Here is a 54,703-nt window from a genome sequence, read left to right as displayed (position 1 = left end):
GAAACGGGCCGCCACCGTGGCGGTGGCCACACCATGCTGGCCGGCGCCGGTTTCGGCGATCACCCGCTGCTTGCCCATGTGCCGGGCGACGAGCGCCTGGCCGATGGTGTTGTTGATCTTGTGCGCGCCGGTGTGGTTCAGGTCTTCGCGCTTGAGCAGGATCCGTGCCCCGCCGACGTGCTGCGACAGGCGCTCGGCGTGATAGATCGGGCTGGGCCGGCCGACGTAGTACTTCAGGTCGCGATCGAGCTCGGCCAGGAACGCGGGATCGGTGCGCAGCCGCTCATAGGCCTCGCTCAATTCGGCCAGCGGCGCCATCAGGGTCTCGGCGACATAGCTGCCGCCGTAGTCGCCAAAGCGCCCGTGGGCATCGGGCCAGCGGTGATAGTCCTGGATCGTGGGCATGCTGCATGTCCTGTGCGTAAAACTGATGGATACGATGGTCGCTGCCGCCGTGATGGTCGAGATTAACTCAGGGCGGCGGGGCGAAAAAGCGATAAGATCGCGCCTACATGTCAGTAAAAATCACATATGACCGATCGTGACCTGCCGCCGATGAACGCCCTGCGCGCATTCGAGGCGGTGGCTCGGCTGCGCAGCGTCACCCGCGCCGCCGCCGAACTGCACGTGACCCACGGCGCGGTGAGTCGGCAGCTGCGCCTGCTCGACGAGGCGCTGGGCCGGTCGCTGTTCGTGCGCCAGGGGCGCGGCCTCGCGCTGACCGACGTGGGCGAGCAATTGCACGAGGGAGCCGGCGCGGCGTTCGAGCAGTTGCGCGAGAGCTGGGCCAGCCTGCGCCAGCGCAGCGCCCAGGCACCGTTCGTGCTCGGCTGTTCGGGCAGCCTGCTGGCGCGCTGGGTGATTCCGCGGCTGGACCGGCTCGGTCGCGACCTGCCCGAACTCCGGCTGCACCTGTCGGCACAGGAACCCCCGCTGATGCCGGAACCCGGCAAGCTCGATGCGGTTCTGCAACTGGCGGCGCCCCCGGCGACGTCGAACTGGCAGGTCGAGGTGCTGGCGCCGGAGCGGATCGGCCCGGTGGTGAGCCCGCGCTATGCCGGCTGGCCCCGGCTGCAGGATCAGCCGGCCAGTCGACTGCTCGAGGAACCGCTGTTGCACACGACCTCGCGACCGCAGGCGTGGCCGGACTGGATGCGCTGCATGGGTCTCCCTGCCCCGCCGGCCGGCACGGGCCCGGGCTTTCCCCATCTCTACCACCTGCTGGAAGCGGCGATTGCCGGACTCGGCGTGGCGATCGCTCCGGCCCCGCTGGTCAGCGAGGATCTGGCCAGCGGGCGCCTGCTGGCGCCGTGGGGATTTCGGGCGACCACGGCGGCCTGGCTCCTGGCCACGCCATCGCGGCTACCCGATCCGCGCGCCAGCGCACTGGCCGCCTGGCTGCGCGACGAACTGGCCGGTGGCTGAGTCAGGCCGGCGCGTCTGCCGGTCAGAGATATCGCCGGATCATGCCTTTCAGCTTCTCGACCACGTCGGGCGTGAGCGGACCGAGGATTCCGCGAGCGTGCCCGGGAATATGCGTGGCGGGATCCTCGTCACCGAAGACGTAGTGGTCGAGCAGCCCGCGCCAGGCGGCACGCTCGGCCGGGCCCAGCGACTTGAAACTGAGGATGGCATGCATCAAGCCGTCCAGCGCGGTCTCCGCCACCCGGCCATTGTCCGCACCGGGTAGCCACCAGTAATTCACCAGCGCGTTGATCCGCTCCAGCGAGGCGACGTGGTGCCACCACATCGGCGGGATGTAGATGGCGTCGCCCGGGCGCAATTCCGCCGTCTGCGCCGCCGCAAGCGCCTGCTTCAGGCGCGGGAACCGCGGGTCGTCGAGCTGGTCGAGCCGGGCCATGCTGATCGCGGCACCGGTGGGCGCGAAATCCAGTGGCCCGATGTACAGGTTGCGCACCTGCTCCGGGGCGAACAGGGTGAATCGCCGACCGCCACTGACCACACAGGCGATGTTGTGGTACTCGTCGAAATGCGCCGGCGTGGTCACCTGGTTGCCGATCCACAACCGTGGCTGGATCGCCGGCCCCAGGAAAGGCAGCGCATGCTCCTCGAGGAAACCCGGCAGGCAGGCGGAAATCAGCGCGCTCTGCAGCGCCAGTCCGGGCGGGTCCGGCTGGCGGCTGTACGCCGCCAGCCGCTGCAGGCCCTGGGTGATCGAAACGCGGTGATGCGCGTAGTTGAATCCGTCGAAAGCCGCGTTGTAGCCGATCACGCCGCCCTCGGCGGGCAGCATCAGCAGCGCATCCACTTCCGCCCCGTTGTCCCAACGAGCCAGGCCCCGGGCGAACGCGGTATCCGACTCGCTCGCCAGTCTGACCAGTGGCCAATCCCGGCACAGCCCGCGAACGACCAGCGGCCGATCATGACCGACGAAGTCGCCGAGCCCGATCGGCCGGCCGGCACCGTGATACTCCTCGATGGCAGCAGCGGGCATGCAATTCATCCGGTGACGAGTGGCGATCGTCCGGTCATGCTATCGCGCCGATCCGGGCTAGTCATGACTGAAGCGCCGCCCTGGCGAGCGCATGGGGATCAAGCAGCGGTCATCCGGCATCTGCCTCGCGGACGGCGCGGACGAACGCCGCCATCCGGGCCGGATCCTTGATCCCGGGTGCCGACTCGATGCCGCTGGCCACGTCCACTGCCCACGGCCGCACCCTCAGCACGGCCGCTCCCACATTGACGGGATCAAGGCCGCCGGCGAGGATCAGCGGCTGTGTCAGGTCGGCGGGTGGCAATGACCAGTCGAATGCCTTGCCGCTGCCGCCAGCCTCGCCGAAGCCGTGACCATCCAGCAACAGGCCGGCCGCGTGTGGGTAATCGCGCAACCGTGGCAGGGCCGCCGCCCCCTCGCCCATCGCAATCGCCTTCAGAAACGGCCGGTCGAACTGCATGCACCACGGGTCGCGCTCGCTGCCGTGAAACTGCAGCAGCGCCGGGCGCACTTCGTCGAGCACCTCCTGCACGAGACCCGCATCGTCGTCCATGAACAAGGCCACGGTGGTGACGAACGGCGGCAGCGCATCGACGATTTCCCGCGCCTGCGCCAGGGATACCCGGCGCTTGCTGCGCGCGGTGAACACCAGGCCGATCGCGTCGACGCCGAGGTGGGCCGCCAGCAGCGCATCCTCGATCCGGGTCATGCCACAGCATTTGATGCGGGTCATCGATCGACTCCAGCCGGACCGGCATCGGCCAGACAGACCTCGGCAGGCAGGCCCCAGTGGGTCTCGTAACGCGGACCGAGGAAGGTCAGCCCGGTAGCCGGCGCCGTCGGCCCGGCCACCTGGCGATCGCATCCGGCCAGCAACCCGGCCATCCATTCGACCGGTTGCTCGCCGCGGCCGATCATCAGCAGCGACCCCACGATGTTGCGCACCATGTGATGCAGGAAGGCGTTGGCCTCGATGTCGACGAACAGTTGCTCGCCGACACGCCGGACACTCACCGCCAGTACCGTGCGGCGCGGATGCGTGGCCTGGCATGACAAGGCCCGAAACGCGCTGAAGTCGTGCTCGCCCAGCAGCGCCTGTGCCGCCGCATGCATGCGTTGGGCATCCAGCGGATGCCGCTCCCAGGTGACGTAACGCGCATCCAGCGCCGCCCGCACCGGCCGGTTGAGGATGTGGTAGCGATAACGCCGACTGCGCGCCGCAAAGCGCGCATGGAAGCTGTCCAGCACCGGCTGCGCCCACAGCACCGCCACGCTTCCCGGCAGGTTGGAACAGGCACCGAGCATCCAGCCGCGCATCTCGCGCCGGGCCGTGGTATCGAAATGCACGACCTGGCAGCGACCGTGCACGCCGGCATCGGTACGCCCGGCACAGCTGACCTGGACCGGATGCGCGGCAACCCGCGACAACGCCTGTTCCAGTTGCGCCTGCACACTGGGGCCTTCGGTCAGCCGCTGCCAACCGAAATAATCAGTGCCGTCGTATTCGACGCCCAGGGCAATGCGCATGACTGTGCTGCAAGAGTTCGATGAAAGACGCTGAAGATTAGCAGCCCGCAACGCACTCGGGCCGGCTGCCAGGCCGGCCCGAGTGCGTTGCGGGCTGCAGGGTACGGAAACTCAGCTCAGACTCTCGAGCAGGCGCTTGGCCGTATCCCGCTGCATCTGGCTGCCTTCCTTGATCACCTCGCCAAGCATGGCACGGGCGCCATCGGTATCGCCCATGTCCACATAGGCGCGCGCCAGGTCCAGCTTGGTGTCAATCGGATCGTCGCTGAACTCGGTGACATCATGGCCGAGATCAGTTGCCTGATGCGTATCGGCGGATTCATCGAACTGCCAGCTAGAGGCGGCCTCGTCGGTCGTCTGCGTATCCGCAACCAGCGGTGCAACCACCGTGGCATCGTCCGATGCTGTCGGGCTGGCTACCGGCGGCGTGGTCAGGTCGAAATTGAAATTGTATTCGCTGACCTTTTTCGGTCCCGTCGGCGGCAGCGGCGGCATCGACGACACCACGGTCGGCGCGTCGTTCTCGTCGGCGTAGTCGTCGATGTCGAAGCCGGGCCGTGCGCCCGACTGTTCGTCTGCCGGCCGCTCGGGATGGTGGTCGAACAGCGGGTGACCCGGGACCAGGTCCTCGCCCATGTGCAGCACGTCCTGCCACTCGTCCTGTTCGGGATCGGTGATGTGGGCATGCATGGCTTCGGCCGCCGCCTCGAAATGCTCGACGTCGCGCCGCGAGTAATACAGGGTGACCAGCTCCAGGTGCAGACCGATGTCGTCCGGATGTTCCGCCAACTGGTCGAGCAGTTCCTCCTGATCGAGGTCCTCGCCATCGAGGATGTCCGAATCCGCCGGCGCAGCCGCGCCAAAACGGTCAGCCAGCGAGGAGGAAGACTTCGATGCCGTACCTGCCTGTTTGCGGCGACCCAGCATGGCCAGCACGATCAACAGCAACAGCGCGCCTGCACCGGCTGCCCATGCCCACGTCTGCATGTACCAGGGCTGCTCGACCATCGGTACGATGGCGGGTTTGGCGGCAGGTTTGCTCACCGGCTTGGCCGGCGGTGCCGGAGCAACCGCTGCGGCGACCGCGGCGGAAGCACTGGACATCGGCGCGCTGGCGGCCGTGGCCAGCGGTGAAGTTGCTGTCCTCGGGGCGGACCCCGCTGCAACCGGCCCGGCAGCCCCCGCGCTGGTGCCGGCAGTGGCGACGGCGGTTTCCAGACTGCTCTCCGGCGGGGTCGTCACCGCGGCGGTATTCGCCGCCTTGACTGCCTCCGCCGGCATGCCGCTGGCCTTGCGCGCGGCAGCCAGCTTGCGCTGCAGCTCGGCGATCTCGTTGTCCTTCAACGACAGCAGATGCTCATTCTTGCTGTTGATGTCGTTCAGGTCCTTCAGACGGGTCTTCAGGTCCGCGCTCTGCTGCTGAAGGCTCGCCACGCTTTCCTTGGCGCGCAGGAGATCCTGACGGATGCTGTCAGCGGACTTGTCGCCCTTGCCCGTGGCATTGCTGCCCGCGCCACCGTTCTTCGCCGGAACCAGTGCCAGACGATCCTCCGTGCGACCCGCGCTGCCGCTGGGTGCACTGGACGCCGATGCGCGTGTCGCCGCTGCCGCCACGACCGTGGGCTTGCCCGGCGTTCCGGCACGCCAGTCGCTGTTCTGACGACGCACTTCGGCCACCGCCGCCGCGATCGTCATCGCCTGTGCCTCGGCGGAGGTCGGCACGCGCAACACCGCACCGCTCTTCAAGGCATTGATATTGTCCTGGTAGAACGCATCGGGATTGGCCTGCTTCAGCGCCAGCATCATCTGCTGCACGTCGACGCCCGCCGGAGCGGTGCTGTGCGCGATCCCCGATAGCGTCTGACCACGCTCGACCGGTCCATACTGTCCGTTGCTGACACCGGTCGCAGCGGCCCTGGGTGCTGCTGCAACAGGCGCCGGCGCGGCCGGCGCTTTCGCCGGCATGGTGCGGCTCGGCTTCACCGGGCGTGGTGCCGCGGCGACCGCAGCGGGCGCCGCTGCCTGCGCGCCCGGCGGATCGAGCAGGATCGCGAATTCGCGCACGCTCTTGCCCGCGGCGCCGTTCACTTCGATCAGCAGATCCAGGTAAGGATCGTCCACCGCCACGCTGCTGGTGATGCGGATGACCTTGTGGCCGCCTGCGGTATTCGCCACGCTGAAATGCAACGGGATGGTGGTGCGCCCCCCGACGATGCCGGCGCGCGCGAATTCCTCGCTCGAAGCCAGCTGAACCGTCAGATTCTGCAATTCCGCCGGATTCGCCGGCCGCAGCGGAATCTCCGCCAACAAGGGTTGCCCCAGCGCCGACTTGACCTGGACCTGGCCGAGGTCAAGCGCCATGACCTGGCTGCTGCCCAGTGCCAGTGCCATCAGCATCGACAATTTCAACGAACGATTCATGCGTGTTCCCCCGAACTATCCTTGGCGCAACTTTGTAATTGGGTGTCTCCGCCGTGGCGGATACTGCGGCAAACGTGGTGCCACTTTAGTTATATGCAGACCAATCAACAATAGCCGCTGCGAATACTTGCAGTACATTGCTGCGGTACGTTCTCACCGCGGTGATTCTTCACGGGTGATGGCCAGCCGCCGGCCCGGCCTGCAGTTCCTGCAATTGCCTGCGCAATTCGGCGATCGCCTGGTCCTGTTGCTGCAAACGCTGGCTGGCCCGCTGACTGTCGGATTCCTGCTGGGCGACGCTCTGTTGCAGCCGCTTCACTTCGATCCGGTCCTGTTTCAGGCGCTGCCGGATAGGGGGCAAGGAGCTCGCCGGCTGCCCCCCCGTCAACGCTCCGGAGGGTGCTCCGGCACTGCCGGCCCACGCCGGGAGCGTCGCAACAAGACAAATGAAAACAACACATTGCAATCGAAACATCGTCAGAGATAATCCTCAATCAGCAGCTCGGCAATCTGCACCGCGTTCAACGCGGCGCCCTTGCGGATATTGTCCGAGACGATCCACAGATCCAGCCCGCGCTCGTGCGAGATATCCTCGCGAATGCGCCCCACGAACACGGCATCGCTGCCGGCCGCCTCGCCCACCGGCGTCGGATAACCGCCGGGCTTGCGCTCGTCGATCAGGGTCACGCCCGGCGCCTGCAGCAGCAGTTCGCGGGCTTGCTCGGCGGTGATCTTGTCGCTGGTTTCAATGTGTACCGCCTCGGAGTGACCATAGAACACCGGCACGCGTACCGCGGTCGGATTCACCTGGATCGACTCATCCTCCAGGATCTTGCGGGTTTCCCAGACCAGCTTCATCTCTTCCTTGGTATAGCCATTCGGCTGGAAATCGTCGATCTGCGGGATCACATTGAACGCGATCTGGGCAGGAAATTTCTTGCCCGGCTCCACGCTTTGGAAGTTCAGCAGGGCCGCCGTCTGCCGACCGAGCTCTTCCATGCCGGTGCGACCGGCGCCGGAGACCGACTGGTAGGTGGCCACGTTGATCCGCTCGATCTGCACCGCCCGATGGATCGGCGCCAGCGCCACCAGCATCTGCATGGTCGAGCAATTCGGGTTGGCGATGATGCCGCGCTGGGTGTACTGCGCGATCGCGTGCGGATTGACCTCGCTGATCACCAGAGGGATATCGTCCTGGTAACGGAACTCCGACGTGTTGTCGATCACCACCGCGCCGGCCGCTGCCGCCCGCGGCGCGTGTTCGCGGCTGACCGAACCGCCGGCCGAGAAGAACGCGATGTCGACCCCGGCGAAATCATAGGTGTCCAGCAACTGCACGGTGATTTCCTGGCCGGCGAAGCCGACCTTGCCGCCGGCCGAACGCTCGCTGGCCAGCGGCACCAGCTCGCTGACCGGGAAATCGCGCTGGGCGAGGATCGCCAGCAGGGTCTCACCGACTGCGCCGGTGGCGCCGACCATGGCGACTTTGTAGCTGCTCTTCTTGCTCATGGATGAAGTTCTTTGTTCAGGGGTGGATGGCCGGGCCGGTCACGGCGCCAGTACGTTCGGGTTGAGCATGGTGGGCGGATGTCCCGCAGGCGGGCCGTGGCCGAGCGACGACGGCACATGGTCGACCGCCAAGCGGTCATCGCGCGGCATGGCTCCCGGCCCGTCACGGGATGCGCGGGGCGATCGCGCCCACGTCGCCGCATTGCGCGCGATGACGCAGCGCCTGGTCGATCAGCACCAGCGCCATCATCGCCTCGGCGATCGGCGTGGCGCGAATGCCGACGCAGGGGTCGTGACGCCCCTTGGTCACCACCTCGGCCGGTTCACCGGCCAGGTTCACGCTGCGACCGGGAATCAGGATGCTCGAGGTCGGCTTCAGCACGATCGAGGCAGTGACCGGCTGACCACTGCTGATGCCGCCCAGGATGCCGCCGGCGTGGTTGGAGGCGAATCCGGCCATGCTCATTTCATCGCGATGCTCGCTGCCGCGCTGGCTGACGGCGGCGAAGCCGTCGCCGATCTCCACCCCTTTCACCGCATTGATCGACATCAGCGCGCTGGCCAGTTCGCCATCCAGCTTGCCGTAGATCGGCTCGCCCCAGCCCGGCGGCACGCCGTCGGCCACCACGTTGACCCGCGCACCGACCGAGTCGCCGGATTTGCGCAGGGCATTGATATGGGCTTCCAGCGCCGGCACCTGCGCCGCGTCGGGCCAGAAGAACGGGTTCTGCTCGACCGCCTGCCAGTCGAACGTCGCCGGGGTGATGTCGCCGATCTGCGCCAGGTAGCCGCGCACCTGCACGCCATGCCGCTCGGCCAGCCACTTCTTGGCGACCACGCCGGCCGCCACCCGCATGGTGGTTTCGCGCGCGGAGGAGCGCCCGCCCCCGCGCGGATCGCGGATGCCGTATTTCTGCCAGTAGGTGTAGTCGGCATGGCCGGGGCGGAAGGTCGACGCGATGTCGCCATAATCCTTGCTGCGCTGATCGGTGTTCCGGATCAGCAGCGCAATCGGCGTGCCGGTGGTCCGGCCCTCGTACACGCCCGAGAGGATCTCCACCTCGTCGGCCTCGTGCCGTTGCGAGGTGTAGCGGCTGCGGCCGGTGGCGCGCCGCTCGAGGTCGGTGCGGAATTCCTCCGGACCGATCGCCAGCCCCGGTGGACAGCCGTCGATCACGCAGCCGATCGCCGGCCCGTGGCTTTCGCCGAACGTGGTGACGGTGAATATCTTGCCGAAGGAATTGCTGGACACGGTGTTTGGACGTCCGAAGAAAACCGTCACAGCTTAGCGCGATGGCGCGCCGATCGGGTCAGTGGGTCGACGGCGAAGCATGCCACTCGCGGGCCAGCAGCGCGAACACCAGGTCATCGACCCACTCGCCCTGCAGCCACAGGCTTTCGCGGTGATGCGCCTCCTGGCGCATGCCCAGCGTGCGCAGCATCGCCATGCTGGCCAGATTGCGCGGATCGACCGAGGCATGGACGCGGTGCCGGCCGAGCCGGCCAAAGATGAGACCGAACACCGCTCGCAATGCCTCGGTGGCATACCCCTGGCCCTGGTGGGCGGGCGCGATGCTGATGCCGAACTCGATCGAGCCTTCGGCTTGCGCCGGCAGATGGATGCCCAGGTCGCCGATCAATTCGCCGCTGTCGCGCAGGCGGATCGCGCGCTGGCACCACCCCTCCGGCATATCCAGCGAGGCGCCGGCCTGCCGCGCGATGAACGCCGCGGCCTCCGCCACGCTGGCCGGACACCAGCCCTGGAAGCGGGACACCGCCGGATCGGCACGATAGGCGAACAGCGCCGGGGCATCTTCCGGCCGCAATGCATCCAGCCGCAGCCGTGGCGTGTCCAGCTCCATGGCTCAGGTCGGACGCCGTGCCGCCGCCACCGCATGGATCGCCGCGGCGTGCTCGACCAGGTCGCGCCGTTCCAGCGCGAAGATCCCCATCTGGCCCACCTTGAACTCGATCCAGATGAACGGCACTTCGGGCAGCAATGCCGCCAGCGCGTGCTCGCTTTCGCCGACTTCGACGATCAGCAGACCGTCATCGGTGAGATGGTCGGCGGCCTCGTCCAGCATGCGCAGGCACAGGTCCAGTCCATCGGTGCCGGAGGTGAGGCCGAGCTTCGGTTCGTGCGCGTACTCACCCGGCAACGCGGTGTATTCGTCCTCGGTGACGTATGGCGGATTGGAAACGATCAGGTCGTAGCGGCGTCCCTGCACCCCGGCGAACAGGTCGGACTGGATCGCCTCGACCCGGCCCTCGACGTGCTGGAACACGATGTTCTCGCGCGCCAGCGACAGCGCCTCCTCACTGATGTCGACGATGTCGACCCGCCAGCCCGGGTTGTACTCGGCCATGGCGATGCCGATGCAGCCCGAGCCGGTGCACATGTCCAGCGCGCGCTCGATCTGGCGTTCGTCCAGCCACGGCGCAAAGCCCGATTCGATCAGCTCGGCGATCGGCGAGCGCGGCACCAGCGCACGGCGATCGCTCTTGAACTTCAGACCGGCGAACCAGGTCTCGCCGACCAGATAGGCCACCGGCAGGCGCTCGCTGACCCGGCGCTCGATCAGGGCCAGCACGTTCTCGCGCTCGGCCGCGGTGAGCCGCCCCGCACCGTATGCGGGCGGGATGTCCGGTGGCAGGTGCAGGCTGGCCAGCACCAGGTGGGTGGCCTCGTCGATCGGATTGTCGTGGCTGTGGCCGAAGGTGAGCCCGGCGGCCGAGAAGCGACTGGCGCCATAACGGATGAAGTCGATGATGGAGGCGAGTTCGGCGGTCACGGCAATCCAGGGGCAAAGCAGAATGGCCGGCCATTATAGGGCCAGCCCACCCGGCGCCCTCTATACTGGGCGGATGACTTTCAAAGTATTCCTGCAATACATCCTGCCGCACCGCCTGCTGTCCCGCATCGTCTACTGGGCCACCCGCTGGACGTTCGGGCCGTGGAAGGACTGGCTGATCGGCACCATCGTGCGCAATTACCAGGTGAACATGGCCGAGGCCGCGCAACCCGATCCACGGGCCTATCAGCATTTCAATGCGTTCTTCACGCGCAAGCTTCGCGCCGATGCGCGCCGGGCCGACGCCGACCCCGATGCCCTGCTCTCGCCGGCCGATGGCCGCATCAGCCAGTCCGGCGCCATCGTCGAAGGACGGATCTTCCAGGCCAAGGGTCAGGATTACACTGCTGCCGAGCTGCTCGGCGGCGACGAGGCGGCCGCCGCACCCTTCCGCAACGGCGCGTTCGTCACGGTGTACCTGTCGCCGCGCGACTACCACCGCGTGCACATGCCGCTGAAGGGAACGCTGCGCGAAACCGTGCACGTGCCGGGGCGCATCTTCAGCGTGGCGCCGTTTGCCGTAGCGGCGATCCCGCGCCTGTTCGCCCGCAACGAACGGCTGGTGTGCCACTTCGACGGTGAGCATGGTCCGTTCGTGGTGGTGATGGTCGGCGCGATCCTGGTCTCGTCGGTGGCCACGGTCTGGGATGGCCTGGTGATTCCACCCTACGCTTCATCGATCCGGCGCAAGTCGTTCGCCGGCCGGAATATCACGCTGGAACGCTTCGCCGAAATGGCGCGCTTCAACATGGGATCCACCGTGATCGTGCTGTTGCCCGAGGGAAGCACCACCCTGGACGCGATGGAATCGCAGCAGGCCGTGCGGGTGGGCGAGCGGATCGGCCACGGCCGGATCAGCGGGGCCAGCCACCCCTCGGGCCCGGAAAACTGACGTCGCGCGTCATTTTGTGACGCTCTAGGCGCAATTGCCGGCATCAGTTCGCTACGCTCCCGGCTGCGGCGCACCGCTTGAGTGCTGCCAAACGCCAGGGTCGAGGGAACTCATGCAGATACTCACTCCATTCTTCGTGATGATGCGCAGCCGTCAGCTGGGCCGCCAGTTCCGCGATATCGAGCGCAGCATCCGGGCGTTGCCCAAACGCAACCGGGACCGGCTGAGCACGTTGAGCCTGCGCGAGATCGGCCAGGCCTCGCGCGGAGACTTCCCCCACCTGTACGGCACCACGCCGGAATCGCGCTATCTGCCGTGGGGCCAGGGTACCGACGTCGGCTATGAACGCGCCTGCTCGAACAATGCCGAGGTCGCGCTGCGCGGCATCGCCTTGTGGCTGGCCGTGGCCTATCACGAGACCAAGAACTCACCGCACACCCGGCTGCAGCTGCAACATCGGCAATTGATGCAGCTGCTGCGCGAGCTGAAGGAAATCCGCAGCAACAGCGGCGGCCACACGGTCGACAGCTGGATGCAGGAGACCGCGGTCGCCTGATCCAGCGCGACTGGCTGCCCCTCGAGGCTCAGTTGCAGATGGGCACCTTCAGCCGCTGGCCGGCCCGGATGCGATGGTGCCTGAGCCCGTTCATCTCGGCCACCTCCTGCACACTCGAACAGTGCAGATCGCGCACGATGCTGATCAGCGTGTCGCCGTGGTGTACCCGATAACGACGCTCTCCCCTGGCCTTCGGCGCGGGCGCCGCCGCGGCGACTACCGGCACCTGCGCACTGTGCAGGTCGGCGGCCAGGATCGGCCAGGGTCCGTCGATACAACGCGACGCATAGACCTTCTCCAGCGACCTGGGCACCTGCAGCCGTGTCCCGATCGGCTGCGCCACCTGGGGGTCCAGCCGCGGATTGAGATTGCGCAGGGTACGGAACCAGCCATCGTCCATGCCCGCCGCCGAACCCAGGCACACCGTGATTTCGGAAAGTGACGCCGCCCGCTTCAGCACGATCGAACCCGGCGCGCCATCCACCTTGGGAAACTTCAGGTTGTAGCTGTTCGGATGCAGGAACAGCCAGGCAGCCGCAAGCACCGCCGGGACGTATTCGCGGGTCTCGGGCGCAAGCTCGTTGTAGATGCGCGGGTCGTAGAAGCTCACCGAATTGTCGTCCCCCACCAGCCGGCGCATGCGACCCTCGCCGCCGTTGTAGGCACCGATGGTCAGCTCGAGGTTGTTGTTGAATGTCTTCAGCTGTTCATTGAGGTACGCGGCGTTCGCCCGCGCCGACGCCGCGGGGTCGTAACGCATGTCGAATCCGTCTTCGGTGCCCAGCCCGAAGCGCAACCCGGTGGCATACATGAACTGCAACGGCCCGGCGGCACCCGAGCGCGATACCACGTGCACCTTGCCGCCGGATTCCTTGGCGATGATGCCGAACAGCAGCGCCTCGGGCAGATCGGCCTTCTGGTACTGCGGCCACATCTGATAGCGCAGATGTTCATAGTTGACGTAGGCATCCATCAGATTGGGACGCCGCCAGGTCAGCCAGTCTTCCAGCGCCGACTTCACCGGGCCGTTCATGGCGATCAATTCCGACAGTTTCTGCCCGCGCAGCAGGGTCACGCTGCGCTGAGCCTGCGGCAGGCTGGCCGCCCCGGTCTGGCCGGCGGCCAGCGCCGCCTGCGAGGCATCCACATCGCTGTTGAGATCCTGCTCGTCGCTGAAATCGCCATCCTTCAATCGCAGCAGGCGATCGAATACCGAGAAGAACCGCTGCGGATCGCAGCCGTCGGTGCTGCCGCAGCGCGCTGCCGCTTCCTTCAGCCGGTTCAGCGACTCGGTCAGGCTCTGCTGCGAGGCTTGCTGGTCGCCGGCGCGGGCCTGCTGCAGCGCGGTCTCGTAGCCCTTGCTGGCCTGATCCAGCTGGCTGTAGAGCTCGTTGACCGAGGCCGAGGGCTTGCTTCCGGGACCACTGGCACAAGCGGCGAGCAGGCCCAGAGCAACCACCAGCGGGGTATGCCGCAGGGAACGAACAGCAGAACGCAACAGCATCACAAACTTCACCCGCGCAAAACGCCCACGATAGCCGGGGCCGCCCTTCGACTCAACGCACCCGGTCACACGCACGACAATTTCCGCATCCTCGCTACAATCGCTCGACCACCACGGGGACGGAACGCCATGACCGACATCCTGATCGGCCGCAACGACAGCACGAGCGTCAGCCTGGACCCGCACTACGGCAACCGCCACGGCATGATCGCGGGCGCCACCGGCACCGGTAAATCGGTCTCGCTGATGGTGCTGGCCGAGGGCTTTTCGCGGCTCGGCGTGCCGTGCTTCCTGGCCGATGCCAAGGGTGACCTGGCCGGACTGGCGATGGCCGCCGGCGAACCTGGCGACAAGCTCAAGGCGCGCCTGGCCCGGCTGCAGCTCGGCGACTGGAAGGGCCAGGCCAACCCGGTCATCTTCTGGGACATCTACGGCAAGCTCGGCCACCCGGTGCGCGCCACCATCAGCGAGATGGGGCCGACCCTGCTCGGTCGCGTGCTGGAATTGAACGACACCCAGGAGGGTGTGCTGGAAGTCGTGTTCAAGGTCGCCGACGAGCAAGGGCTGCTGCTGCTCGACCTGGCCGACCTGCGCTCGTTGCTCTCGTTCGCCGCCGACAACGCCAGGGACATCTCCACCCGTTACGGCCTGATAAGCACGCAGAGCATCGCGGCGATCCAGCGTGCGCTGCTGAAGCTCGAGGGCGACGGCGCCGACCAGTTTTTCGGCGAGCCGGCACTGGAGCTCGCCGACCTGATGCGCCAGGACATGAGCGGGCGCGGCATCATCAACGTGCTGGCTGCCGACCGGCTGATCATGAAGCCGCGGCTGTATTCCACCTTCCTGCTGTGGCTGCTGTCCGAGCTGTTCGAGCAACTGCCCGAAGTGGGCGACCTGGACCAGCCGAAGATGGTGTTCTTCTTCGACGAGGCGCACCTGCTGTTCGACGATGCCTCGCCGGCGCTGCTGCAGCGGGTCGAGCAGGTGGTGCGGTTGATCCGTTCCAAGGGCGTGGGTGTGTATTTCTGCTCGCAGAATCCGGATGACGTGCCGGGCGTGATCCTCGGTCAGCTCGGCAACCGCATCCAGCATGCCCTGCGCGCGTTCACCCCGCGCGACCAGAAGGCGGTCAGGGCGGCGGCGGAAACCTTCGTGACCAATCCAGGACTCGATGTCACCGAAGCGATCACCCGGCTCGCGGTGGGCGAAGCGCTGGCCTCGACCCTCGCCAACGGTGGTGTGCCCACGCCGGTGCAACAGGTGCTGGTGACCACGCCGTGCTGCCGCATCGGTGCGATCACCGAGGCCGAGCGCGCCACCATCCGCCAGCGCTCGCCGGTCGGCGCCCGGTACGACACCACGATCAATCGCGAATCGGCGGCCGAAATGCTGGCCAGGCGCGCCGACGACAAGGCCGCCGATGCCGCCAGAGTCGCCGCCGAAACTCCCGACAAGGGCACCGCGGCAGAATCAGGCTCCGCCTGGGGCGGCGCGGTGCATGACGCCCTGTTCGGCACCGGGCGGCGGCAGGGCATGGTCGAGACGATGGGCAAGCAGATGGTGCGCACCATGGGCAGCCAGCTCGGGCGGCAGATCCTGCGTGGCGTGCTGGGCGGGATCTTCGGCGGCAAGCGCTGAGCCGGTTCTGGCATGTCGAAAATCGAGCTGATCGATCCCCGCCAGCCGTTGTCCGGACAGCTGCTGGAAGCGCTGCGCTATCCATTCCGCGCCGCAGCCCTGCCCGCCCTTGCCGCGTTCACCCTGGCGCATTACCTGGGCTTGCTGCCGGTAGCCGGCTGGCTGCTGGAGCTGGTGATCTGGGCCGCCACCTACCTGTATGCGCTGGAATGCCTGCGCCACAGCGCCGACGGTTTCGCGCAGCCACCGGAGTTCGCCGAGCCGGGCCACGGCGGCTGGGCGCTGGTGGCGATCCTGCTGTGGTCCACCGTACTCACCCTGCTGGTGAAACTGAACTTCGGTGGCGGCGGCTGGCTGGTCACCGCGCTGATGGCGGTCAGCCTGCCGGCGATCGCGATGTCGCTGGCACTGGACGGCAGCGTGGCGCATGCCCTGAATCCACTGACCTGGCTGCAGGTGATGTCGCGCTTCGGCCTGCCCTACCTGCTGTTGATCGGCGTGCAGTTGCTGATCGCGCTGATCGTGGGCATGACGCAGCACGGCGCCGAGATCATCCTGCCGCGACTGCTCGCACTGCCGCTGTTCTACTTCGTGGCCAACTACGCCACCCTGTTCAACTTTCATCTGATGGGCGTGCTGATCCACCAGCGTCACGAGCAATTCGGGATGCAGCCGCAAGCCCGCGTACTGGCCACGCAGAACCATCAGGACGATGACCGGGATCTGCTCGACGAAGTGGAAGCCCTGGCGCGCGAGCAGCCGCGCGCGGCGCTCGACCTGCTGGTGCCGCGACTGCGCGACCGGGCCGCCCCGGCCTCGCTGCATCTCGCCTACCGCCGGCTGCTGAAGCAGCAGGGTCTGCGCGACGCCCTGCTGGTGCATGGCCAGATCTGGATCGCCGCGCTGATCGCCCAGGGTGAATCGCGCCGCGCGCTCGGCGTACTGCAGGAATGCATCGGGCTCGACGCCGATTTCCTACCGGACGATCCGCGCAGCTGCGGCGAGTTGGCCGACCTGGCTGCCCGGCTGGGCATGAGCCGGATGGCATTGCAACTCGGCCGCGGCTACCTCGCCCATTGGCCGCGCGATCCGCAGGCACCGCATTACGGACTGCTCAGCGCCCGCCTGCTGGGCGAACAACCGGAGCAACGCGCCGAAGCCATGCGCTTGCTGGGCCAGCTGGCATCGGCGTGGCCCGGGCATCCGCTGCAACCGGCGATGCAGGCCGCCGCACGGCAACTCGACGACAGCACCGTGCCACCTCGCTGATCCCCGCCTCGCAGCAGCGGCCCCGTGGGCCGCCATTGCGGCCTCGCCGATGGCAGGAGTAGCGTAGCGGCGTCATTCCCCGCTTCTGAAGAGTGTGCACCGCCCCACGGGGGAGCCCTGTCGGCACTCCCCTGCTGCCTGTCGGACCGGCATATCGGGCACTTCGGTGTCCAGGGAGAATCTCATGCATCGTTTACTCGGCACTTGCGTATTGCTCGGCCTTGCCATGGCGGCTCCGGCCGCCCTGTCCCAGAGCAATACGTCGGAAAAAGAACCTCGCGCGATGGTCTCGCTCTATCACGTCGCGCCCGGAAAGCACATGGCATTTCTCAAATGGATGGCCAGTCGCGACGCCGTCGACCAGCAACAGGGCCTGCCGCGGGCCCAGTGGTATGCGCATCTGGACGGCGATTCCTGGGACTACGTTGCCATCTCGCCGGTCCTGACGGATGCGCAACAGAAGAAGGAGGACGACGCCACCCGGGCCAAGGGCCTGGCGATCGGACCCAAGGCGTCGATCGAGTTCCGCGAGTTCATCGCCTCGCACACCGACACCATGACGGCGGGGCCGATGACCGTCAGCGAGATGCTGGACCATGTGAACGGTCCCTGATGGTTCCTGAGCTCGTGATCGGGGGCGGACGTCGACAGGCGCCCGCCCTTTTTCATGCACACGCGGTCCGATCGCAGGCATTAAGATTGCCCGTCAACACGATGGACAACGGATGCATACCGCATGACCCGCTGGCGACCGCCCGCCCCGCATTCGACCCCGATCATCACCCGCGAAGGCTTCGAACGGCTGAAGGCCGAACTCGACTACCTGTGGCACACCCTGCGCCCCGAAGTGGTCCGGGCGATCACCGCCGCCGCCGCCGAAGGCGACCGCTCGGAGAATGCCGAATACATCTACCGCAAGAAGCAGCTCGCCGAGATCGATCGCCGCGCCCGCTACCTGACCAAGCGCATTCCCTCGCTGAAGGTGGCCGAGGGCGCTCCGGGCGATCGTGGCCTGGTGTTCTTCGGTGCCCGCGTCGAGCTGGAGAACGTCGACACCGGCGAAATCCTGCATTACCGCATCGTCGGCCCCGACGAGACCGACGCGAAGCAGGGCTGGATCAGCATCGACTCGCCGATCGCCCGGGCGGTGCTGAAAAAGCGCATGGACGACGAGTTCAACGCCGAACTGCCGGGCGGCCCGGCGCAGTTCGCGGTGCTGGCGGTGAAGTACGACTGACCCCCGTGCTCTCTGGTCCGGCTCGCAGCGGGGCCCATGAGCGAATCAGGCACGCGGCATGCACTCGACGTCCTCGTTGTTTTCCAGCGCAACCTGCGCGACGGGGAAATCATGCCGACCCGGGTGGACTGTCTCGCGATGATCCCGGCTGGGGCGAATTGCGCCGTTTCCTTGCACCCGCTCCTGTTCCAGACGGCCGCGATCAATACCCGGCGGGCACGTAACCGAACCGCTGCATCTGTTCGCGGTGCCTCGCCACGACCCGTTGAACCTGCTCACGGGTCAGCAGCTCGCGCCACTCGTTGTGGCGACCTCGGCGGAAGAAACGCGCACCGGTGTCGGATGCCTCGATAAAGCCATGCTGCTTCTCCATCGCGGCGAGACTGCGGAAATCCGCGTGCCGGATTGCGCGCTCGATGCGCGCGCGATCCTGACCGGCGCTGACCAGTTTCGCGATCTTCACGAATGTCTTGACCGGCTTCTCGATCATGTCTTCGTAACGCACCACCAGCACGCGGTCGTGCCTGATGTCGGCCCAGCTCTGTGCGTGCATCGACCAGGAACCAAGAATCTGGCTGACAAACAACTCGTCGTTTGCGGTCGCCACGCTTTCGTTGCCAAGCCGCTCGATGGCGGCATCCGTGTCGATGCCAAAGTGATGGGTCATGCTGATCGCTACGTCGAGCGGATTGCGCACGACATAGATCGCTCCAGCCGTGACCTGCATGTTGTGCAGCGGGTGACCATCGAAGCTGCCCGCCATGTTGTGGGTCTTGACGAAGCGCGTTCCCGCGCTGCGCTCGGCAATGGCCGCGTGTACTGCGGGGCGCAGCGCGGCGATTTCGCTGATATCGAGACTGCTGCTTGGCCGACCGGCCAGCGCACCGAACAGATCCGGGTTCGCCTCGTCCTCCGCGTAGTTCGACAGCTCATCCAGGGGCACTGGATCGGCACGATTGGCGATGAAGTTGGCGAGGAATGCACGCAACCAGGTGTTGCCGGACTTCGGATATGAAGCGAGCCAGACGATGTTGCCCATGGTGCTTTCGTCAATGAATAGAAGGCCGTACATGCTAGCAGCCGCTACCCATGCAAAGGTACCCGGAGCCAGCACGCCGGATCAGCTCGATCGGCAAACCGCATCCGGTTGCATGCCGCCATTTGAAGCAGGACTCGAACGCGAGTACGGCAAGGCGTCCCTGCCGGATGGATCGCTGAACATGTGCCAGGCGCAGCAACAGCGCCTCCCGCCCTTGTCGTCGATTCCGGACATGACCATCGTGGCGATTGCCTGCGACCCGGATCGATGGGCACACTGCGCGCCCCAGTCACCATCGAAGCCGCCATGCCGACCCGCGACGCCTCTCCGCCGCTCCAGCTCTCGCCCATCGTCGCCGGCCTGTGGCGGCTGACCGAGTGGAATCTCGATGTGCCCGCCCGCGTGCGCTGGATCGAACAGGCGCTGGAGCTGGGCATCGGCAGCTTCGACCATGCGGATATCTACGGCGACTACCGCGCCGAGGTGCTGTTCGGCGAGGCACTGCAGGCGGCGCCGGCACTGCGTGCACGCATGCAGCTGGTGACCAAGTGCGGCATCCGGTTGCGCTCGGCGGAGCGGCCGTACCGCGTGAATCACTACGACACCTCGGCCGCCTATGTGCGCGCCCAGGTCGAGCAGTCACTGCGCAACCTGCACACCGAACAACTGGATCTGGTGCTGATCCACCGGCCCGACTACCTGATGGATGCCGGTGCGCTGGCGCAGACCTTCGCGGCGCTCAGCCGCGAGGGCAAGGTGGCGCATTGGGGCGTGTCCAACCACCGCGCCAGCCAGTTTGCCCTGCTGCACCAGCAGCATCCGCTGGTCACCCACCAGGTCGAGCTGTCCACGCTGATGATGGACGCGCTGGACGACGGCACGCTCGACCAGGCGCAGCAACTGGGCCTGCGCCCGATGATCTGGTCGCCGCTGGGCGGCGGCCGGCTGTTCCGAGACGATGACGCGCAAGCCGTGCGCGTGCGCCAGGCGATGCAACCGATCGCCGCGCGGCTCGGCATCGGCCTCGCCAGCCTGGCCTACGCCTGGATCCTGCGCCACCCTTCGCGACCGCACCCGATCACCGGCAGCGGCCGCATCGAAGGCCTGCGCGAAGCGGTCGCCACACTCGACGTCCGGCTGGAGGCCGAAGACTGGTACGCGATCTGGGTCGCCAGCAAGGGGCATGGCGTGCCCTGAGTTCCGACCGGCCCGCGCCCGGAACGGGCCTCAGCAAACCACCGCTGCGGGATACTGCCGCCCTTCCCGCCGCCGCTGGTAACACGGCGTGGTCAGATGAAAGGCCTCGCCGACGTTGTCGTCGTGCCAGCCAGGGATACCGGCCAGGGGCAGCGGGCGCAGTTCCAGCGGATCATTCAATAGGCGACCGCTGCGGATCGCCTCGACGCAGAGGCCCTGCACCGGCGCGATATCGGCCGTGCTCGACTGGAACACCAGCGCCTTGCCGACCGGCAACTTCCCCGGATTCAAGGCCAGTTCCAGCAGCGCATGCCCGAACAGCGACCACTGGATGCTGCCATCGAGCCAGGCCTGTCGGCGTTGCCAGAACAGGCCATGCCAGTCGTGCGCATCCCATAGCGCCAGCAGGGCCGGATCGCGCAGCAACACGATGACGCCGCCTTCGTCGAACTGGGTCAGCGCGTATTGCGGGCGCGAGCGTTGCTTGGGGCCCATGCGGGCGATCTCCGCGATCTGGCGCCGGTTCAGGGCCTGCTTGAGCGCGGGATGACGCAGCCAGACCAGCGCGTTGAGCAGGTCGTGCCAGTTGCCTTCGCGGGTGGCGATCCGGCCGTGTTCGGCGATGCGCTGCTCGTAGTGCAGGCCGTCGGCCAGCAGCGCGGGCGTCTGCGCCGCGAAGCGATGGATCGCCTGCGCCGGGAGGCAGGCATTGAGTTGCTCGATCGAGGGCCACGCCGCGCCTTCGAGCAGCGTGGCGTATTCGCGCCAGTCCGCCAGCGGCAGCCGACCGAACACCGCCGGGTCGACTGCCTCGCGCGACGGCGCGTGGTAGCGCATGGCTCAGCCGACGAGGCGTGCGTGCAGGTCGTGCTCGTCGGCGCTTTCCACCTCCACGTCGACGAACTGGCCCGGCCGGAGCTTCTGGCCGTCGGCGATCAGCACGGTGCCGTCGATCTCCGGCGCGTCGGCGGCGGAACGCGCCACCGCGCCATCGGCACCCGCCTCGTCGACCAGTACCCGGATGGTGCGGCCGATCTTGTGCTGCAGCTTGGCCGCGGAGATCTCCGCCTGCACCGCCATGAACTGTTCGAGACGGTCTTCCTTCAGTTCCTCGGACACCGGATCGGGGAGCTCGTTGGCCTTCGCGCCATCCACCGGCGAGTAGGCAAACGCACCCACGCGATCAAGCTTAGCCTCGCGCAGGAAGTCGAGCAGTTCCTCGAACTCGGCGTCGGTCTCGCCGGGGAAGCCGACGATGAAGGTGCTGCGGATGGTCAGGTCGGGCACCACCTTGCGCCAGTTGTTGATCCGCTCCAGCGTCTTGTCGATGTTGCCGGGGCGCTTCATCAGTTTCAGGATGCGCGGGCTGGCGTGCTGGAACGGGATGTCCAGGTACGGCAGCAGCTTGCCGGCCGCCATCAGCGGCATCAGCTCGTCCACGTGCGGGTACGGGTAGACGTAGTGCAGGCGTGTCCACGCATCGAGTTCGGACAGGCCCTCGCACAGCTCGGTCATGCGCGTGCGCCAGGTCCTGTCGCGCCACGGGCGCTCGGCGTACTTCACGTCGACGCCGTAGGCGCTGGTGTCCTGCGAGATCACCAGCAGCTCCTTCACCCCGCCCCTGACCAACCGCTCGGCCTCCAGCAGCACCTCGTCGACCGGGCGCGAGACCAGGTTGCCGCGCATCGAGGGGATGATGCAGAAGCTGCAGCGGTGATTGCAGCCTTCGGAAATCTTCAGATACGCATAGTGCTTCGGCGTGAGCTTCACGCCGGTGTCCGGCACGATGTCGATGAACTTGTTGCGCCTGGGCGGCAGCGCCGTATGCACCGCGCTCATCACGCTGGCGTAGTCCTGCGGACCGCTGATCGACAGCACCTCGGGATAGGCCTCGCGGATCAGTCCCTCGCGCTTGCCCAGGCAACCGGTGACGATCACCTTGCCGTTCTCGTTGAGCGCGGTGCCGATCGCGTCGAGCGACTCCTGCACCGCCGCGTCGATGAAGCCGCAGGTGTTCACCACCACCGCATCGGCGGCGCCGTAGCTGGGCACGATCTCGTAGCCCTCGACCTTGAGCTGGGTGAGGATGCGCTCCGAATCGACCAGCGCCTTGGGGCAGCCGAGGCTGACGAAACCGATCTTGTGTGCTGCCTGGGACATGGGTCTGGGTTACCGTGAAAACGTGCGCGGAAACAGCCGATTATACGTCAGCGCAGCGCCACTGCCGCTGGAGCTAACATCCAGGGCTTCGAACGCAACCGGGACACGCCATGGGCCAGCACATCAACCTTCCCACCAGCGGCACCCAGTGCATCGGGGCCTATCTCGCTCAACCCGCGGGCAAGCCGAAGGGCGGCCTGGTGGTGATCCAGGAGATCTTCGGTGTCAATGCACACATGCGCAGCGTGGTCGACCGCTTCGCCGGATACGGCTACACCGCGATCGCGCCGGCGTTCTTCGACCACCTGGAAACCGGGGTGGAACTGGGCTACGACGAGGCTGGCTACGCCAGGGGTCGGCAGCTGGTCGGCGAACTGGGGCTGGAGCGGGCGCTGGAAGATGTCGCCAGCGCGGCCGAGGCGATTGCCTCGGCCGGCAGGATCGGTACCGTCGGCTATTGCTGGGGCGGCACCGTGGCGCTGCTGGCCGCGCTGCGGCTGGGCCTGCCGTCGGTGAGCTACTACGGTGCGCGCAACCTGCCGTTCCTGCACGAGGCGCCGAAGGCACCGGTGATGTTCCATTTCGGCGAGAAGGATCAGCACATCACCCCGGAGATGGTGGCGAAACACCGCGAGGCGCTGCCGCAGATGGACGTGTTCACCTACCCCGCCGACCACGCGTTCAACCGCGACGGCAGCGCGCCCTACGACGAGGCCAGCGCGAAACTCGCGCTGCAGCGCACCCTCGCCTTCTTCGACAAGTACGTGGCCGGCCCATGAGCAGCGCGCCGTTCGTGCTCGATGCCCGGCTCGCCGCCGACACCCGGCCGGTCGCGCGACTGCCGCTGTGCGATCTGCGCCTGATGGACGACGCCCGCTATGCGTGGCTGGTGCTGGTGCCACGCCGCGACGGCCTGGTCGAGATCGCCGACCTGAGCGCCGACGAACAGGCCACGCTGTGGCAGGAAGTGAACCTCGCCGGCCGGGCACTACGCGCCGTGGCCCCGTGCGACAAACTCAATCTCGGCGCCCTGGGCAACATCGTGCGCCAGCTGCACGTGCATGTGGTGGCGCGTTGCGAGGGCGATCCCGCCTGGCCCGGCCCGGTCTGGGGCCATGGCGCCGCCCAGGCCTACGCCGAGGCGGCGCTGGACGAACGGCGCGAGGCACTGTGCCGGGCACTGGCTGCGGCTGCATGAGTCGATGACGGCCCTCGACATCGGGTTCGAGGCGATCGCCGAGGATGCGCTGCTGCTGCGCTTTGGGGAACGCATCGACATCGCGCTGAATGCCCGCGTGCAGGCTGCCGCCGCGTCGTTGCGGCAACAGCTGCCCCAACTGGAATGCGTGCCCGCCTATGCCAGCCTGCTGCTGCGCTTCGATCCGCTGGCCTGGCCCGATGCCGGGGCCGGCACGCCGCACCAGCAACTGCAGCAGGCCGTCGGCACGGTGCTGGAGATGGTCGGGACGGAGATCCGGGCCAGCCGCGAACAGCTCATCCCGGTCTGCTATGGCGGCGAGTACGGGCCGGATCTCGACGACGTCGCGCGCCATGCCGGGCTGGACATCGACGGCGTGATCGCCCGCCATACCGCCGCCGACTATGCGGTGGCGATGATCGGCTTCGCGCCGGGCTTTCCGTATCTGCTGGGGCTCGACCCCGCGCTGGCGATGCCGCGCCGGCATGACCCGCGCCAGCGCGTGCCGGCCGGCAGCGTGGCGATCGGCGGTGAACAGACCGGCATCTACCCCGCGCCACTGCCGGGCGGCTGGCAGCTGATCGGCCGTACACCGCTGCGCCTGTTCGACACCGCGGCCGAACCGCCCTCGTTGCTGGAAGCCGGCGACCGCGTCCGCTTCCGGGCGATCGGGCCGGATGAATTCCGGCGGCTCGAGCGGGAGCACGCACGATGAGCGTCAGCGTGCTCAAGCCGGGCCTGCTCAGCAGCCTGCAGGATCGCGGCCGGCGCGGACATGCCGCGATCGGCGTGGGCCGCGCCGGCGCCATGGATGGACCGGCCTGGCAACTGGCCAACGCGCTGGTCGGCAACCGCGGCGACGAGGCGACGATCGAATGCACCCTGCTCGGTCCGACCCTGCGTTTCGAGCGGGCCGCGTGGATTGCCCTGACCGGCGCGCCGATCGCGGCGCGGGTCGGCGACTTGTCCCTGCCACCCTGGACCACCTGTCATCTGCCCGCCGGCAGCGTGCTGCAGCTGGGCGGCATGCCGCTCGGCTGCCGCAGCTATCTGGCGGTCCGCGGCGGCTTCGCCGTGGCGCCGGTGCTGGGAAGCCGCAGCAGCGACCTGCATGCGGGACTCGGCCGCGCCCTGCGCGCAGGCGACGTGCTGGCACTGAGCGCGGAGATTCCGCTGCGCGTCCGGGGCGCCACCGAAGCTGTCGGCGTGCTGCCGTGGGGGCTGGATCCCCAGCCCTGGTTCGACTTCGGCCGGCAGCCCATCGCGCTGCTGCACGGCAGTCACTGGGCCTGGCTGGACGAAGCTTCCCGGCAGCACGTGCTGGGCGGCAGTTTCGCCATCAGCACGGACAGCAACCGCACCGCCAGCCGTCTGGACGGCCAGACGCTGCAGCTGCGCGAGCCGCTGGAACTGATCTCCGAAGCGGCCCTGCCCGGCACGATGCAGTTGCCGCCCTCCGGCCAGCCGATCGTGCTGATGGCCGAGGCGCCGGTCACCGGCGGCTATCCGCGCATCGGCCAGATAGCTGCGGTCGACCTGCCCCGATTGGCGCAACGCCGCCCCGGCGATACCGTATGCTTTCAATACAGCACGCTGGAACAGGCACTGGCCCGCCTGGCCGAACGCGAGCAGCGACTCGCGCGGCTGCGGCGCCACATCGCGCAACGACTGGAGCATCCCGAGTGAAGCCGCACGCATGAAACGCATCGACCTCAATTGCGACCTGGGCGAATCGTTCGGCGCCTGGCGCATGGGCGAGGATGCCGCGCTGCTGGCGCTGGTCAGTTCGGCCAACATCGCCTGCGGTTTCCATGCCGGCGACCCGGCGATCATGCAGCACACGGTGGCGCTGGCGGTGGCCCACGACGTGGCGATCGGCGCGCATGTCTCGCTGCCGGACCTGCAGGGCTTCGGCCGGCGCGAGATGAGCGTCAGTGCCGATGAGGTCCATGCGATGACGCTGTACCAGATCGGTGCGCTGCAGGCCTTTGTCCGCGCCGCCGGCGCGCGGCTGGCCCACGTCAAGCCGCACGGTGCGCTGTACAACATGGCCGCCCGCGACCGCACGCTGGCCGACGCAATCGCCCGCGCCGTGCACGCCTTCGACCCGCAGTTGCGGCTGTTCGGCCTGGTCGGCTCGGCACTGATCGATGCCGGCAAGGCGCTGGGCCTGCCAGTGGCGGCCGAGGCGTTCGCCGACCGGCGCTACCTCGCCGACGGCTCGCTGCAGCCGCGACGCGAGCCGGGCGCCGTGCTCGACGATGCCGACCTGGCCACCGCCCAGGCGATCGGCATCGCCCGCGACGGCACGGTGAAGGCGGCGAACGGCCAGCCGGTAACGCTGCACGCCGATACGCTGTGCCTGCATGGCGACGGCGCCCACGCGGTGTCGCTGGCGCGCCAGCTGCGCACCGCGCTCGAGTCCGCGGGCCTGCGCATCGCCGCGCCGGGCGCGGCATGATCCTCCTTCCATCCCTTTGCGCGAGGCGTGCATGAACTACTGGCCCCTGCTCGGCGTCGCGGTGATCGTGATCGGCTTCGCGTTGCGCTTCAATGCGGTGCCGGTCGTGGTGACCGCCGCCCTGGTCAGCGGGCTGCTGTCCGGCATGTCGCTGCCGGCCCTGCTGGCCCTGCTCGGCAAGAGTTTCGTGTCCAGCCGCATGCTGCTGCTGTTCGTGCTGACCCTGCCCGCGATCGGATTGCTGGAGCGGGCCGGCCTGCGCGAACACGCACAGCGCTGGATGGCGCGCATGCAGAACCTGACCCTGGCGCGCCTGCTGATCGGCTACCTGCTGCTGCGCCAGCTGCTGGCCACGGTGGGACTCACCGGCGTCGCCGGCCCTGCACAGACGGTGCGCCCGCTGCTGGCACCGATGGGCGAGGCGGCGGCCGAGAAGATCCTGCCCGGCCTCGACCAGGCCGACCGCGAGGAGTTGCGCGCGATCGCCGCGGCTACCGACAACGTAGGCCGCTTCTTCGGCGAGGACGTGTTCATCGCGCTGGGCGCGGTGTTGCTGATCCAGGGTTTCTACACCCAGCACGGCATCGACCTGAGCCCGCTGGCGATCGCCCTGTGGGCGCTGCCCACCGCGATCGCCGCGTTCGTGATCCAGTCGCTGCGGGTGTGGTTGTACCAGCGGCGGTTGCAGCGCCGCGCCGCCGCGCTGCGTATCGAAGAGGCGAACTGAGCATGCTGCGGATCGAATACGCCTACTGGCTGATCGCCGCGTTCCTGCTCTACACCGGGCTGCGCAACCTGCGCGACCGGCACGGCTGGCACGCCGCGTTCTGGCTGATGCTGGGGCTGCTGTTCGGGGGCGGGGACTACATCCTGAAGCAATCCGCGGCCGGCCACGCGCTGCCCGCGCAGCTCGCCGGCGGCGGCGTGATCGTGCTGGCGCTGCTGGCGCCGCGCCTGCACCGCAAACCGCACCCGGAAAGCAGCAGTGCCGAGCAACGGCTGCAGTCGGCGATCCGGCTGGGCCACTGGCTGTTCGTGCCGGCCCTGTTGATCCCTCTGGTGACCCTGCTGGTGGCGCTGTTCGGCACCTGGCTGGTGATCGACGGGCATGCGCTGTTCGCCACGCCGCAGATGACCCTGACCGGACTGGGGCTGGCCTGCGTGGTGGCGCTGTTCGCCGCCTCGCGTGTCGCACGCACGCCGATGCACGAGGGCGTGGCCGAAGGCCGGCGCCTGCTCGACGCGATCGGCTGGGCCGCGCTGTTGCCGCTGCTGCTGGCCGCGCTGGGCCAGGTGTTCACGCAGAGCGGCGTGGGCACGGCGATCGCCGCGATCGCCACCGCCTTCCTGCCCACCGGCAACGCCACGGCCGCCCTGCTGGCGTTCGCGCTGGGCATGGTGCTGTTCACCGTGATCATGGGCAACGCGTTCGCCGCGTTTCCGGTGATGATGGCCGGCATCGGCCTGCCGCTGCTGATCCGCCAACATGGCGCGGATCCGGCGATCCTCGGCTCGATGGGCATGCTGTGCGGCTACTGCGGCACGCTGGTCACGCCGATGGCGGCGGACTTCAACCTGGTGCCCGCCGCGCTGCTGGAACTGCGCAATCCCTACGGGGTGATCCGCGCCCAGGCCTGGAGCGCCCTGTGGATCTTCGGCAGCACCGTGCTGTTGATGTGGTTGCTGGTATTCCGTTGAACCATCGATCGAGGCAAGCATGAGCCCATCCCTTCCGCGCATCCTTCTGACCGGGTTCGATCCGTTCGGCGGCGAGCCGATCAACCCTTCGTGGGAAGCCGTGCGCGCACTGCATGGCAAGCGCATCGGCGGCCATCTGGTGGTGGCGCGCCAGCTGCCGACCGAGTTCGCCGCCTCGCTGCGGCTGCTCAAGGCGGCGGAGCGCGAAGTGCGGCCGGCGATCCTGCTTGGCGTGGGCCAGGCGGGCGGACGCCAGCAGCTGTCACTGGAACGGGTCGCCATCAATGTGCAGGATGCGCGCATCCCGGACAATGCCGGTGCCCAGCCGATCGACGAGCCGGTGATCGCCGATGGCCCGGCGGCCTATTTCAGCACGCTGCCGATCAAGGCGATGCTCGCGGCGCTGCATGCCGCGGGCGTGCCGGCGGAGATATCCCAGAGTGCCGGCACCTACGTCTGCAACCACATCGCCTACGCGATGCTGCACCTGGCTGCGAAACGACGTGGCGTGCGGGCCGGCTTCATCCACATCCCGTATCTGCCGCTGCAGGCCGCGCGGCTGCGCGGCGCCGCCAGCATGGCGCAGGCCGAGGTGGAGCGTGGGTTGACGATCGCCCTGCGCACGGCGGCAAGGACGACCACCGACCGCAAGTTTGGCGCGGGCACCCTCGACTGATCCTCGTTCGGCGGACCCGGCTTGCGCCGTCCCCGGGTCTCCCATACGAAAAAGCCCGCGAACGGTTCGCGGGCTTTTCGATGTCTGTCCGGCATGCCGGAACGCAGTCAGCCGCCCTGGCTGTGATCCCGGACCGGAGGCGTCGGGGCTGAGCGAAGCTCATGATGGTCCTCGAGCTGGCGCGCCTTGATGTCGACCGGATTGATCTCGGTCAGCGTGCCCCTGTCGTCGTAGTAACCGCGGAACCCGTAGTCGAGCACCATCCGCGCCATGTACTGCAGATGCTGTTTGCGGATCTTCGAGTCGTCGCTGGGCTCCAGCAACACCGTCTTGGGCAACTTGCCCTGATCTTTCAGGTAGGCGAAATGGCTGCCGGTATCGATGGCGGAAAGCACCGCGCCGTCGACCAGGAACTGACCATCCTTGTACGCCTTGATGACTACGTCGAACTGTCCCTTCATCGAGGCCGTGCTGACCTCGCCCTTGGTTCCGCCAAGGTGACACCCAGCCAGCACCAGCAGGCTGCCCAGCATGATCGCAGCCGTGGCGCGTTTCAGCAGTGTGGAAAATCGGATCATGCATGTCTCCTGGATATCAATCGGACGAATCGGATGAAGTGTAACTCCACGCCGGGCAAACGCGGTGCATTCGCGTACGGCGTTCAGCGGCGGTCTCAGGTTCGCGGCAGGGTGACGCCCTGCTGGCCCTGGTACTTGCCGCCACGATCCTTGTAGCTGGTCTCGCATTCCTCGTCGGACTCGAGGAAAAGCATCTGCGCCACGCCTTCGTTGGCGTAGATTTTTGCGGGCAGCGGCGTGGTGTTGGAAAACTCCAGCGTCACGTGGCCCTCCCATTCCGGCTCCAGCGGCGTCACGTTGACGATGATGCCGCAGCGGGCATAAGTGCTCTTGCCCAGGCAGATCGTCAGCACCTTGCGCGGAATGCGGAAAAATTCGACGGTGCGCGCCAGCGCGAACGAATTCGGCGGAATGATGCACACGTCCGCCTCGACATCGACGAAGCTGGACGGATCGAACGCCTTCGGATCGACGATGGTCGAGTTGATGTTGGTGAAGATCTTGAACTCGCGCGCGCAACGCACGTCGTAGCCGTAACTGGAGGTGCCGTACGACACCAGCTTCTGGCCGTCGCGCAACTTGACCTGACCGGCCTCGAACGGCTCGATCATGCCGTGTTCCTGCGCCATGCGGCGGATCCACTTGTCGGGTTTGATGCTCACGCGATCTCCAGTCTCGAATCGGAACGGGGCCAGTCGATCGGCCCGGCCAAAGATGCGCAAAATACCACGGTACGGCCATCGCGCCCGCGATCGCCGCGCGGATCAGTCGCCGGCGAGCGTTCCGGCCAGTACCGCCAGGACATCGCGCAACTCGTCGCAGCGCGCCGGGTCGGCCAGGATCGTGCCGACCTCGCAGCCGGCACCCGGCAACGGTACGGTCGCCGAGGCCACCAGCCGTGCGGCCATCGTGAGCAGGATCTCGCGCAGGGCTGCCTGCGCATGAAACGAGCCACGGGCGGATGCGTTCAGCAGCGCCACCGGCTTGCCCGGGAACTCCAGGCTGCCGACCAGCCAGTCGAGCAGATTCTTGAAGGCGCCAGGCACGCCATGGGCGTACTCGGGACAGGCGATCAGCAGCGCATCGCTGGCGCCGACTGCCTCACGCAGGGCGGCGACCGCGGCCGGCAGCGGCTCGATTTCGTCATCGGGATTGAACAACGGCAGCGTGTCCAGCCCGGCATACAGCTGCAGCTCGAGGTCGGCGGGCGCCAGTTGTCGGGCCGCCTGCAGCAACGCCGTATTGGCGGAAGCCCGCCGCAAGCTGCCCGACAGGCAAAGGACGCGCCGCGGCGTCATGCAGCCGGCGTGCCCTGCACCACGATCTTGCCCAGCCCCAGCGACTTGTTGCGCGGCTGGCGCGACAGCCGCCCGGCCGCGTTGCGGGCGATCTCGCGGTAGCGCGCCGCGAGATCCGACTCCGGCATCGCCACCACGGTCGGCGTGCCGCCATCGGCCTGTTCGCGGATGCGGATGTCCAGCGGCAACGAGCCCAGGTACGGCACGCCGTACTGCGTGGCCATCCGCTCGCCACCGCCTTCGCCGAAGATGTGTTCCTCGTGGCCGCAGTTCGAGCAGACGTGGGTGGCCATGTTCTCGACGATGCCCAGCACCGGCACCTCGACCTTCTCGAACATCTTCAGCGCCTTGCGGGCATCCAGCAGGGCTATGTCCTGCGGCGTGGTGACGATCACCGCGCCGGCCACCGGCACCTTCTGCGACAGGGTCAGCTGGATGTCGCCGGTACCCGGCGGCAGGTCGACGATCAGGTAGTCCAACTGCTCCCAGCGCGTGTCGGTGAGCAGTTGCATCATCGCCTGGGTGACCATCGGACCACGCCAGATCATCGGCGTGTCCTCCTCCACCAGGAAGCCGATCGACATCACCGACAGGCCGTGCGCCTGCATCGGGATGATGCTCTTGCCGTCCGGCGACTGCGGCTTGCCACTGACACCCAGCATGCGCGGCTGGCTGGGGCCGTAGATGTCGGCGTCGAGCACGCCGACCTTCGCCCCTTCGGCCTGCAGCGCCAGCGCCAGGTTCGCCGACACGGTGGATTTGCCCACGCCGCCCTTGCCCGACGCCACCACGATGATGTTCTTCACGTTCGGCAGCGGTCCCAGCGCACCCTGCACCTTGTGCACGTGGACCCGGCTGGTGATCGAGACCGCGGCGGACTCGATCGCCGGATCGGCCTCCAGTGCCTGGCGCACCTGCCCGGTCAGGCGCTCGATGGCACCGGCCGCCGGATACCCCAGTTGCAGGTCCACCGAAACTTTCTCGCCGTCCACGCCGATCGCGCGCACGGCCTCGGCCAGCGGGGCACCGGTGTGGGTATCGGTCAGGTCGCCAAGAATGTGGCGGACCAGGGCTTCATTCGCCTGTGTCATGTCGGCTCGGGAGGATGATTGGAACGCCCATTATGCCAGCCGGCCGAAGCCCGCTGGCTGACCCAGATCAGCGCACCGGCCCGGCTGCGCACGCCGCTGAACCCCCGGCCCCGGGTTTGCGCAATGCAGCTTGACGCGTACCGAAATCCTCGCCAGTCTGCAAACCATACGCTTTCGTACGGGAGTAATACTCAATGAAGCATGCTTTTCGTTTCGCCATGGCCGCCAGCCTGCTGCTCGCTGCCGGCACCGCCCTCGCGGCCAATGACACCCCGGTCGGCAACTGGAAGACCATCGACGACGAGACCGGCCAGGCCAAGTCGATCGTGCAGATCACCGACAACAACGGCGAACTGCAGGCACACATCGTGAAACTGCTGAACCGCAGCCCGGAAGACATCGCCCGCGACGGCGTGGTCGCGCTGTGCAAGAAGTGCGATGGCGAGCGCAAGGACAAGCCGGTCGAAGGCATGAACATCATGTGGGGCGTGCACAAGGACGACGACGTCTGGGACGGCGGCAAGATCCTCGACCCGAAGAGTGGCAAGGTCTACAAGGTCAAGCTGTCGATGCGGGACGGTGGCGAGAAGCTCAACGTGCGCGGCTTCATCGGCTTCTCCTGGATCGGTCGCTCGCAGGTGTGGGAACGGCAACCCTGATCGGCATCCCGTCCACGAACTGAAAGCGCGCTTCGGCGCGCTTTTTCGTTGCGTGGACGCGTCGAACGCCTGGCGGGAGATTTGGACGGCCATGCCATAATGCGCAGTCCAATCGGAGTGCCTGCCCCCCATGAGTCGTCGTCTGCTCGTCACCAACGCCCTGCCCTATGCCAATGGCCCGCTGCACATGGGGCATCTGCTGGGCTATATCCAGGCCGATATCTGGGTGCGCGCGCAACGCATGATGGGCAACCAGGTGGCCTATGTCTGCGCCGACGATGCCCATGGCACGCCGATCATGCTGGCGGCGGAAAAGGCCGGCATGACACCGGAGGCTTACATCGAGGGCATCCGCCGGGGCCATGAGGCGGATTTCAAGGCGTTCGGTGTCGAATTCGACTGGTACCACACCACCCATTCGGACGAGAACCGCGAGCTGGCCTCGCTGATCTACACGCGCCTGCGCGACGGCGGCAGCATTGCCCGACGCAGCATCAAGCAGCTGTTCGATCCGGAAAAGCAGATGTTCCTGCCGGATCGCTACATCAAGGGTGTGTGCCCGAACTGCGGCACGGCGGACCAGTACGGCGACAACTGCGAACACTGCGGCGCCACCTACGCGCCGACCGACCTGATCAACCCATACTCGGTGATGTCCGGTGCCACCCCGGTACTGCGCGATTCGGAGCACTACTTCTTCGAGCTGAGCAAGTTCGAGCCGCTGCTGCGCGACTGGTTCGCGGGCAAGTACAGCGGCGGCAAGCCGGTGGCCAACAGCGGCGTGGCGGCCAAGCTGCGCGAATGGCTGGACGGCGGCCTGAAGGACTGGGACATCTCGCGCGACGCGCCCTACTTCGGCTTCCCGATCCCCGACGCCCCGGGTAAGTTCTTCTACGTCTGGCTGGACGCACCGGTCGGCTACCTGGCCAGCTTCAAGGCGCTGTGCGAGCAGCCCGGCTCGTCGCTGAAGTTCGACGACTACCTCGGCGCCGACAGCACGGCCGAGATGCATCACTTCATCGGCAAGGACATCATCAACTTCCACGGCCTGTTCTGGCCCGCGATGCTGCACGGCGCGGGTTTCCGCACGCCGACCGCGCTGCACGTCAACGGCTACCTCACCGTGAACGGCGCCAAGATGTCCAAGTCGCGCGGCACCTTCATCCAGGCGCGCACCTACCTGGACGCCGGCATCCATCCGGAATTCCTGCGCTACTACTTCGCCACCATGCTCAGCGATGCGCCGGTCGACGTGGATCTCGACCTCAAGGCCTTCGAGGAACGGGTCAACTCGCACCTGGTCGGCAAGTGGGTAAACATCGCCAGCCGTACCGCGGGCTTCGTGCAGAAATTCTTCGACGGCAAGCTGGCCGAACGTTTCGGCGACGAGGAGACCGTGCTGTGGCAGACCCTGCTGTCGCACTACGACGGCGTCGACGCGCTGTACGACAGTGGCGAGTTCGCCGAGGTCACCCGCCGCTTCGTCACCATCGCCGACCTGGTCAATGGCTACATCGCGGCCAGGGCGCCATGGGTGATCGCCAGGGACGAAAGCCGCCGCGATGAGTTGCAGCAAGTCTGCACCCTGGCACTGAACGCATTCCGCCTGCTGGCCGGCCTGCTCAAGCCAGTGCTGCCCGCCACCGTGGCGGCCGCCGAAGCGTTTCTGGCGGCCCCCATCACCAGCTTCGACGACGCCCGCCGTGAGCTTCCCGGTCACGTGGTCAGTACGTTCGAGCCGCTGCTCGGCCGCATCGACCCCAAGCTTGTCGAAGCCATGGTCGAGTCATCGAAAGAATCGCTCGGCGGCATGGAGACTGTGTCCACACCGACACCCGCAAAGAAACCCAAGGAATCCGGCAAGCCCATGAGCGAGAACGCCCCCGCCACCACCGAAGCCGCCACCATCGGCATCGACGACTTCGCCAAACTCGACCTGCGCATCGGCAAGGTCACCGCCTGTGAATTGGTGGAGGGCTCGGACAAGCTGCTGCGCTTCGAGCTGGACGGCGGCCCACTGGGCACCCGGCAGATCTTCTCGGGCATCCGCGCCGCCTATGGCGAGCCGGAGAAGCTGGTCGGCCGCAACGTGGTGTTCATCGCCAACCTCGCCCCGCGCAAGATGCGCTTCGGCCTGTCCGAAGGCATGATCCTCTCGGCCGGCGACGGCGGCAGCGACCTGTTCCTGCTCGATGCCGATCAGGGCGCGAAACCGGGCGCCAGCGTCCGCTGATCAGGAGGCCGCGCATGCTTCGCGTCCATCGCTCCTTCGATCACACCGAAGCAGAGATCGTCGCCAGCCTGCTGCGTGCAGAAGGCTGTCCCGCCTACGCCTTCGAAAACGGACTGTCGAGGCTCAAGTGGTATCAGGTGATTGCATTCGGAGGCACCGTGGTGATGGTGCCCGATGAATACCTGGATGCTGCCACCGATGTACTTACCCGCTGGCGGCGGGGTGACTACTGCCTTGAAGATGATGACCGCTGTCCGCGCTGCAACAGCAGCGATATCGAGGAGAACCCCAACTACCGAGGCTGGGCGTTCTTTTTTGCATGCTTCGTCGGACTGCCTCTGTGGCCTGTACTGAAATGGCGGGAGCGCTGCCGGTCATGTGGCCATCACTGGAAAGCAGCCGCGCCTGACAGCTATGCCGAGCTGAACTCGCAGGCCGCCAGCATCAGGAAAGTAGAACAGGATGACTGATCTCCTAACGCTGGCCGACCGCATCGACGCATTGCTGCCGCAGACGCAGTGCGAGCAGTGCGGCTATCACGGTTGCCGGCCCTATGCCGAGGCGATCGCGCGCGGCGAAGCGGCCATCAACCAGTGCCCGCCCGGCGGCGCCGCCGGCATCGAGCAGCTCGCCGCCCTGCTGCAGACGCCGGTGCTGCCGCTGAACCCGGCCAATGGCGTCGAGAAGCCGCGCACGCTGGCGCGCATCGTCGAAGCGGACTGCATCGGCTGCACCAAGTGCATCCAGGCCTGTCCGGTCGATGCGATCGTGGGCGCGGCCAAACTGATGCACACGGTGATCGCCGACGACTGCACCGGTTGTGAACTGTGCGTATCCGCCTGCCCGGTCGACTGCATCGTGCTGCTGCCGATGCCGGCCGAACAGCTCGACGCTGCCCACGCCGATGCCGCACGCGCGCATTTTCAGCGCCGCGAGGCGCGCCTGCAGCGCCAGCATGTCCGGCGCGAGGCCGAGCTGGCCGCGCGCAAGGCGGCCGTCGACAGCAGCGTCCAGCGCAACCCGGTGCTGGAGGCGCTGGCCCGGGCCCGTGCGAAACAGGAGCCGAAATCATGAAGCGCGCCGATGTCATCGACATGTTCACGCGCCTGCGTGAACTCGACCCGCACCCGACCACCGAACTCGACTACGCCAGCCCGTTCGAACTGCTGGTGGCGGTGGTGCTGTCGGCGCAGGCCACCGACGTGGGCGTGAACAAGGCCACGAAAAAACTTTATCCGGTAGCCAACACGCCGCAGGCGATCCTCAAGCTCGGCGAGGAGGGCTTGAAGCGCTACATCAGCACGATCGGCCTGTTCAACGCCAAGGCGAAGAACGTGATCGCACTGTGCCGCCTGCTGGTCGAGCATCACGGCAGTGAGGTACCACGCACCCGCGAGGCACTGGAAGCGCTGCCCGGCGTGGGTCGCAAGACCGCCAACGTGGTGCTCAATACCGCGTTCGGCGAGCCGACCATCGCGGTCGACACGCATATCTTCCGCGTCGCCAACCGTACCGGGCTGGCGCCGGGCAAGGACGTGCGCACGGTCGAGGACAAGCTGGTCAAGGTGATCCCGGCCGAGTTCAGGCAGGACGCGCACCACTGGCTGATCCTGCACGGGCGCTACGTGTGCAAGGCGCGCAAGCCCGATTGCCCACACTGCGTTATCCGTGACCTGTGCCGCTACCGGGACAAGACCGTCGAAGACTGAGGGCACACGTGGAATCGATCGGAGTACGGCCGCTCGGGCCCCCCGAGCATGACGGCCGCCACGGCAGGAGGCGTACACGCCAGCCTCACGGTTTCATCCCGCCATTGTCACGCTTTCTTTCAGGTCACGGAGCTACTTTCCACCCTGGATGCTCGGCATCCCGGCCGGGAATCCGATGCTTCCGGAAACTGCGTTGGAGGGCATCATGAAACGATCGATCCTCATGGCAGCCGCCTTCATGGGTCTCGCTGGTGTCTGCAACACGGCCTCTGCCGAGACCTCCCATCTGGCCAGGTACGTCGTCAGCCTCAACAACGGATTCGCCGTCATGGGCATCGTGGCCCATACATCGACCGAATTCGCGCAGGCTCAACGCGAGGCCAATCTGTGGGAGGGCCGGCGCCATGTCAGCCTCGGCCCGCACAGCATCGCCGCGGTCGCGATCGAGGTGCATGGCACGGATCCGGTGGCGGCGATACGTGCCCTGACCGCGGAGGAATCCGCGGTCGGCGCCGACGCCGATCGGCCCGACCTGACGAACTGATCCCGGGCGTGGACAAGCGTGGCCGAGGCGACGCCGGGCGTGCCGCTGGCGTGTTCCCTCGCGCATTGATGCGCTGTACCTGCGCTGCACGACGCCCGATCTTCATGGACTCCGCTGGATGCTCTAGCCGGCGAGTTGCGCCCGTTCCAGCGCCGCGATGTGGCGCTCCAGCCGCGGCCCGAGGTAGCAGTGCGATCCGCACGGCAGCAGGCCGACCCGACCGAACTCGCGCAGGTACCAGGCCGGCGCGCGCGACACGAAACCGTGATGGTCGCCGGCCACGTCGTCGCGGCTGGTGAACACCTCCAGAAACGCCACGCCTTCGAGCATCTCGCCGATGCCCTGCAGGCCGGCCCGGATCTCCGTCGGCTTCAGGTAGTGCAGCACGTCGGTGCAGACGATCAGGTCGAAGCGCGTATCGAAGCGCAAGTGTTCGAGCTGGCCGAAGCGGGCCAGCCCGATGTTGCGGCTGCGCCCATAGCGCGCCACCACGTATTCGCTGGCATCCAGCCCCCGATACGCAACGTCCGGACGCAGGGCGCGCAACGGCTTGCGCCAGGTCGCCTCGCCACAGCCGACATCGAGTACGTTGCGGATCGGCCGGCCGAGGTAGTACTCCGCCTGCGCCACCACCATCGCCACCTTGCGCTTGAGCTCGGCCGGCGAGCTCACCGCGTGCTGCGGGTCGCGGTACCACTTGTCGAAATAGTCGCGGTCGTAGGTCTTGGGCATGGCGGCGCAGTGGGGCTGACGGAGCGCCATGGTAGCCGGTGCGCGCTACCATTCGTCTGCCGGGCATCACTTCATGTATGCGCCGGGCTTGCCAGCATCGGCATCGTGTGACGACCCGAGCAGGAATATCCGCATGAGCATGGTTCGCTTCCGCCTGATCGGCAGCCGCGCCGATGCCGACGCCGTCATCGCCGGCCTGCATGGCATCGAGGACATCGAGCACGTCGAGGAGATCGACGACCTGATCTCCGGCATGCGCGACGACTCCAGCTCCAGCGAGTCGGTCAGCGACACCGAGGGACATGTGTACTGCATCGAGGTGGATGCGGCCGACGACAGCCTGGCCGAACTCGTGCGCGAATGCGCCGGGGCGATCGCACGCGACTGCAATGCCGGCATCGAGTTCGTCGACGAATTCTGAACGTCGCAGAACCTCGACTACCCGGAACCGAACAATTACCGCGACACGCTCAGCGGAATGTTCACGCGCGTCCGCGGCCTGTCGGACCGCCAGACGCAGAGCATGTTCCCGGGCACCAGCGTGCGGGCTTTAACTGGTACGGACCCGCATGACGGCTTCGTCCGCGCTCATGCCGCGGCGCTGGTCACCAGCAGGTGCTTGGCGATCTGGCCATGCAGTCGACCGATGTCGCGGACCAGATGCAAGGTGGCGAACAACAGCACGATACCGAGCAGACACAGCCCGATCGTGCCGGCCCAGTCCGGACCGTCATAGCGATAGCCGTCGATGTTCATGTTGATCACATTGAAGCCGAACGCCTTGATCGCGGGTGCGGCGGCAAAAGCCAGCGACACGCTCAGCAGGGTCACCGCGAGCGTGAAATAGATGATGCCCAGCGGCAACATCAGCAGCATGTAGAGCAGCGTGGTCCAGCTGCGCGCGTCGGTGAACATCGCGCCGATCCGCTTCAGCAGCGGCGCGCCCTGCTGCGCCGGATAGGGCGGCCGGCGCGGCATGCGCACGCCGAGCATCACTTCGACGATGCGCCCTTCCAGCAGGGACAGGCCACGCACGCTGCCGAAGAACAGCACGACGAACGGGATGCCGATGATCAACACCGAGAACCCGGCCGAAAGCGAGATGCCGGTCACCACCCAGGTGAAGTAGAAGATGCCGGTGGCCAGCGCCAGCAGCATGTAGAACAAGGCGCCATAGGTGTGCGCATCGGCTGCCACACCGAAGAAGCGCCCGATCGGCGAACGCCTCTGTGGCGGCGGCGGCGGACGGATCGCCCGCTGGATACGGATCTCCTGGTCGCGATAGATATCGGCCACTTCATCCGGCGCGCCGTAGCTGCCGACGACGTGTTCGAGCATGGCCGCCTCGTCGCGGCCGGGCTGCTCGGCCAGTTCGGCGCGCAGGTGTTCCTCGGCGTCGTACAGCGCGTCCTGGATCAGGGCCGGGTCGGCGCCGCGCAACTCCGCGCGCAGTTGGCTCAGGTATTCGGCAATCGTGCGTGGCGCGTTCATTACACCCCTCCTTGCAAGACGTTATCGACGGAATCCCGGGTAGCGGTCCATGCCGCGGTCCACTCGCGCAACGACTCGCGCCCGGGTTTGGTGATGCGGTAGTAACGGCGCGGTGGCCCGCTGACCGATGGTTCGACTTCGCTGGCCAGCAACCCGGCCCCCTCCAGGTTGCGCAGTACCGGATACAACGCGCTCTGCTTGCCGGCCAGTACCCCCTCGCCCACCTCCTCCAGCCGCTTGGCGATCTGGTAGCCGTACATCGGCTGGCGCGACTGGCCGAGCACCGCCAGCAACACCAGCGACACCGTGCCGCTGGACAGCTCCTTCTGGAATTTCTTCAGTTGGCTGGTGATCTCGTCCACGGACTCGCCTGCACTGCCACTTGGGTCGACGTGAACCATAGTACGAAGTTCATACTAGTACATGGGTATGAAGTCATGGACGGTGCGCAGCGCGGTTTTGGGCATGAAACCAATGTATGTACGCGTCGTACAAACATTGGCGTCAGGGGGCAGAACCCTCCCGGAATCACTTTCTGCCGGTTTGATCCTCTGGTACGAGCATGCTCGGAGCCAGACCGAATACGCGCCGGCACGTCCGCGTCAGGTGGGCGGCGTCGGCAAATCCGGCCTCATGCGCGGCCTCGGTCCAGGAACGGCCCTGGAAGGCAAATGCCACCGCTTGTTCCATGCGCGCCCATAGCAGCCAGGCCCGCAGCGACGTGCCTGTCTGGGATACGAAGAGATGGCGGAAGCGGCCCGGCGAAAGATGGACTGTGGCCGCCACCTCTTCGAGCCGGATGGGTCTTTCGAGGCGTGCCCGCATCCATGCCAGTGCCGCCGTGATGCGGGCGTCCTGGCTGGGTGCCATCGCCGGATTTCCTGCCAGACGACAGACAGCGCCCTGGGCGAACTGCGCCATGAGGTCGTCCGGCGTGACGGCAAGGTATTGCGCGTGCAGATGCTTCACGGCATCGAGGGCCTCCACATCGGAAAGCAGAGCCACCTCGAAGCCCGAAAACCGCGCCCTGAGGGCTGCACCGCGGGTGGAATGGGGTTCCACGAACAGCGTAGCGATCGCCGTTCCGCAGCCGTCGAACCGATGACGACAATCGGGCATCACCACCATCCCCCGGGTCTCGCGCCAATCGGCCCAGGCATCGGCCTGAACGCGAAAGTTTCCCTCCATCGCCAGTGATATCTGGATGGCGTGGTGAGCGTGGTCCTGGACCAGTCCGATGGAACGACCAATCCACAGGCTGCCGCCTGGCCAGCCAATGACCCGCCCCACCCCGGCGACGGGACGTCTGCGTGCCTCGGGTTCGGCGGCGACGGTGGTCATAAGCAGCCATCCGATCAGCCCCTTTGTTCAAGATCGCTGGGGCGGGAGTGCACAGAATACGCCCCGCAGGCCACCTCCGGCCTGCCCCTTTCCTGGAGAGCCTGCCTGATGAATACCCATACGAACCCCTGCCCCTGCACCGACTGTGTCGGTACCGCCTGCAGCTGCGGTTGCCAGACCGCAACCCCGGTTGCATCGACCTGCCAGTGCGGCTGCCAGCAGGGCAAGCCCTGCCAGTGCGGTCCACGCTGACCTGGAGCTGCACGGATGGCCCGGACGCCGTCCGTGCAGCGAGAGCCATTTCCTGCACGGCAGCCTTGCCTGCTCTGCGGCGATACCGCTCGCCCCCTGGATTTGCCGCATGACGGTTTCGATCCTCACAGACTCACTGCCTGGCGTGTTTCAGGCAGTCTTTTACGGCGACGTCACTATCGAAGAGCGCGCGCTCACGCTGCAGCACAGTCTGCAATGGCTCAGCCGGAACAATCCGCAACGCATCCTGCTCGATTTCACCGAGGCACGTGTCGTTCCAGCGTCACCGGAGGCGACCATTCAACACGCAAGAAATCTGGCGTTCGAATACAACGTCATGTGCGGCGCACGGATTGCCTACGTGTCTCGCCTCGGCCCACAGGAAGTCGAATCCGTCGAGATGCTGGCCGCAGTGCGCGGCTACTTCTACCAGCGATTCACGGATCGAGCCTTTGCCCTGGACTGGCTCGTGCGGGAGAGCGAATGGAAATTCCAGCCCGGGCCTTTCCCGGTGGCCTGATCGGTGCCGCCTTCATGGATTTCGTCGAGCCTCCATGCAGCCGGCGCGGCATGGCGGCCCGACACTGCTTTCGCGGTGAAGCGCATCGAGAGCGGTGCACTCCGGGGCGTTGATGGACTGCCCAGCGGCATCGCCCCGGTTTCCGGGCCCGCACCGACCTTGATGTCATGTCCACTGCGCTCTGCTAAGTTGCCAGACCTGTTGCTCAGTCATCTGAAGGGGAATCCGATGCTTGCACGCCGCCTTGCTGCCGCCCTCGCGTTGCTTGCCGGTCTGCTGCTGTCGCATGCGGCTGCCGCGGCGGACAAGAACGCGCCTACGCCGACCACCGGGCAGTTGCTGGCACGGTCACGTGCTGCCGAATGGCGCACGCCCGATCCGCGCAACCTGCTGGTGATGCAATTGCCGACCGGTCGCGTGCTGATCGAACTGGCCGCGGACTTCACCCCGCTGCACGCGGCGAACATCCGCACGCTGGCGCGGCAGCATTATTTCGATGGCTTGGCGATCGTGCGGGTGCAGGACAACTTCGTGACCCAGTGGGGCGACCCGGCCAGCGACGATACCGGCGACAAGACGAAGCTGCGCTCGCTGGGCAAGGCGCGCGGCACGCTGCCGCCGGAATACACCCGGCCGATCGACCCGAAACGGGAGTGGACCGCCCTGCCCGATGGCGATGTCTACGCGCCCGAGGTCGGTTTCTCCGAGGGCTTTCCGGTGGCGCGCGATCCGGCCAGCGGACAGGAGTGGCCGACCCACTGTTACGGCATGGTCGGCGTGGGCCGCGGCAACGACCCGCAGACCGGCAACGGCAGCGAACTGTATGCAGTGATCGGCCAGGCACCACGCCGGCTCGATCGCAACCTGGCGATTGCCGGCCGCGTGCTCGAAGGCATGCCGCTGCTGTCAGGTCTGCCGCGCGGCGACGGGGCGATGGGCTTCTACGGCAAACCCGCGCAGCGCACGATCATCGAGTCCGTGCGACTGGCGTCCGATCTGCCGCCGGCGCAACGCCCCGCCGTCGAGGTGCTGCGTACCGACAGCGCCACGTTCGCCGCGCTGCTGGATGCCAAACGCCACCGGCATGACGCGTTCTATGAAACATCGTCGGGCAAGGTGGGCCTGTGCGACATCGACGTGCCAGTACGCGAGCGGACGTCGACCCCGGCTTCACCGTGAGGCATCTAAACCGGCGCGGGCGAACATCCTGTTCAGCCGCGTCGGTTACCTTGCCTTCCACCTGGCCGATTGCGGAAACTGCGGCATGCCGTTGAACGATACCCTGGACTTCCTGCGTGCCTGGCTGCGCGATCCGCGTGGTATCGGTGCGGTGACGCCATCGGGCGCAGCGCTGGCGCGGTTGATGACCTCGCATGTCAGCCAGCTGGACGGGCCGGTGATCGAACTGGGCCCGGGTACCGGTGCCCTGACCCGCGCGCTGCTGGCGCGTGGCGTGCCACCCCATCGGCTGGCGCTGATCGAAGCCGACCCGCATTTTGCCAAAGCGCTGAGCCGACGTTACCCGCAGGCCAAGATCCTGCGCATGGATGCGGCACAGCTGGGCCAGACCGACTCGCTGTTCGGCAACGAACGGGCCTGTGCCGTGGTCAGCGGCCTGCCCCTGCTGTCGATGCCCGCCAGCCAGGTCGCCGCCATCGTGCAGGGCGTGTTCGAGCGGCAACTGCGTGCCGGCGGCATGTTCTACCAGTTCACCTACGGCATGCGCTGCCCGTTGCCGGCCGCCCTGCTGCTACGGCTGAACCTGCAGGCCCAGCGCGTGGGCAGTGCCCTGCTGAACCTGCCGCCGGCGGCGGTCTACCGCATCAGCCAGCGGCCGGATATCCTGATTGCCGCCTGAGACCGCACCGCACAAGGGTTTGGTGGCTAAACCGCCCGGCACCGGGCCGAACGATTTCCGCGTCCCGTTCACATTCGCTCGGCGGCGTAATTGGCTATAGTGAAAACCTGATTCGAGAGCCGAGATCCTTCATGAGCCATCCTGGTCAACCGCCGTCTCGCCGTGCAGCAGGAACATCCTCCGGCCCCCAGGGAACCCGACTGTTTTCCACCGAAGCCTTGCGCCAGTACGCGAGCGAGGCGGATTTTGCATCGGATGAGCCGGCCAGCAAGCACGAGCCGGTACTGGAAGGGATCAGTCCGGGACTGGAGACCTTGCGGTTCTCGCTGCGCCCGGGTCGGCAGACCATCGGCAGGAACAGCGACAACGACATCGTCGTGGACGACTCCAGCGTGTCCGCCTCGCATGGCTGGATCATCATCCAGCACGGGCACTACGTCATCATGAACACGCTGTCCACCAATGGCACGTACGTGAATGACCGACGCGTCCATGAAGCGACCCTCAAGCACGGCGACCACATCCGGCTGGGCCAGGCCGAGTTCCTGTTCCTGACCCGCGAACGCGGTGCGCCCCGCTTGATACGCCCGCGCTGGATCGCGGCGAGCCTGCTGCTGGTCGGGCTGGGTGTGCTGGCCTGGCGGCTGATCTGAACCGCCGGTCATGACCGACCGCGACATCCCGCAGCGGGTCGGCCGCTATCTCATCGAAGGCGTCCTCGGCGAGGGCGCCATGTCAGTGGTTTACGCGGGGTTCGACCCGGATATCGAGCGTCGGGTCGCGATCAAATGCCTGCATCGCGAGGTCGCCGCCGATCCCGCCTGCCGCCAGCGCTTCCTCGCCGAAGCGCGCGCCGCGGGCCACCTCACGCATCCGCATATCCTCACCATCTTCGATGCCGGGGAAAGCGACGACGGCTACTCCTACATCGCGATGGAACGCCTCTCGGGCGAGACGCTGGCCAGTCGTGTCGCACGCGAAGGATTCCCGCCCGTCACGGTCATCCTGGAGGTGGCCGAACAAGTCGCCGCCGCGCTCGAGTATGCCCACAGTCGGGACGTCGTTCACCACGACATCAAGCCTGAAAACATCATGCTGGGTGACGGCTGGCATCAGGTCAGGGTCAACGACTTCGGCATCGCCGAGCGGCGTCGGGCAAAAGGCGAGACTGCCAGCCCGCGCACCGAGATCGGCGGCACCCCGGCCTACATGGCGCCGGAGCACCTGCGCGGCGAACCCACCGATTCCCGCAGCGACCTGTTTTCGCTGGGCGTGGTGCTGTACTGGCTCGTCTGCGGCAAGTTGCCCTGGCGGGAGACCGACGACCTGCGCCAGCTGCTGCGTGAACGGCGAAGGGTGCGCCGGCCAAAGCTCCAGCCACGGGATCCGTCCACCCCGTCGATCCTGCTCGACATCGTGCGCACCCTGCTGGCACCCGCGGCCGAGGCACGCTATCAGCGCGGTGCCGAGGTCGTCGACGACCTGCGCCTGGCCCGCCGCGAGTACGAGCGCCTGTACGAAAAGCCGCTGACCAGCCGCATCGTGTCGCTGCGATTGCGCTGGTCCGGCCTGCTCGGCATCGTTTTGAGCCTCACCCTGCTGATTGGGCTGAGCGCCATCTACGCCAAGCAGAACACCGCCGTCACCGGCCTGGCGCTGGACTTCGGCAGTTCGCTGGGGCGCATGATCGTCAGCGAATCGGCCGAGGACCTTCTGCTGGGCGATCGTGCCGCCACGCGCGCCCTGGTCGAGGATATCGCCCGCAACCAGCAGATCCGCTACCTCGCGATTGCCGACCGCCACGGCGAGATCATCGCCAGCACCCAGCAGGACCAGGTCAGTCGGCGACTGCCGCTGTTGAGCGGGCAGGAACGCCTGTCCGCGAACCGTGACGTCACCAGCTATCGCGGCCACATCACCGGTGACGCGGACCTGGGCGAGATGCTGCTGTTCGACATGCCGATCCGTTATCAGTCCGCCACGGTGGGCGCTCTGCGGTTGGGCATCAGCGACGCGCCGTTGCGCGCCGCCCAGAAGACCACGCTGTGGGTGATCGTCGCCGTGCTGGTGGTGACGCTCGCGGCGGTGGTCGGCTCGGCCTACTGGTTGTCGCGGCGGCTGCTGACCCTGTTCGATCTGCTGGGCAGCGCCATGCTGCGGGTGGCGCGGGGTGATTTCCGACACCGCATCCGGCTGGCCCGCCGCGACGAAATCGGCCGGGTGTTCGCCGCGTTCAACCTGATGAACGGTGCCCTGCAATCGCGGCATAGCCGAAGCCGCAAGACCGACCCCACCACGCCGCTGGAAGACATCGGACGACCCACCCGCATCATGCCCGTGGCGACCCCCGAAGACGATGTCCGGCAACCGCCCGGTTGAGAGGTCCGACCACGGTGCGGCGCGGCCACGCCGAGGTCAGAGCTGGCGCAGACGACGCTTGAGCTCCAGTGCACGGGTCCGGTAGATGATCGCCGGCTCGAACGTCGGGTCGATCGCCAGCGCGCGATTCCACAGCGTGATGGCCTGATCCAGCTGCTGATCGCGATACAGCACGATGGCCCGCTGGTGGTATTGCGCCACCAGTTGCCGGCGCATCGAGGCGGAGGCCGAGCCGTTCGACCGCAACTGCGGATCGACCAGCAGCGCCTGATCGAGTCGCATCAGCGCCTCGCCCTTCCGGCCCTTGTTCAGCAGGCTCACGCTTTCGTCCTGCAGCCGGCTGGCCTTCGTCGCCGATGACTCGCCGATGGTCCCGGCCCCCGGACTGATCGCCGGTCCGGGGCTGCTCGGCCCGGTGCTGCCCGGGTCGGGGCTGGCCGGTCCGGGATGGGCTGCCGATTCGGCGACGTCACCGCCCACGGGCTCGGCCATGCGGGGAACCGACAGCGGCAGCTTCAGCTTCTCGCCCACACGCAGAAACGACGGGTGGGTCGATTCGTTGTACCGGGCCAGGATCAGGAACAGGTTCGGGTCACCGAGATAGCGGGCGGCCAGGCCACTGTAGGAATCCCCCGGTCGCACCACGTAGATGCGCCGCTTGCTGCCGAGCATCTGCTCCGGATCGACCGTGAGCTGTCGCAGCATCGCCTGGGCCGGACGATCCCCCGGATGCTTCGTCAGATACCGGCGCAACGCCTTTTCGGCCTCGGCATAATGGCCGGGCTGGACTTCCTGCCTGACGATCGCCGCCACGGACGGGTAGTCCTTGCCGGACTCGACGGCACGCACGGGCGTCGCCACGGATGGCGTAGTCGGCTGCACGACCACCCGCGCCTTGAGCCTGGCGATCTGGGCGCAGCCGGCGACGACCAGCATGGCCGCAGGCAAGGCGATCAGGATCGCCCGCTTCAGCCAGCGGCAGTCACCACACCACGTTCGTCTTGAAACCATGCGTTCCGCCTGCTCAACTCGACCTGACCGTCAGGCCACCAGACCGCCCCGACGGCCCGCGCGGCCCCGAAGCCAGGATACCCAGCCCGCGCGAAACAATATCAAGGCCACATTGTCGCCTGCTTCCCCGGCGCGCTCCAGCACGAGCGTGAGTGCCTCGTGCAATGCGCCCGGCTGATCGCGACGGTGCGCCAGCCGACCCAGCTCCTGCGCCGACAGATGTTCCCACACGCCGTCGCTGCACAGCGCGAACGCCTGCCCCGCGCGCAACATCGCGCCGCCATGCTCGACCTGCGGTGGCTGCGCACCACCGAGGCCACGCAGCAACTTGTGCTGGTCGGGATCGCTGGCCAGCTGATCGGCGCCGAGTTCACCACGGCGCACTTTCAGCTGGGACAGGCTGTGATCCTCGGTGCGACCGATACAGCGCCGTCCCTGGAACCGATACAGGCGACTGTCGCCCACGTGCGCCCAACTGATGTGATGCCCCCGGATCAGCAACGCCACCACGGTCGAATGCGGCTCGCCGCTGGCCAGATCCCGGCCACGGCGGCGCAGTTCGGCGTGTGCTTCCTGACAGAGCGTCTCCAGAAACACCGCCCCGGGCTGCTCCCGCCACAGGCCCTGCTCCCACAATCGGCGAGCGACATGGATGACGCCCTCGGCGGCAAGCTCGCCTGCACCGTCGCCGCCCATGCCGTCGGCCACCACCAGCAGTCGAGCATCACCGGATGGATCGTGCAGGCATACCAGGTGATCCTGCTGGGTCGCCCGCCCGCCCCGTGCCCGCCCGGCGGCCACCCTCGGCAGCGTGCAGGTCTCGATCTGCTTGTCCATCTGCGGCACCGCCTTGCCTGGGCATCGGTTTGCGAAGGGCTGTCTGCGTGGTTGCCGGCCCAGTATAGCCATGGCGGCCCGGCCGGTTTCCGGCCGGGCGAGGATGATCCAGCATGGGTGGCGGAACCGTGCGGCTTTGCTTCGGCGACCGCCGCAGCGGCAGCCACATCAGCCGGCGCGAAGCCGGCGCGGCGGGCCCGAGTAGCTCCAGGTCGGCACCGGGAGCGGTCGCCATTGCGCGAAAGACGCCGGAATCCGTGCCCGCGGGCATGCCTCGCGCAATGCCGCCAGTGCGCGCTCCGCCGTTTCGTGGCGCCCCAGCTCCCGCTCATCCAGCAGGGCTCGCCAGCGGCGGCCGTGCTGCACGATGCGCAACAGGCCGGCCTTGGAAGGAAGAACGTATTGCGCAAGCACGATGCTGACCCGGGAAAGCAGGAGCCTCGCAGTGTGCGAGCCGATCGTGACGCCGTTCTTGTGCTCGTACGACAGCAGCATGACGCCGGTTTCGCGCGCCGCGGCACGGGCGTCCGCGCAGGGCGCGGTCGGTGGCGAGTGTGGTGCGGCGCATGCCGAAGTGCGTTCGATCGGAAGAGAAAGGCCGCCCCGAGGTGGCAGCGGAGCCGGCTCAGGCGATGCCGTGCAGCCCGCATTCGCGCTTGAGCCCGAAGAAGCGGGTGTCCTCGGCGTCCATGCCGGGCTCCCAGCGATGGCTGGTGTGGCGGTCGCCGATCGATACGTAGCCCTGTGCCCACAGCGGGTGGTACGGCAGGCGGTGGCGGGTGAGGTAGTGACCGATGTCGCGATCGCTCCAGTCGGCCAGCGGGTGCAGTTTCCAGCGGCCGTTGCGCTGCTCGAGCACGTCGATCACCGCGCGGCTGCGCGACTGCTGCCGGCGCAGCCCGGCGATCCAGCTGGCCGCATTCAACTCGGCCAGCGCGCGCTGCATCGGCTCGACCTTGCGCAGCTGGTTGTAGCGATCGATGCCGGTCACGCCCTGCTCCCACAGCCGCCCGTGGCGCGCTTCCATCCGCGCGGGGCTGAGCGGTGACTGGTACACCTTGAGGTTGAGCGCCAGCCGTGCGGTCAGCTCGTCGATGAAGCGGTAGGTCTCGGGGAACAGGTAACCGGTGTCGATCAGCACCACGGGGATATCCGGCCGCTGCCGCGTCACCATATGCAACGACACCGCCGCTTGCGCGCCGAAGCTGGAGGACAGCACGTGCTCGCCGGGCAGGTGCTCGAATGCCCAGGCGACGCGCTGCTCGGCGCTGAGCGGCGCCAGCGACGCATTCAGTGCCGCCAGTGCCTGTGGCTCGACGATAGCCTGGTCGAACACGATGTCGCTCATGCCAGCACCGTGGCGGCGATACGCCGCGAAGGCGGCGCGGCGAGGATGCCCACACGCAGCAGGAAATCGCCGAAGCCCTCGCCTGCGGAGCGCTCCGCGGCGTAACGCGCGAACAGCGGATCGAGCGCCTCGAGGATCGAGGCCTCGTCGATGTTCTCGCGGTAGACCTGGTTCAGCCGCTGGCCGCTGAAATCGGCGGCCAGGCGCAGGTCGTAACGACCTGGGGCACGGCCGACCAGGGCGATCTCGCCCAGGTAGGGCCGCGAGCAACCGTTCGGGCAGCCGGACAGGCGCAGCAGGATCGGGGCATCGATCAGGCCATGGCTGTCCAGCAACGCTTCCAGCTTCGGCAGGATCTGTGGCAGGTAGCGTTCGCTTTCGGCCATCGCCAGGGCGCAGGTCGGCAGCGCCACGCAGGCGACCGCGTGCTGGCGGATCGCGCTGTGCTTCAGATAGCCGTCCAGACCGTGGCGGGCCACGATCGCGTCGATGCCGGCGCGGTCAACCGCGGCCACGTTGGCGATGATCAGGTTCTGGTTGCAGGTGAGCCGGATGTCGCCGGTATGCACGCCCGCCAGCTCGCGCATGCCGCTGAGCCAGGTCTGGCCGGGGCAATCGAGCAGGCGCCCGGACTCGACCTGCAAGGTCAGGTGCCAGCGGCCCGCGTGGCCCTGGATCCAGCCGTAGCGATCGCCGTTGTGCTCGAAGCGGAATGCGCGCGCGGGCGCCAGCGCAACGCCGAGACGACGTTCCACCTCGGCCTTGAACACCTCCAGCCCACGCGTGTCGATGGTGTACTTCAGCCGCGCGTGCTTGCGCTCCTGGCGATCGCCCCAGTCACGCTGCACCGAGATGACCGACTCGGCCAGCGCCAGCAACCGTTCCGGCCGCACGAAGCCGATCACGTCGCCAAGCCGCGGATAAGTGCTCGGGTCACCATGGCTGGCGCCCATGCCACCGCCGATCGCCACGTTGAAACCCAGCAGCTCGCCCTGATCCACGATCGCGATCAGGCCCAGGTCCTGGGCAAACACATCGACATCGTTCAGCGGCGGGATCGCCAGCCCGATCTTGAACTTGCGCGGCAGGTAGGTCGGCCCGTACAGCGGCTCATGCTCTTCCTCGCCCACCAGCTTCTCGCCGTCGAGCCAGATCTCGTGGTACGCGCGGGTCTGCGGCTTGAGGTGCTCGGACAGGCGCACCGCCCACGCGTACGCCAGCTCGTGCGCCGCCGACTCGACCGGGTTGGCGTTGCACACCACGTTGCGGTTGATGTCGCCGCAGGCGGCAATGGTGCTGGCCATCGCCGCGTCGATCGCGGCGATGGTCGGCTTCAGGTTGTGCTTGATCACGCCGTGCCACTGGAAGGTCTGCCGGGTGGTGATGCGCAGTCCGCTGCTGGCGTAGTCGCTGGCGATCGCATCGAACGCCAGCCATTGCGCCGGCGTCATCACGCCGCCGGCAAGCCGCGCGCGCACCATGAACGAATAGGCCGGCTCCAGCTTCTGCCGGCGCCGCTCGTCGCGGATGTCGCGGTCATCCTGCTGGTAGGTGCCGTGGAACTTGATCAGCTTGCCGTCGTCCTCGCTGATCGCGCCGGTGACCGGATCGGCCAGTCCCTCGGCGATGCCGCCCCGCAGGTAGCGGCTTTGCTGCTTGATGGTTTCGAATGAGCTGGACATGGGCTGTTCCGATCAGTAGATGTCGCGGGCATAACGGCCCTGTTGCAGCAGCTCGCCGAGCCAGCTGTCGGCGTCCTCGATGGACAGCCCGCCGTGGCTGGCGATGATGTAGACCAGCGCCTCGTGCACGTCGCGCGCCATGTGGGTGGCGTCGCCGCAGACATACAGATGCGCGCCTTCGCGCAGCCACGCATAGAGCTCGCGCCCTTGTTCGCGCAGGCGCTGCTGCACGTAGACCTTGCTGGCGGAGTCGCGCGAGAAGGCCAGATCGAGCCGATCCAGCGCACCGCTGCGCAGCGCTTCCTGCCATTCGACCTGATACAGAAAATCCTGCTGGAAGTGGCGGTTGCCGAAGAACAGCCAGTTGCGCCCGCCCGCTCCGGTCGCCTGGCGTTCCTGCACGAACGCGCGGAACGGCGCGACGCCGGTGCCCGGACCGATCATGATCACGTCGCGGCTGCCATCGGCGGGCAGCCGGAAGCGCTCGTTCGACTCGACGAACACCGGTACCCGTACATCGTCGCCCGCGCCGGCCAGAAATGCCGATGCCGCACCGACATGGGCACTCCCATGCGCGATGTACTCGACCACCGCGACCGTCAGGTGCACCTCGTCCTGACCGACCAGCGCGGGGCTGGAGGCGATCGAGTACAACCGTGGTGTCAGCGGACGCAGTGCGGCCAGCAGTTGCGCGGGCTCCCACGCCACCGGGAACCGCCGCAGCAGATCGATCGGCTGGTGGCCGGCCAGCAGTGCCGCAAACGCATCTCTCTGCTCCGGCTGCAGCAGTCGCTGCAACTCGCCGGATCCGGAGGCGGCGGCCTGGGCGGCCACCAGCGGGCGGCTCAGCCGGGTGAGTTCACGCTCCTGACCGAGCCAGCGTGCCAACGGCAACCGCCGGCCGTCGTGCTCGATCTCGGCCGCACCATCGAGTTTCAGCGCCGACAGCCACTGCTCCACCAGCTGCGGCGGATTGCGCGGCCAGACCCCGATCGCATCGCCGGCCTCGTAGCGCAGGCCGGAGCCTTCCAGCGACAGCTCGACATGACGCAGGTCACGCGCGCTGTCGCGCGACACGATGCGCTGGTTTTCCAGCACGGCGGCCGCAAACGGCCGCTCGCGCGCATGCAGTGGACGCGGCGGCGCAGCGACCGCGTGCAGCGGGCTGGCGTGACGCGCCGGTGCGCCCGACCCGCTCAAGGCCTCGCGCGCGGTCTCCAGCGTGCGCGCCGACCAGGTGGCGGCCACCGTCTCGAAATCCACATCCGCCTCGCCCAGCTCGACGAAACGGGTGCCGCCCAGGGCGGTGAGCCGGGCATCCAGCTCGCGGCTCACCGCGCAGTATTTGGGATAGCTCGAGTCGCCCAACCCCAGCACGGCGAACTTCAGCTGCGGCAGCTTCGGCGCGCGCTTGCCGGCAACGAACTCGAAGAAGCCGATCGCGTCGTCCGGCGGGTCGCCGTCGCCCTGGCTGCTGATCACCACCACCAGGTAGCGCTCCTGCGCCAGTTCGCGCAGCGGGTAGGCGCCTGCCCTGAGCAGGCGCACCGGCAATCCGGCCGCCTGCGCGCGCTCCGCCAGCTGCTCGGCGACCCGGCGGGAGTTGCCGGTCTGGCTGCCGTAGACGATGCTCAATCGCTCGACCGGCTCCACCGCCGGGGTGGTCGCCGGCTCGCCTACCACGGCCAGTCCCGCGTGTGCCGGCAGGCGGGCCGCCTGTGCCGCGCTGTAGGCCGCGATCCAGTACAGGTCCGCCGGCGCCAGGCCGGCAGTCAGCCGGTTGAGCAGGGCCAGTTTCTCCGCATCGAGTGTCGAGGATGGCGGAATCGGTTTGAGTGCGGCATTCACGGCAGTTCCTTTTGGACGTCTTTACTTCTTGACGTCCATGCTATGAAAACTCCACTCGTCCGTGAAAACATATGTCGGCATGTCGTTATGCCCGCTCTTCATTTCTGCGCACGGTCGCCGCGGACAGATACTGCAGCCACCCGGACTGCCCGATCGACCTGCCCACGTGAGCGAGCTGCTTGTCTTCATTGCCGTCGGCGCCCTCGCCCAGCTGGTCGACGGCGCGCTGGGCATGGCCTACGGCGTGACCTCGGCCGGGCTGCTGATCGGCCTGGGCATGCCGCCGGTGGCGGCCAGCGCCAGCGTGCACTACGCCGAGACGTTCACCTGCGGGGCCTCCGGCATCAGCCATCTGCTGGCCGGCAACGTGCGCCGCCCGCTGTTCCTGGCCCTGGTCTTCCCGGGCGTGCTGGGCGCCCTGCTCGGGGTCCTGGTCGCGATCCACCTGCCGGCGGCCTGGATGCGCATGATCCTGACGCCCTACCTGCTCGGCATGGGCGTGTTCCTGCTGTTCCGGAGCAGCCGACCATCCGGCCTGCGCGACGACGTGCCACGCGGCACGGCACCGCTGGGGTTGCTCGCCGGCTTCGCCGACGCGATCGGCGGCGGTGGCTGGAGCGCGCTGACCGTCACCATCCTGCTCGCTCGGGGCTTGCCGCCCCGAGCGGTGATCGGCAGCGTGCATCTGGCCAAATGCGTGGTGAGTATCGCCGCCAGCGTGAGTTTCCTGCTCACCATCGGGGTCAGCCACGCCCCGGCTGTGCTCGGCCTGATCATCGGCGGCGTCCTGGCCGCGCCGTTCGGTGCGCTGTTCATCCGGCGCATCCCGGCCCGCGCGGCGAGCATGCTGGCCGGCATCGCGGTGCTCGCGCTGGGCGCCAACAATGCGTTCCACCTGTTTGCCTGAGGCTGCCCGGTTCCCGTCCGCGACCATTACAATGGCCGGATGACCACCACGACAGACCTCCCCATCGAAGTCCGCGGCAGCAGCACACGCCCGCTGGGCATGAGCCCGGCCCGGTTCCTGCGCGACTACTGGCAGAAGCGGCCCTTGCTGATCCGCAACGCATTTGCCGACTTCAAGCCGCCGCTGCAGCCGGACGACCTGGCCGGGCTGGCCTGCGAACCCGCCGCGCTGGCGCGACTGATCGTGCATGACGAAAAGCGCGACCGCTGGCAGGTCAATCCCGGTCCGCTGAGCGAAGCCGACTTCGCCAATACGCCGGACAGCCACTGGACCCTGCTGGTGCAGGACGTGGACAAATGGGATGCGGATGTCGCCGGACTGCTGCAGCACTTCAGCTTCCTGCCGAGCTGGCGGATGGACGACGTGATGGTCTCCTATGCCGAGCCGGGCGGCGGCGTCGGCGCCCATGTCGACCAGTACGACGTGTTCCTGCTGCAGGGACTGGGCCAGCGCCACTGGGCGATCAGCGACGACCCGATGGCCCCGAAGGAATTTCGCCACGATGTCGAGCTGAAGCAGCTGGCGCAGTTCGAGCCGACCCACGAGTGGCTGCTGGAACCGGGTGACATGCTGTACCTGCCGCCGGGTGTGCCGCACGACGGCGTTGCCTTCGGTGGACCGTGCATGACCTTCTCGATCGGCATGCGCGCACCTTCGCAGGCCGAATTGACCGGTGACCTGGCCGACCATATCGCCGAGCGCCTGCCGGAGGAACTGCGCTACGCCGATCCGGATCTGAAGCCGGCCAGGGCCACCGGCGAGATCGACCGCGCCGCGATCGATCGCCTGAGGGCGGCGCTGCCATTTGCCGCGGCGCTGGGCGACGACATGTTGCGCGACTGGTTCGGGCGCTTCATCACCCGTTACCGCAACGCGCAGGTGCCGGCGCCGCTTGAGAAGCCGCTGACCGACGCAGCACTGGCCAAACAGCTCGCTGCCGGCGCGCAGTTGCTGCGCCATCCGTGGTCACGGCTGGCGTGGACCACCGGCAGAACCGGTTGCACCTTGTATGTCAGCGGGCAGGCCTATCCGGCCACCGCCGCCCTGGCGCAACAACTGTGCGAGCAGCGTGCACTCAGCGTCGACCGTCCACTGGACGGCACCGAGCAGGGCTTGCTGCTGGCGCTGGTCAATGACGGCCACCTGCTGCCGCGCAGATCCCGTCGCCGCCGATGAAGCTGCAGAACTTCCATGTCGAGCTGGTCGACTGGTCTCGCGAAGATCAGCGCGCCGCCCTGCTCGAGTTGCGCCAGACGGTGTTCGTGCAGGAACAGGGCGTGCCCGAGGAGCGCGAGCGCGATGGCCTCGACGGCGACTGCCGGCATGTCCTGGCGCGAGACGATGCCGGCCAGCCGATCGGCTGCGGGCGGATCAGTCCGGCACACAAGATCGGGCGCATGGCCGTGCTGCAGACGTGGCGCGGCCAGGGTGTCGGACTGGCGCTGCTGCGCGAGTTGATCGCCCATGCGCGCGCCGCCGGCTGGCCCGAGGTGACGCTGGACGCCCAGGTCAGCGCGATCGGCTTCTACGAGCGCGAAGGCTTCATGGCGCATGGCGAGGAATTCGAGGATGCCGGCCTGCCCCATCGGGCGATGCGGCTGGCCCTGTCCCGCAGCGACGACAGGGAGGATCTGCCGCTGCATGACATCGGCGCCCTGCCCACCGGCACGCGCAGCGAAAGCGCAGCGGCGCGCCTGCAGTTGCTGGGGGACGCCCGCCACCGGCTGGCGATCTACCAGCCCATCCTCGGCAACGACAGCTACGCCAGCACGGAAGAGCTGGATCAGCTGCGGCGCATCGCGATTTCCGGCCGCGGTGCACAGATCCGGATCCTGCTGCACGATCCGGCCGGCGCCTTGCGCAACGATCATCGATTGATCGCACTGGCGCAGCGCCTGCCCAGCTCGATCCAGGTCCGCGTGCCGGTGGAGGAGGCCGACCTGGCCTACGTCTCGGCTTACCTGCTCAACGACGTCGGCGGCTATCTGTTCCTCCCCGAGGCAGATCGCCCGCAGGGTCGTGCCGCGCGCGACGAC

59 protein-coding genes (2 of these 59 cut by a window edge) are annotated in these 54,703 nt (G+C 67.4%); 31 read left to right on the top strand and 28 right to left on the bottom strand.

The features are described 5' to 3' along the window. A protein-coding gene (gene trpB, locus ACFPPA_RS07445) for a tryptophan synthase subunit beta (protein WP_377318788.1) crosses the window boundary here: on the bottom strand, window positions 1-405 show its beginning. 807 nt of this gene lie to the left of the window's left edge; only the first 405 of its 1,212 coding nucleotides appear in the window; it begins with the start codon at window positions 403-405; the stop codon falls past the left edge of the window. Window positions 406-531: 126 nt separating this feature from the next. Here trpB and ACFPPA_RS07440 point away from each other — a divergent pair, with 126 nt between their 5' ends. Beyond that, window positions 532-1,425 carry a LysR family transcriptional regulator gene (locus tag ACFPPA_RS07440; protein WP_377318786.1) on the top strand — a complete coding sequence of 298 codons (894 nt, stop codon included), beginning with the start codon at window positions 532-534 and terminating at the stop codon, window positions 1,423-1,425. 22 nt (window positions 1,426-1,447) lie between these two features. On the opposite strand, the gene ACFPPA_RS07435 is transcribed toward ACFPPA_RS07440, so the two are convergent. The 9 genes from ACFPPA_RS07435 to prmB form a co-directional block, all read right to left on the bottom strand. Further along, window positions 1,448-2,455: a cupin-like domain-containing protein gene (locus ACFPPA_RS07435; RefSeq protein ID WP_377318784.1), complete on the bottom strand. Its 1,008-nt coding sequence runs from the start codon at window positions 2,453-2,455 to the stop codon at window positions 1,448-1,450. Window positions 2,456-2,564: 109 nt separating this feature from the next. After that, window positions 2,565-3,188 (bottom strand): phosphoribosylanthranilate isomerase, encoded by a 624-nt coding sequence (locus ACFPPA_RS07430; RefSeq protein WP_377318782.1) that lies wholly within the window; start codon window positions 3,186-3,188, stop codon window positions 2,565-2,567. Beyond that, on the bottom strand, window positions 3,185-3,982 hold the full coding sequence (gene truA / locus ACFPPA_RS07425; RefSeq protein WP_377318780.1) for a tRNA pseudouridine(38-40) synthase TruA: 798 nt from the start codon (window positions 3,980-3,982) through the stop codon (window positions 3,185-3,187). The genes ACFPPA_RS07430 and truA overlap by 4 nt, the downstream gene beginning before the upstream one ends. A gap of 111 nt (window positions 3,983-4,093) precedes the next feature. Next, window positions 4,094-6,403 carry a motility hub landmark protein FimV gene (locus tag ACFPPA_RS07420; RefSeq protein WP_377318778.1) on the bottom strand — a complete coding sequence of 770 codons (2,310 nt, stop codon included), beginning with the start codon at window positions 6,401-6,403 and terminating at the stop codon, window positions 4,094-4,096. Between the two features lie 169 nt (window positions 6,404-6,572). Further along, on the bottom strand, window positions 6,573-6,764 hold the full coding sequence (locus ACFPPA_RS07415) for a hypothetical protein (protein WP_377318776.1): 192 nt from the start codon (window positions 6,762-6,764) through the stop codon (window positions 6,573-6,575). A gap of 116 nt (window positions 6,765-6,880) precedes the next feature. Beyond that, window positions 6,881-7,912 carry an aspartate-semialdehyde dehydrogenase gene (locus ACFPPA_RS07410; protein ID WP_377318774.1) on the bottom strand — a complete coding sequence of 344 codons (1,032 nt, stop codon included), beginning with the start codon at window positions 7,910-7,912 and terminating at the stop codon, window positions 6,881-6,883. Between the two features lie 163 nt (window positions 7,913-8,075). Beyond that, window positions 8,076-9,164, bottom strand: a complete 1,089-nt coding sequence (gene aroC / locus ACFPPA_RS07405) for a chorismate synthase (protein ID WP_377318772.1) — start codon at window positions 9,162-9,164, stop codon at window positions 8,076-8,078. Window positions 9,165-9,222: 58 nt separating this feature from the next. Then, complete coding sequence (locus ACFPPA_RS07400; RefSeq protein ID WP_377318770.1) at window positions 9,223-9,774, bottom strand: GNAT family N-acetyltransferase; 552 nt, start codon at window positions 9,772-9,774, stop codon at window positions 9,223-9,225. A gap of 3 nt (window positions 9,775-9,777) precedes the next feature. After that, window positions 9,778-10,704 (bottom strand): 50S ribosomal protein L3 N(5)-glutamine methyltransferase, encoded by a 927-nt coding sequence (gene prmB / locus ACFPPA_RS07395; protein WP_377318768.1) that lies wholly within the window; start codon window positions 10,702-10,704, stop codon window positions 9,778-9,780. 73 nt (window positions 10,705-10,777) lie between these two features. On the opposite strand from prmB, the gene asd reads away from it, so the two are divergent. Both asd and ACFPPA_RS07385 read left to right on the top strand, forming a co-directional pair. After that, window positions 10,778-11,656, top strand: coding sequence for an archaetidylserine decarboxylase (asd, locus tag ACFPPA_RS07390; RefSeq protein WP_377318766.1), 879 nt, complete (start codon window positions 10,778-10,780; stop codon window positions 11,654-11,656). Between the two features lie 112 nt (window positions 11,657-11,768). Further along, the gene (locus ACFPPA_RS07385; protein WP_377318764.1) at window positions 11,769-12,212 is read left to right on the top strand and encodes a hypothetical protein; all 444 of its coding nucleotides are present in this window, start codon (window positions 11,769-11,771) and stop codon (window positions 12,210-12,212) included. 28 nt (window positions 12,213-12,240) lie between these two features. On the opposite strand, the gene ACFPPA_RS07380 is transcribed toward ACFPPA_RS07385, so the two are convergent. Beyond that, window positions 12,241-13,716 (bottom strand): transglycosylase SLT domain-containing protein, encoded by a 1,476-nt coding sequence (locus tag ACFPPA_RS07380; protein ID WP_377318762.1) that lies wholly within the window; start codon window positions 13,714-13,716, stop codon window positions 12,241-12,243. Between the two features lie 129 nt (window positions 13,717-13,845). Here ACFPPA_RS07380 and ACFPPA_RS07375 point away from each other — a divergent pair, with 129 nt between their 5' ends. From ACFPPA_RS07375 to greB, 4 genes are all read left to right on the top strand, one after another. Next, entirely contained in the window at window positions 13,846-15,354 is a 1,509-nt protein-coding gene (locus ACFPPA_RS07375; RefSeq protein WP_377318760.1) for a helicase HerA-like domain-containing protein, read from the top strand. 12 nt (window positions 15,355-15,366) lie between these two features. After that, complete coding sequence (locus tag ACFPPA_RS07370) at window positions 15,367-16,623, top strand: hypothetical protein (protein ID WP_377318758.1); 1,257 nt, start codon at window positions 15,367-15,369, stop codon at window positions 16,621-16,623. A gap of 319 nt (window positions 16,624-16,942) precedes the next feature. Next, window positions 16,943-17,236, top strand: a complete 294-nt coding sequence (locus tag ACFPPA_RS07365) for a hypothetical protein (protein ID WP_377318756.1) — start codon at window positions 16,943-16,945, stop codon at window positions 17,234-17,236. A gap of 123 nt (window positions 17,237-17,359) precedes the next feature. Continuing rightward, complete coding sequence (greB, locus tag ACFPPA_RS07360; RefSeq protein WP_377318754.1) at window positions 17,360-17,860, top strand: transcription elongation factor GreB; 501 nt, start codon at window positions 17,360-17,362, stop codon at window positions 17,858-17,860. Window positions 17,861-18,062: 202 nt separating this feature from the next. Here greB and ACFPPA_RS07355 read toward each other — a convergent pair whose 3' ends face one another. Further along, on the bottom strand, window positions 18,063-18,899 hold the full coding sequence (locus ACFPPA_RS07355; RefSeq protein WP_377318752.1) for a sulfotransferase domain-containing protein: 837 nt from the start codon (window positions 18,897-18,899) through the stop codon (window positions 18,063-18,065). 306 nt (window positions 18,900-19,205) lie between these two features. Between ACFPPA_RS07355 and ACFPPA_RS07350 the strand changes: the two genes are divergently transcribed. After that, window positions 19,206-20,096 carry an aldo/keto reductase gene (locus tag ACFPPA_RS07350; RefSeq protein WP_377318750.1) on the top strand — a complete coding sequence of 297 codons (891 nt, stop codon included), beginning with the start codon at window positions 19,206-19,208 and terminating at the stop codon, window positions 20,094-20,096. A 30-nt stretch (window positions 20,097-20,126) separates the two neighbouring features. Here ACFPPA_RS07350 and ACFPPA_RS07345 read toward each other — a convergent pair whose 3' ends face one another. Both ACFPPA_RS07345 and rimO read right to left on the bottom strand, forming a co-directional pair. Further along, window positions 20,127-20,933, bottom strand: a complete 807-nt coding sequence (locus ACFPPA_RS07345) for a DUF3025 domain-containing protein (RefSeq protein WP_377318748.1) — start codon at window positions 20,931-20,933, stop codon at window positions 20,127-20,129. 3 nt (window positions 20,934-20,936) lie between these two features. Then, window positions 20,937-22,256, bottom strand: coding sequence for a 30S ribosomal protein S12 methylthiotransferase RimO (gene rimO, locus ACFPPA_RS07340; protein WP_377318746.1), 1,320 nt, complete (start codon window positions 22,254-22,256; stop codon window positions 20,937-20,939). Window positions 22,257-22,366: 110 nt separating this feature from the next. Between rimO and ACFPPA_RS07335 the strand changes: the two genes are divergently transcribed. From ACFPPA_RS07335 to pcp, 8 genes are read left to right on the top strand one after another with little or no spacing between them, the layout of a single operon-like run. Then, a complete protein-coding gene (locus tag ACFPPA_RS07335; RefSeq protein ID WP_377318744.1) occupies window positions 22,367-23,035 on the top strand; it encodes a dienelactone hydrolase family protein in 669 nt (222 codons plus the stop codon). Further along, a complete protein-coding gene (locus ACFPPA_RS07330; RefSeq protein WP_377318742.1) occupies window positions 23,032-23,454 on the top strand; it encodes an HIT domain-containing protein in 423 nt (140 codons plus the stop codon). The genes ACFPPA_RS07335 and ACFPPA_RS07330 overlap by 4 nt, the downstream gene beginning before the upstream one ends. Before the next feature lie 4 nt (window positions 23,455-23,458). Further along, on the top strand, window positions 23,459-24,169 hold the full coding sequence (gene pxpB, locus ACFPPA_RS07325) for a 5-oxoprolinase subunit PxpB (protein WP_377318740.1): 711 nt from the start codon (window positions 23,459-23,461) through the stop codon (window positions 24,167-24,169). Further along, a complete protein-coding gene (locus ACFPPA_RS07320) occupies window positions 24,166-25,140 on the top strand; it encodes a 5-oxoprolinase subunit C family protein (RefSeq protein ID WP_377318738.1) in 975 nt (324 codons plus the stop codon). The genes pxpB and ACFPPA_RS07320 overlap by 4 nt, the downstream gene beginning before the upstream one ends. 10 nt (window positions 25,141-25,150) lie before the next feature. Next, a complete protein-coding gene (locus ACFPPA_RS07315) occupies window positions 25,151-25,915 on the top strand; it encodes a LamB/YcsF family protein (RefSeq protein WP_377318736.1) in 765 nt (254 codons plus the stop codon). 31 nt (window positions 25,916-25,946) lie between these two features. Further along, window positions 25,947-26,642, top strand: coding sequence for a DUF969 domain-containing protein (locus tag ACFPPA_RS07310; RefSeq protein WP_377318734.1), 696 nt, complete (start codon window positions 25,947-25,949; stop codon window positions 26,640-26,642). Window positions 26,643-26,644: 2 nt separating this feature from the next. Continuing rightward, a complete protein-coding gene (locus ACFPPA_RS07305; protein WP_377318732.1) occupies window positions 26,645-27,613 on the top strand; it encodes a 5-oxoproline transporter, DUF979 family subunit in 969 nt (322 codons plus the stop codon). Window positions 27,614-27,632: 19 nt separating this feature from the next. Then, entirely contained in the window at window positions 27,633-28,289 is a 657-nt protein-coding gene (pcp, locus tag ACFPPA_RS07300; RefSeq protein ID WP_377318730.1) for a pyroglutamyl-peptidase I, read from the top strand. Window positions 28,290-28,396: 107 nt separating this feature from the next. Here the strand turns inward: pcp and ACFPPA_RS07295 are convergent, their stop codons facing one another. The 4 genes from ACFPPA_RS07295 to apbC form a co-directional block, all read right to left on the bottom strand. Beyond that, entirely contained in the window at window positions 28,397-28,867 is a 471-nt protein-coding gene (locus ACFPPA_RS07295) for a hypothetical protein (RefSeq protein WP_377318728.1), read from the bottom strand. A 95-nt stretch (window positions 28,868-28,962) separates the two neighbouring features. Continuing rightward, window positions 28,963-29,529: a dCTP deaminase gene (gene dcd, locus ACFPPA_RS07290; protein WP_377318726.1), complete on the bottom strand. Its 567-nt coding sequence runs from the start codon at window positions 29,527-29,529 to the stop codon at window positions 28,963-28,965. A gap of 102 nt (window positions 29,530-29,631) precedes the next feature. After that, entirely contained in the window at window positions 29,632-30,165 is a 534-nt protein-coding gene (locus ACFPPA_RS07285; protein WP_377318724.1) for an NADPH-dependent FMN reductase, read from the bottom strand. Continuing rightward, window positions 30,162-31,256, bottom strand: coding sequence for an iron-sulfur cluster carrier protein ApbC (gene apbC / locus ACFPPA_RS07280; RefSeq protein WP_377318722.1), 1,095 nt, complete (start codon window positions 31,254-31,256; stop codon window positions 30,162-30,164). Before apbC ends, ACFPPA_RS07285 begins: the two co-directional genes overlap by 4 nt. Window positions 31,257-31,450: 194 nt before the next feature. Between apbC and ACFPPA_RS07275 the strand changes: the two genes are divergently transcribed. The 6 genes from ACFPPA_RS07275 to ACFPPA_RS07250 all read left to right on the top strand — a co-directional run bounded on the left by ACFPPA_RS07275 (window position 31,451) and on the right by ACFPPA_RS07250 (window position 36,401). Continuing rightward, complete coding sequence (locus tag ACFPPA_RS07275; protein ID WP_377318720.1) at window positions 31,451-31,915, top strand: DUF2147 domain-containing protein; 465 nt, start codon at window positions 31,451-31,453, stop codon at window positions 31,913-31,915. Between the two features lie 130 nt (window positions 31,916-32,045). After that, window positions 32,046-34,148, top strand: coding sequence for a methionine--tRNA ligase (gene metG, locus ACFPPA_RS07270; protein WP_377318718.1), 2,103 nt, complete (start codon window positions 32,046-32,048; stop codon window positions 34,146-34,148). A 14-nt stretch (window positions 34,149-34,162) separates the two neighbouring features. Beyond that, a complete protein-coding gene (locus tag ACFPPA_RS07265; protein WP_377318716.1) occupies window positions 34,163-34,618 on the top strand; it encodes a putative signal transducing protein in 456 nt (151 codons plus the stop codon). Beyond that, window positions 34,611-35,222 (top strand): electron transport complex subunit RsxB, encoded by a 612-nt coding sequence (gene rsxB / locus ACFPPA_RS07260; RefSeq protein ID WP_377318714.1) that lies wholly within the window; start codon window positions 34,611-34,613, stop codon window positions 35,220-35,222. The genes ACFPPA_RS07265 and rsxB overlap by 8 nt, the downstream gene beginning before the upstream one ends. Then, window positions 35,219-35,857 carry an endonuclease III gene (gene nth / locus ACFPPA_RS07255; protein WP_377318712.1) on the top strand — a complete coding sequence of 213 codons (639 nt, stop codon included), beginning with the start codon at window positions 35,219-35,221 and terminating at the stop codon, window positions 35,855-35,857. Before rsxB ends, nth begins: the two co-directional genes overlap by 4 nt. Before the next feature lie 205 nt (window positions 35,858-36,062). After that, window positions 36,063-36,401: a hypothetical protein gene (locus ACFPPA_RS07250; protein WP_377318710.1), complete on the top strand. Its 339-nt coding sequence runs from the start codon at window positions 36,063-36,065 to the stop codon at window positions 36,399-36,401. A gap of 123 nt (window positions 36,402-36,524) precedes the next feature. Here the strand turns inward: ACFPPA_RS07250 and ACFPPA_RS07245 are convergent, their stop codons facing one another. Then, a complete protein-coding gene (locus ACFPPA_RS07245; RefSeq protein WP_377318708.1) occupies window positions 36,525-37,133 on the bottom strand; it encodes a class I SAM-dependent DNA methyltransferase in 609 nt (202 codons plus the stop codon). Between the two features lie 133 nt (window positions 37,134-37,266). On the opposite strand from ACFPPA_RS07245, the gene ACFPPA_RS07240 reads away from it, so the two are divergent. Then, a complete protein-coding gene (locus ACFPPA_RS07240; protein WP_377318706.1) occupies window positions 37,267-37,554 on the top strand; it encodes a hypothetical protein in 288 nt (95 codons plus the stop codon). Between the two features lie 167 nt (window positions 37,555-37,721). Here the strand turns inward: ACFPPA_RS07240 and ACFPPA_RS07235 are convergent, their stop codons facing one another. The 3 genes from ACFPPA_RS07235 to ACFPPA_RS07225 form a co-directional block, all read right to left on the bottom strand. Then, entirely contained in the window at window positions 37,722-38,624 is a 903-nt protein-coding gene (locus ACFPPA_RS07235) for a sensor domain-containing protein (RefSeq protein WP_377318704.1), read from the bottom strand. Then, window positions 38,624-39,025 carry a PadR family transcriptional regulator gene (locus tag ACFPPA_RS07230; protein ID WP_377318702.1) on the bottom strand — a complete coding sequence of 134 codons (402 nt, stop codon included), beginning with the start codon at window positions 39,023-39,025 and terminating at the stop codon, window positions 38,624-38,626. The genes ACFPPA_RS07235 and ACFPPA_RS07230 overlap by 1 nt, the downstream gene beginning before the upstream one ends. A gap of 127 nt (window positions 39,026-39,152) precedes the next feature. Then, entirely contained in the window at window positions 39,153-39,965 is an 813-nt protein-coding gene (locus tag ACFPPA_RS07225; protein ID WP_377318700.1) for a helix-turn-helix transcriptional regulator, read from the bottom strand. Window positions 39,966-40,326: 361 nt separating this feature from the next. On the opposite strand from ACFPPA_RS07225, the gene ACFPPA_RS07220 reads away from it, so the two are divergent. The 5 genes from ACFPPA_RS07220 (at window position 40,327) to ACFPPA_RS07200 (ending at window position 44,974) form a co-directional block, all read left to right on the top strand. Further along, entirely contained in the window at window positions 40,327-40,737 is a 411-nt protein-coding gene (locus ACFPPA_RS07220; protein WP_377318698.1) for a hypothetical protein, read from the top strand. 228 nt (window positions 40,738-40,965) lie between these two features. Beyond that, complete coding sequence (locus ACFPPA_RS07215; RefSeq protein ID WP_377318696.1) at window positions 40,966-41,916, top strand: peptidylprolyl isomerase; 951 nt, start codon at window positions 40,966-40,968, stop codon at window positions 41,914-41,916. A gap of 85 nt (window positions 41,917-42,001) precedes the next feature. Next, window positions 42,002-42,595 (top strand): class I SAM-dependent methyltransferase, encoded by a 594-nt coding sequence (locus tag ACFPPA_RS07210; protein WP_377318694.1) that lies wholly within the window; start codon window positions 42,002-42,004, stop codon window positions 42,593-42,595. A 131-nt stretch (window positions 42,596-42,726) separates the two neighbouring features. Then, entirely contained in the window at window positions 42,727-43,248 is a 522-nt protein-coding gene (locus tag ACFPPA_RS07205) for an FHA domain-containing protein (protein WP_377318692.1), read from the top strand. A 10-nt stretch (window positions 43,249-43,258) separates the two neighbouring features. Next, window positions 43,259-44,974, top strand: a complete 1,716-nt coding sequence (locus tag ACFPPA_RS07200; protein WP_377318690.1) for a protein kinase domain-containing protein — start codon at window positions 43,259-43,261, stop codon at window positions 44,972-44,974. A 36-nt stretch (window positions 44,975-45,010) separates the two neighbouring features. On the opposite strand, the gene ACFPPA_RS07195 is transcribed toward ACFPPA_RS07200, so the two are convergent. The 6 genes from ACFPPA_RS07195 to ACFPPA_RS07170 form a co-directional block, all read right to left on the bottom strand. Next, entirely contained in the window at window positions 45,011-45,985 is a 975-nt protein-coding gene (locus tag ACFPPA_RS07195; RefSeq protein WP_377318688.1) for a LysM peptidoglycan-binding domain-containing protein, read from the bottom strand. Window positions 45,986-46,015: 30 nt separating this feature from the next. Next, window positions 46,016-46,822 carry a PP2C family protein-serine/threonine phosphatase gene (locus tag ACFPPA_RS07190; protein ID WP_377318686.1) on the bottom strand — a complete coding sequence of 269 codons (807 nt, stop codon included), beginning with the start codon at window positions 46,820-46,822 and terminating at the stop codon, window positions 46,016-46,018. A gap of 168 nt (window positions 46,823-46,990) precedes the next feature. Next, on the bottom strand, window positions 46,991-47,317 hold the full coding sequence (locus tag ACFPPA_RS07185) for a hypothetical protein (protein ID WP_377318684.1): 327 nt from the start codon (window positions 47,315-47,317) through the stop codon (window positions 46,991-46,993). A 130-nt stretch (window positions 47,318-47,447) separates the two neighbouring features. Continuing rightward, window positions 47,448-48,170: a phosphoadenylyl-sulfate reductase gene (locus tag ACFPPA_RS07180; RefSeq protein WP_377318682.1), complete on the bottom strand. Its 723-nt coding sequence runs from the start codon at window positions 48,168-48,170 to the stop codon at window positions 47,448-47,450. After that, the gene (gene cysI / locus ACFPPA_RS07175) at window positions 48,167-49,852 is read right to left on the bottom strand and encodes an assimilatory sulfite reductase (NADPH) hemoprotein subunit (protein WP_377318679.1); all 1,686 of its coding nucleotides are present in this window, start codon (window positions 49,850-49,852) and stop codon (window positions 48,167-48,169) included. Before cysI ends, ACFPPA_RS07180 begins: the two co-directional genes overlap by 4 nt. Window positions 49,853-49,864: 12 nt before the next feature. Further along, window positions 49,865-51,700 carry an assimilatory sulfite reductase (NADPH) flavoprotein subunit gene (locus ACFPPA_RS07170; RefSeq protein WP_377318677.1) on the bottom strand — a complete coding sequence of 612 codons (1,836 nt, stop codon included), beginning with the start codon at window positions 51,698-51,700 and terminating at the stop codon, window positions 49,865-49,867. A gap of 166 nt (window positions 51,701-51,866) precedes the next feature. Here ACFPPA_RS07170 and ACFPPA_RS07165 point away from each other — a divergent pair, with 166 nt between their 5' ends. The 3 genes in view from ACFPPA_RS07165 to ACFPPA_RS07155 are tightly spaced (at most 39 nt apart) and all read left to right on the top strand, a layout consistent with a single transcriptional unit that may run on beyond the window. Then, the gene (locus ACFPPA_RS07165; RefSeq protein WP_377318675.1) at window positions 51,867-52,607 is read left to right on the top strand and encodes a sulfite exporter TauE/SafE family protein; all 741 of its coding nucleotides are present in this window, start codon (window positions 51,867-51,869) and stop codon (window positions 52,605-52,607) included. 39 nt (window positions 52,608-52,646) lie between these two features. After that, complete coding sequence (locus ACFPPA_RS07160; protein WP_377318672.1) at window positions 52,647-53,843, top strand: JmjC domain-containing protein; 1,197 nt, start codon at window positions 52,647-52,649, stop codon at window positions 53,841-53,843. Continuing rightward, window positions 53,840-54,703, top strand: partial view of a GNAT family N-acetyltransferase gene (locus tag ACFPPA_RS07155; protein ID WP_377318670.1) — the 5' portion only. Its footprint extends 90 nt past the window's final position; the window shows 864 of its 954 coding nt (coding positions 1-864); the start codon lies at window positions 53,840-53,842; the stop codon falls past the right edge of the window. Before ACFPPA_RS07160 ends, ACFPPA_RS07155 begins: the two co-directional genes overlap by 4 nt.

Source organism: Rhodanobacter ginsengisoli (assembly GCF_042657065.1).
Classification (GTDB): Bacteria; Pseudomonadota; Gammaproteobacteria; order Xanthomonadales; family Rhodanobacteraceae; genus Rhodanobacter; species Rhodanobacter ginsengisoli.
Note: the sequence above shows the minus strand (reverse complement) of the source record. Positions and strands in the feature narration are given on the sequence as shown.

Excerpts from the sequence above, each read along its gene's own strand:
- ACFPPA_RS07440 (WP_377318786.1), top strand. The coding sequence starts at position 532 with ATGACCGATCGTGACCTGCCGCCGATGAACGCCCTGCGCGCATTCGAG.
- ACFPPA_RS07435 (WP_377318784.1), bottom strand. The coding sequence starts at position 2,455 with ATGCCCGCTGCTGCCATCGAGGAGTATCACGGTGCCGGCCGGCCGATC.
- ACFPPA_RS07430 (WP_377318782.1), bottom strand. The coding sequence starts at position 3,188 with ATGACCCGCATCAAATGCTGTGGCATGACCCGGATCGAGGATGCGCTG.
- truA (WP_377318780.1), bottom strand. The coding sequence starts at position 3,982 with ATGCGCATTGCCCTGGGCGTCGAATACGACGGCACTGATTATTTCGGT.
- ACFPPA_RS07420 (WP_377318778.1), bottom strand. The coding sequence starts at position 6,403 with ATGAATCGTTCGTTGAAATTGTCGATGCTGATGGCACTGGCACTGGGC.
- ACFPPA_RS07410 (WP_377318774.1), bottom strand. The coding sequence starts at position 7,912 with ATGAGCAAGAAGAGCAGCTACAAAGTCGCCATGGTCGGCGCCACCGGC.
- ACFPPA_RS07400 (WP_377318770.1), bottom strand. The coding sequence starts at position 9,774 with ATGGAGCTGGACACGCCACGGCTGCGGCTGGATGCATTGCGGCCGGAA.
- asd (WP_377318766.1), top strand. The coding sequence starts at position 10,778 with ATGACTTTCAAAGTATTCCTGCAATACATCCTGCCGCACCGCCTGCTG.
- ACFPPA_RS07385 (WP_377318764.1), top strand. The coding sequence starts at position 11,769 with ATGCAGATACTCACTCCATTCTTCGTGATGATGCGCAGCCGTCAGCTG.
- ACFPPA_RS07380 (WP_377318762.1), bottom strand. The coding sequence starts at position 13,716 with ATGCTGTTGCGTTCTGCTGTTCGTTCCCTGCGGCATACCCCGCTGGTG.
- ACFPPA_RS07375 (WP_377318760.1), top strand. The coding sequence starts at position 13,846 with ATGACCGACATCCTGATCGGCCGCAACGACAGCACGAGCGTCAGCCTG.
- ACFPPA_RS07370 (WP_377318758.1), top strand. The coding sequence starts at position 15,367 with ATGTCGAAAATCGAGCTGATCGATCCCCGCCAGCCGTTGTCCGGACAG.
- ACFPPA_RS07365 (WP_377318756.1), top strand. The coding sequence starts at position 16,943 with ATGGCATTTCTCAAATGGATGGCCAGTCGCGACGCCGTCGACCAGCAA.
- greB (WP_377318754.1), top strand. The coding sequence starts at position 17,360 with ATGACCCGCTGGCGACCGCCCGCCCCGCATTCGACCCCGATCATCACC.
- ACFPPA_RS07355 (WP_377318752.1), bottom strand. The coding sequence starts at position 18,899 with ATGGGCAACATCGTCTGGCTCGCTTCATATCCGAAGTCCGGCAACACC.
- ACFPPA_RS07350 (WP_377318750.1), top strand. The coding sequence starts at position 19,206 with ATGCCGACCCGCGACGCCTCTCCGCCGCTCCAGCTCTCGCCCATCGTC.
- ACFPPA_RS07345 (WP_377318748.1), bottom strand. The coding sequence starts at position 20,933 with ATGCGCTACCACGCGCCGTCGCGCGAGGCAGTCGACCCGGCGGTGTTC.
- rimO (WP_377318746.1), bottom strand. The coding sequence starts at position 22,256 with ATGTCCCAGGCAGCACACAAGATCGGTTTCGTCAGCCTCGGCTGCCCC.
- ACFPPA_RS07335 (WP_377318744.1), top strand. The coding sequence starts at position 22,367 with ATGGGCCAGCACATCAACCTTCCCACCAGCGGCACCCAGTGCATCGGG.
- ACFPPA_RS07330 (WP_377318742.1), top strand. The coding sequence starts at position 23,032 with ATGAGCAGCGCGCCGTTCGTGCTCGATGCCCGGCTCGCCGCCGACACC.
- pxpB (WP_377318740.1), top strand. The coding sequence starts at position 23,459 with ATGACGGCCCTCGACATCGGGTTCGAGGCGATCGCCGAGGATGCGCTG.
- ACFPPA_RS07320 (WP_377318738.1), top strand. The coding sequence starts at position 24,166 with ATGAGCGTCAGCGTGCTCAAGCCGGGCCTGCTCAGCAGCCTGCAGGAT.
- ACFPPA_RS07315 (WP_377318736.1), top strand. The coding sequence starts at position 25,151 with ATGAAACGCATCGACCTCAATTGCGACCTGGGCGAATCGTTCGGCGCC.
- ACFPPA_RS07310 (WP_377318734.1), top strand. The coding sequence starts at position 25,947 with ATGAACTACTGGCCCCTGCTCGGCGTCGCGGTGATCGTGATCGGCTTC.
- ACFPPA_RS07305 (WP_377318732.1), top strand. The coding sequence starts at position 26,645 with ATGCTGCGGATCGAATACGCCTACTGGCTGATCGCCGCGTTCCTGCTC.
- pcp (WP_377318730.1), top strand. The coding sequence starts at position 27,633 with ATGAGCCCATCCCTTCCGCGCATCCTTCTGACCGGGTTCGATCCGTTC.
- ACFPPA_RS07295 (WP_377318728.1), bottom strand. The coding sequence starts at position 28,867 with ATGATCCGATTTTCCACACTGCTGAAACGCGCCACGGCTGCGATCATG.
- ACFPPA_RS07285 (WP_377318724.1), bottom strand. The coding sequence starts at position 30,165 with ATGACGCCGCGGCGCGTCCTTTGCCTGTCGGGCAGCTTGCGGCGGGCT.
- apbC (WP_377318722.1), bottom strand. The coding sequence starts at position 31,256 with ATGACACAGGCGAATGAAGCCCTGGTCCGCCACATTCTTGGCGACCTG.
- ACFPPA_RS07275 (WP_377318720.1), top strand. The coding sequence starts at position 31,451 with ATGAAGCATGCTTTTCGTTTCGCCATGGCCGCCAGCCTGCTGCTCGCT.
- metG (WP_377318718.1), top strand. The coding sequence starts at position 32,046 with ATGAGTCGTCGTCTGCTCGTCACCAACGCCCTGCCCTATGCCAATGGC.
- ACFPPA_RS07265 (WP_377318716.1), top strand. The coding sequence starts at position 34,163 with ATGCTTCGCGTCCATCGCTCCTTCGATCACACCGAAGCAGAGATCGTC.
- rsxB (WP_377318714.1), top strand. The coding sequence starts at position 34,611 with ATGACTGATCTCCTAACGCTGGCCGACCGCATCGACGCATTGCTGCCG.
- nth (WP_377318712.1), top strand. The coding sequence starts at position 35,219 with ATGAAGCGCGCCGATGTCATCGACATGTTCACGCGCCTGCGTGAACTC.
- ACFPPA_RS07250 (WP_377318710.1), top strand. The coding sequence starts at position 36,063 with ATGAAACGATCGATCCTCATGGCAGCCGCCTTCATGGGTCTCGCTGGT.
- ACFPPA_RS07245 (WP_377318708.1), bottom strand. The coding sequence starts at position 37,133 with ATGCCCAAGACCTACGACCGCGACTATTTCGACAAGTGGTACCGCGAC.
- ACFPPA_RS07240 (WP_377318706.1), top strand. The coding sequence starts at position 37,267 with ATGAGCATGGTTCGCTTCCGCCTGATCGGCAGCCGCGCCGATGCCGAC.
- ACFPPA_RS07235 (WP_377318704.1), bottom strand. The coding sequence starts at position 38,624 with ATGAACGCGCCACGCACGATTGCCGAATACCTGAGCCAACTGCGCGCG.
- ACFPPA_RS07230 (WP_377318702.1), bottom strand. The coding sequence starts at position 39,025 with ATGGTTCACGTCGACCCAAGTGGCAGTGCAGGCGAGTCCGTGGACGAG.
- ACFPPA_RS07225 (WP_377318700.1), bottom strand. The coding sequence starts at position 39,965 with ATGACCACCGTCGCCGCCGAACCCGAGGCACGCAGACGTCCCGTCGCC.
- ACFPPA_RS07220 (WP_377318698.1), top strand. The coding sequence starts at position 40,327 with ATGACGGTTTCGATCCTCACAGACTCACTGCCTGGCGTGTTTCAGGCA.
- ACFPPA_RS07215 (WP_377318696.1), top strand. The coding sequence starts at position 40,966 with ATGCTTGCACGCCGCCTTGCTGCCGCCCTCGCGTTGCTTGCCGGTCTG.
- ACFPPA_RS07210 (WP_377318694.1), top strand. The coding sequence starts at position 42,002 with ATGCCGTTGAACGATACCCTGGACTTCCTGCGTGCCTGGCTGCGCGAT.
- ACFPPA_RS07205 (WP_377318692.1), top strand. The coding sequence starts at position 42,727 with ATGAGCCATCCTGGTCAACCGCCGTCTCGCCGTGCAGCAGGAACATCC.
- ACFPPA_RS07200 (WP_377318690.1), top strand. The coding sequence starts at position 43,259 with ATGACCGACCGCGACATCCCGCAGCGGGTCGGCCGCTATCTCATCGAA.
- ACFPPA_RS07195 (WP_377318688.1), bottom strand. The coding sequence starts at position 45,985 with ATGGTTTCAAGACGAACGTGGTGTGGTGACTGCCGCTGGCTGAAGCGG.
- ACFPPA_RS07190 (WP_377318686.1), bottom strand. The coding sequence starts at position 46,822 with ATGGACAAGCAGATCGAGACCTGCACGCTGCCGAGGGTGGCCGCCGGG.
- ACFPPA_RS07185 (WP_377318684.1), bottom strand. The coding sequence starts at position 47,317 with ATGCTGCTGTCGTACGAGCACAAGAACGGCGTCACGATCGGCTCGCAC.
- ACFPPA_RS07180 (WP_377318682.1), bottom strand. The coding sequence starts at position 48,170 with ATGAGCGACATCGTGTTCGACCAGGCTATCGTCGAGCCACAGGCACTG.
- cysI (WP_377318679.1), bottom strand. The coding sequence starts at position 49,852 with ATGTCCAGCTCATTCGAAACCATCAAGCAGCAAAGCCGCTACCTGCGG.
- ACFPPA_RS07160 (WP_377318672.1), top strand. The coding sequence starts at position 52,647 with ATGACCACCACGACAGACCTCCCCATCGAAGTCCGCGGCAGCAGCACA.